This is a genomic window from Pseudomonas rosaeacicularis (genome assembly GCF_057128745.1).
In genome coordinates this window covers 112771-160094 of the sequence record NZ_JBSKHT010000008.1, presented here as the reverse complement: position 1 = coordinate 160094, position 47324 = coordinate 112771, and the positions used below count along the sequence as shown (strand labels likewise).

Below are 47324 nucleotides of genomic sequence, written 5' to 3'. Positions count from 1 at the left end.
CAGCTAGCACGGCTCTGTAGGAGCCAACTTGTTGGCGAGGCGATCTGGCGGGGTGTCATGTCCAAAGCCTCGCGAACAAGTTCGCTCCTATCGGATCGAGGTGCACCAGCTAGCACGGCTCTGTAGGAGCCAACTTGTTGGCGAGACGATCTTGTGGCATGGCGCATTAATGCTTGAACATCACGTGACGCACCGTTGTGTAATCCTCTAGTCCGTACATCGACATGTCCTTCCCGTAACCGGACAACTTCTGACCGCCGTGGGGCATTTCGCTGACGAGCATAAAGTGCGTATTCACCCAAGTGCAGCCGTATTGCAAGCGGGCTGCCAACCGATGAGCGCGCCCTACATCTTGAGTCCAAATGGACGAGGCCAGGCCGTAGTCCGAATCGTTGGCCCACTCCAGCACCTGATCTTCATCATTGAATTGCGTCACTGAGACCACGGGTCCGAACACTTCACGACGCACGATTTCGTCGTCCTGCTGCACGTCGGCAATCACGGTGGGCTGGAAGAAGTAACCATTGCCATCGATGGCTTTGCCTCCCGTGATCAAGCGCGTGTGCGACTGCGCCACTGCGCGTTCGACAAAACCGGCCACACGATCACGATGTTGCGCGCTGATCAGCGGGCCAAGTTCGGTCTGGGGGTCACTCTGCAACCCGACCTTGATACTGCTGACCGCTGCGCCGAGTTTTTCGACGAACTGCTGGTAGATGCCCGCTTGCGCATAAATCCGGCACGCTGCGGTGCAGTCTTGCCCCGCGTTGTAGAAGCCGAACGTGCGAATGCCCTCGACGGCGGCATCAACGTCGGCATCGTCGAAGATGATCACCGGCGCTTTGCCGCCCAGTTCCATGTGCAGGCGTTTAACGCTGTCTGAGGTGCCGGAAATGATGTGCGAACCAGTGGCAATCGAACCGGTCAGCGAGACCATCCGCACTTTGGGATGCGTGACCAGCGGATTGCCAACGGTCTGGCCCCGACCAAGCACCAGGTTGAGCACGCCCGCCGGGAAGATATCGTTGGCCAGTTCGACCAAACGCAGGGCGGTGAGCGGGGTTTGCTCGGAGGGTTTGAGCACCACGGTATTGCCAGCGGCCAGCGCCGGGGCGATTTTCCAGGCGACCATCATCAGGGGGTAATTCCACGGCGCGATGGAGGCGACGACGCCGATCGGATCGCGACGGATCATCGAGGTGTGGCCGGGCAAATATTCCCCCGCCGCTGAACCACCCATGCAGCGGCTGGCGCCGGCGAAGAAGCGGAACACGTCGGCAATCGCTGGCAGCTCATCGTTCAGGGCGGCGTGATAGGGTTTGCCGCAGTTGTCGGATTCCAGCTTCGCCAGTTCCTCGGCGTTGGCGTCAATGGCGTCGGCCACTTTTAGTAACAGCAAGGAGCGGTCTTTCGGCGCGGTCTGCGACCAGTCGGCGAAGGCGGCGTCAGCAGCGCGCACAGCGGTGTCGACCTGAGCCTCGCTGGCTTCGTTGATTTCCACCAGCACCCGGCCCAGCGCAGGGTTGAACACCGGCTGAGCGGGACCTTCACCGGCGACCAGGTGGCCGTTGATCAGCAGTTTGGTTTGCATGAAATTGCCCTCTTCTTGGAACAAAACCGTTGTCAGAATGATTGCTTTCAATGTAGGAGCTGACGAGCAACGCGAGGCTGCGATCGGCCGCGAAGCGGTCGTGATCGTTAACAGGGTGAAGGCCGTTCCGTCCTTATCGCAGCCTCGCGTTGCTCGTCAGCTCCTACAGAAAATTGCGTTCACTTTCCGCCGCTGCCCGCCACACTTTCTCCACCCCGCGTCAGGTAATACGCGCCTAGGATCGGCACCATCGTCACCAGCATCACGAGCATTGCCACCACATTGGTCACCGGCACATCGCGGGGGCGGCTGAGTTGGTTGAGCAGCCAGATCGGCAATGTGCGCTCATGGCCTGCGGTAAACGTCGTGACGATGATTTCATCGAACGACAGCGCAAACGCCAGCATCCCGCCCGCCAGCAACGCGGACCCCAGATTGGGCATGATGATGTAGCGAAACGTCTGCCAGCCGTCGGCGCCCAGGTCCATCGAGGCCTCGATCAGGCTGTGGGAAGTACGGCGCAAACGGGCGATAACGTTGTTGTAGACGATCACGACACAGAAGGTCGCGTGGCCGACGATGATCGTGAACATCCCCGGCTCGATGCCCAGCGTCTTGAACGCCGACAACAGTGCTAGACCGGTGATGATCCCAGGCAGGGCGATGGGCAGAATCAGCATCAGTGAAATGCCGTCCTTGCCGAAAAAGTCGCGCCGATACAATGCAGCCGAGGCCAATGTCCCCAGCACCAGCGCGATCAACGTCGCGACGCAGGCGATCTGCAGTGACAGCTTGATCGACTCCAGCACGTCAGGCCGGGAGAACGCCACGCCGATCCACTTCAGGGTGAAGCCCTTGGGCGGGAAACTGAATGCCGCGTCTTGGGTGTTGAACGCGTAAATGAAGATGATCAGGATCGGGAAGTGCAAAAACACCAGCCCGCCCCACGCCGCGATTTTAAGGCCCCACGAGGCTTGGTTATCGCTTTTTGCTACAGCCTTAAAGCGCATCGAAAGCCCCCAGTCGTTTGACGATGGACAGGTAAATCGCGATCAGCACAATCGGCACTAGCGTGAACGCAGCCGCCATCGGCATGTTGCCGATCGCGCCTTGCTGGGCGTAGACCATGCTGCCAACGAAGTAACCCGGTGGCCCGATCAGTTGCGGCACGATGAAGTCGCCCAAAGTCAGCGAGAAGGTGAAGATCGAACCGGCCGCAATGCCCGGAATCGATAGCGGCAAAATCACGTGCATGAACGTCTGCCGAGGCTTGGCGCCAAGGTCGGCGGACGCTTGCAGCAGCGAAGGTGGCAGACGTTCCAGCGACGCTTGAATGGGCAGAATCATGAACGGCAGCCAGATGTAGACGAACACCAGGAAGCGCCCCAGGTGCGAGGTCGACAAGGTACTGCCGCCGACACCGGGAATGCCCAGGACGAAGTGCAACACTGGCTCCAGCCCCAAGTGCTGAACGAACCATTGCGCCACGCCGCCCTTGGCCAGCAGCAACGTCCAGGCGTAGGCCTTGACGATGTAACTGGCCCACATGGGCATCATCACCGCGATATAGAAAAACGCTTTGGTCTTGCCGGTGGTGTAGCGCGCCATGTAGTAGGCGATGGGGAAGGCGACGATGGCGCTGGCGATGGACACCGCAATCGCCATGCTCAGCGTGCGCTTGATCACGTCGAAGTTGGCTGGCTGAAACAGCGCTGAAAAATTCGCCAGGGTCAGGTCCGGCGTGACCGCCATGGTGAAGTCGTCGAAGGTGTAAAACCCCTGCCATAGCAAACCCAGCAGCGAGCCGAGGTAGATCGCGCCGAACCACAAAAGCGGCGCAATCAGTAGCAACGACAGGTACAGGTTTGGTTTGCGATAGAGCAGATTGGAGAAGCGTCGCAACGGAGACTGACCCGGCACCGGCGCTACGTGGGCGAGGGTCTGACTCATCTCAACGCACCCCGGCCGCAAGCTCGTTCGGCGTGTCATGCAGGGCAATCATGGCTTCGCGCGCCCAGCGTGCCGTGAGCCGCTGGCCGGTCAGGTGTTGCGCGCTGGTGTCCAGCCATTGCGTGTTGGCCTGGCTGATGCTCAGAACCTGACCGTTATCCAGCGTCAGTTCATAGCGGGTCGCGCTGCCTTGGTACTGGATGTCATGCAGCAGACCGCTGACTTCAATTTCGTGACTGCCCACCGGCCCGTCCGCAAAGCGAATGTGCTCGGGCCGAATGGAAAACGCCTGTGCCGCGCCGCTCAGTTGCTGGGCGAAATGGCCGCGCAAGACGTTGGAGGTGCCGACGAATTCAGCGACGAAGGTGGTCGCCGGTTTCATGTACAGATTGCGCGGGGTGTCGACCTGTTCGATGCGGCCTTTGTTGAATACCGCCACGCGGTCCGACATCGACAGCGCTTCGGTCTGGTCGTGGGTGACGAAGATGAACGTGATGCCGAGTTGGCGCTGGAGCTTTTTCAGCTCGCTCTGCATTTGCTCGCGCAGCTTAAGGTCGAGGGCGCCGAGGGGTTCGTCGAGCAGTAACACTCGCGGACGATTGACCAGCGCGCGGGCCAGCGCCACACGTTGCCGCTGGCCACCGGAAAGCTGCACCGGTTTGCGTTGGCCGTAACTGCCCAGGGCCACCATCTGGAGCGCTTCGTCGGCACGTTTGTAGCGCTCGGTTTTGCCGACGCCTTTGACTTTCAAGCCGTAGGCGACGTTGTCGAGGACGTTCATGTGTGGGAATAGCGCGTAATCCTGAAAGACGGTGTTGACGTCGCGCTGATACGGCGGCAACCCAACGGCTTCTTTGCCGTGAATACGGATCGAGCCGGCGCTGGGCTGCTCGAAACCTGCGATTAGCCGCAGGCAGGTGGTCTTGCCCGAGCCGGAGGGGCCGAGCATCGAAAAGAATTCGCCGTCCTTAATGTCGATGCAAACCCGGTCAACGGCCTTCACCTCGCCGAACACACGGGAAACGTTAGTGAACTGGACTGCAAGGGTCATGGTAGAGCTCCAGCTGGCATCGACGTAAACGCGAATCCCTGTAGGAGGCTGACGAGCACCGCGAGGCTGCGATCGCGATTTGCCTGACACACCGCATCGCAGCCTCGCGGTGCTCGTCAGCTTCTACAGGGGAATTAGGTCATTGCTCTAACGCCCGCCCATGATCGCAATGTAGTCCTGCGTCCACCTGCTATACGGCACGAACTTGCCGCCTTCGGCCTGCGGGGTTTTCCAGAAGGCGATCTTCTCGAACAGGTCAAACCCGTTGGTGGTGCAGCCCTCCGCGCCGAGCAACTCGCTGGATTTACACGCCGCAGGGACCACCGGCAGTGAACCGAACCAAGCCGCTACATCGCCCTGGACTTTTGGTTGCAGCGACCAGTCCATCCATTTATAGGCACAGTTCGGATGCTTGGCGTCGGCGTGCAACATGGTGGTGTCGGCCCAACCGGTGGCGCCTTCCTGCGGGATGGTCGATGCCACGGGCTGTTTGTCTGCCTGCAGGCCGTTGACCATGTAGCCCCACGAACTGGACGCCGCCACGCCTTCGTTCTTCACGTCACTCATCTGCACGGTTGCATCGTGCCAGTAGCGGTGAATCAACGGCTGCTGTTCACGCAGCAGATCGAGCACCGCCTTGTACTGGGTTTCGGTCAGTTGATAGGGGTCTTCGATCTTTAGATCAGGCTGTTTGGTCTTGAGATAAAGCGCTGCGTCGGCAATGTAGATCGGCCCGTCGTAGGCCTGCACTCGGCCTTTGTTAGGTTTGCCGTCGGGCAGGTCTTGCGGCTCGAACACCACGCTCCAGCTGACCGGCGGGGTTTTGAAGACATTGGTGTTGTACAGCAACACATTCGGCCCCCACTGATACGGCGTGCCATAGGTTTGCTTGTCTACGACATACCACTGACCGCCTACCAGGCGCGGGTCGAGATTTTTCCAGTTAGGGATCAGCGAGGTGTCGATGGGCTGCACGCGTTTTCCAGCAATCAAGCGCAACGAGGCGTCGCCGGAGGCGGTCACCAGGTCGTAGCCACCCTTGGTCATCAGGCTGACCATTTCGTCAGAAGTGGCCGCGGTCTTGACGTTGACCTTGCACCCGGTTTCTTCCTCGAAGCCCGTCACCCAGTCATACGCCTTGTCACTTTCACCGCGCTCTATGTAACCCGGCCACGCCACGATATCGAGCTGGCCTTCGCCATTACCGACAGCCTTGAGTGTTTCAGCTGCCTGCAGCGTGGCGCTGGCGAACAACGCGGTGATCACAGCGCTTAACAGCGTGGTCTTGTGCACTGACATGGGCTTCCCTCTTTTTCAAATTATGGTCGGGGCAGTGTGAAGTGACGATCTGGCGCAACGGCCTCATCGACGGGGCAATCCGCTTTTTGTTGTCGATTGGGCTGAGTCTATATCGTTTTATTCAAAGGGCCATTACGGGTAGCAACATCTGGAAGCACACCTGAGAACAGCGCCCGAACAGTTCGTTTTAATCTGCGAGCCGTTGAATCTTCCGACGACAACTCAGGATAAATCCTATGAATACCCGTGGATTGTTGGACCAGTTACTCAAATCCGGTCAAGACCTGCTCAAGAACAAGGCAGGCGGTGGTTCTCAAGTGCAGAACAAAAGCGGCGGCCAGGGCGGGCTGAGTGATCTGCTTGGCAAAGTGGGCGGCGGCAATCTGGGTGGTTTCTTGTCTGGCGCGGGTGGCGGCGCGGCGGCTGCAGGGGCGATGGGTTTGCTGTTGGGCAATAAAAGCGCGCGTAAGATGGGCGGCAAGGTGCTGACCTACGGTGGGCTGGCGGCGCTCGGAGTAATTGCCTACAAGGCATATGGCAACTGGCAAGCGAATCAAAGCGACGCGCCGCAGGCCGAGCCGCAAACCATCGACCGTGTGCCGCCCGCTCAGGTCGAGCAGCACAGTGAAGCAATCCTTCGGGCGTTGGTCGCAGCTGCCAAAGCCGATGGTCATGTGGATGACCGGGAGCGCGAGTTGATCGAGGGCGAATTCACCCGATTGACTGGCGACCAGGAGTTGCAGCACTGGCTGCACGCCGAACTGAACAAACCGCTGGACCCATCCGACGTGGCCCGCGCCGCGAAAACTCCGGAAATCGCCGCCGAGATGTACATCGCCAGCGTGATGATGGTCGACGAAGAACACTTTATGGAGCGGGCGTATCTGGACGAACTGGCCAAACAACTCAAGCTTGACCCTGCGCTCAAGACCGAACTGGAGACCCAGGTTCGTCAGGCGCAGTAAGCGCGCTGCCATGCGGCGCAACTCGCTCCAACAGAAAGCGTGTGCGCCGCGATACCGCTTCTGCGCAGAGGCCAGAACCAAAAATCGGGCAGCGCTGCAGATCCGCTTCTGCCAAAGGCGTAGGAGCTCTTCGAGGTTACGAGAGCAGCGATGGGCTGCGAAGCGGCCCCAAACCCCACGACCTTGGTTTCGTCAGACACACCGCGTGCACCGGTTTTACTGCCGCTGCGCGCCAGATCGCGAGCAAGCTACGCTCCTACGGCCTGCGGCCAGAATCAAAAGCGGGCAGCGCCACATATCCGCCTCAGCCTGCGGCCAGAATCCAAAACGCGCGATATCGAAAATCCGCCTCTGCCGAAGGCGTAGGAGCAATCGGAGGTAACGACGGTCGCGATGGGGCGCGAAGCGGCCCCAACCCCCACGACCTCAGTTCCATCAGACACACCGCGTGCACCGGTTTTACTGCCGCTGCGCGCCAGATCGCGAGCAAGCTACGCTCCTACGGCCTGCGGCCAGAAGCAAAAGCGGGCAGCGCCACATATCCGCCTCAGCCTGCGGCCAGAATCAAAACGCGCGACATTGGAAATCCGCTTCTGCCGAAGGCGTAGAAGCTCTTCGAGGTTACGAGAGCAGCGATGGGCAGCGAAGCGGCCCCAAACCCCACGACCTTGGTTTCGTCAGACACACCGCGTGCACCGGTTTTACTGCCGCTGCGCGCCAGATCGCGAGCAAGCTGCGCTCCTACGGCCTGCGGCCAGAAGCAAAAGCGCGCCACCCTTAAAGCAACGCCTCTTCATGCCGACAACTTGTCAGAAGCGTCTGATATCCGTGTCGGAAAGTTAGCAAAACAGGTCGGAAAGAGTCCGGTAAGTGCGTAAGCCGCTGGGCTATACTCCTGCTCGCTTTGGACCGTCCATCGGTCCGCTTCTTGAACCCGGCGTGGCCGCTGGCGTTGAACTCTTGAGGGCTGACTGTGAAGAACTGGACGTTGCGTCAACGGATTTTGGCGAGCTTCGCTGTGATCATCGCCATCATGCTGCTGATGGTAGTGGTGGCGTATACCCGACTGTTGTCGATTGAGTCCAGTTCGGAGGCGGTCAGTAACGACGCCATTCCTGGCGTGTATTACAGCACCCTGACCCGAAGCGCCTGGGTCGAAAGCTACCTGCGTACCCTGGAATTGCTCGGCGAAGACGAAGGCCGTCCGCTGACCAAGGAAGAGAAGGATCAGTACCAAGAGTTTGAAACGCGCCTGAACGCGCAAATGGCCAACTATCGCAAAACCGTCTTCGATGCAGCCGATCAGGCCGGTATCGACAATTTCGAGAAACTGCACCAGATCTTCAATAAAGCGCTCGATGACACCCTTCGTGCTTACGAGGCCAACGATTTCATTGGTGCCCGGCAGATCTTCAAAGAGCGCATGAACCCCGTTTGGGTCGACGGCCGCCGTCAGCTTAACGACATCATTGTGATGAACAAGAAAGTGGCGGATGACGCCTCCCTGGCGATCCATTCTGCGGTGCAGAGTGCCAAGCTAAGCATGGGCATTTCCTTGTTGGTAGCCGTGTTGGCGGCCGGGGCTTGCGGCCTGCTGCTGATGCGCACGATTCTGGCACCGATGACGCTGATCGTACGTATCCTCGATACCATGCGCACCGGCGATCTCAGCAGCCGTTTGAACCTGGACCGAAAAGACGAATTCGGCGCAGTGCAAACCGGCTTCAATGACATGGTCACTGAGCTTGCCGCACTGGTTTCTCAGGCGCAGCGCTCGTCGGTGCAGGTCACCACGTCGGTCACCGAGATTGCCGCAACCTCCAAGCAACAACAGGCCACCGCCACTGAAACGGCTGCAACGACCACCGAAATCGGTGCGACTTCCCGGGAAATCGCCGCGACATCCCGAGATCTGGTGCGCACCATGACCGAAGTTACTTCCGCCGCCGATCAGGCGTCGATCCTCGCAGGCTCCGGCCAGCAAGGTCTGGCGCGCATGGAAGAAACCATGCATTCGGTGATGGGCGCCGCAGACCTGGTGAATTCCAAGCTGGCGATCCTCAACGAGAAGGCCGGCAACATCAATCAGGTGGTCGTGACCATCGTCAAGGTGGCCGATCAGACCAACTTGCTGTCGCTCAACGCTGCGATCGAAGCTGAAAAAGCCGGCGAATACGGCCGTGGTTTCGCCGTGGTCGCCACCGAAGTGCGTCGCCTGGCCGATCAGACTGCCGTCGCCACCTACGACATCGAACAGATGGTTCGCGAGATTCAGTCCGCGGTGTCCGCAGGCGTCATGGGCATGGACAAGTTTTCCGAAGAAGTGCGTCGTGGCATGTTCGAAGTGACTCAGGTGGGCGAGCAGCTTTCGCAGATCATCCATCAAGTCCAGGCCCTCGCGCCACGCGTGCTGATGGTCAATGAAGGCATGCAGGCACAGGCCACCGGCGCCGAGCAAATCAATCAGGCGCTGGTGCAACTGGGCGATGCCAGCAGCCAGACCGTGGAATCCCTGCGCCAGGCCAGTTTCGCCATCGACGAGTTGAGCCAGGTCGCGATCGGGCTGCGCGGCGGCGTTTCGCGATTCAAGGTCTGAGTCGGATCGATGATCGAGCATTCAGCCAGACGCGGGTCGCCCGTGTTGCCCAAGAACAAGCTGTTTCTGCTGTTCCGGATCGGCGCCGAACGCTATGCGCTGGAAGCAGTGGAGGTGGCCGAAGTGTTGCCTCGGCTGGCGCTCAAACCGATCGCTCAGGCGCCGCATTGGGTTGCTGGCGTGTTCGCTCATCGCGGTGCGGTTATCCCGGTCATCGATCTCAGCGCGCTGACGTTCGGTCAGCCTGCCCAATCGCGTACCAGCACCCGTCTGGTGCTGGTGCATTACCGGCCTGATGCAGACCGAGCGGCGCAACTGCTCGGACTGATTCTGGAACAGGCCACCGATACCCTTCGTTGTGGCGCCGCCGAATTTAAAGAGTACGGCGTAGACAACCGCCAGGCGCCGTATCTGGGCCCGGTGCGCGAAGACGAAGTGGGGCTGTTGCAGTGGATCCGCGTTCAGGACCTGCTTAACGAGTCAGTGCGTGAACTGCTGTTTCCGTCCCAGCCGCTGAGCGTTGACGCGTTCGAGGCGATGCCATGAGCGAAGACGCGCGGTTCTTCGCGTTTCTCAAGGATCGCATCGGCCTGGACGTGGCGTCGGTGGGCGAGGCGATCATCGAGCGCGCCGTACGCCAGCGCTGCACTGCCTCCCACGCGTCGGACAGCGATGCTTATTGGCAACTGCTCACGGGTTCGGCAGACGAACAACAAGCGCTGATTGAAGCGGTGATCGTCCCCGAAACCTGGTTTTTTCGTTACCCCGAATCCTTCGCCACGCTGGGCAAACTGGCTCTGACGCGCCTGGCTGAACTGGGCGGCGTGAGGCCATTGCGCATCCTCAGTTTGCCGTGCTCGACCGGCGAGGAGCCGTATTCCATCGCCATGGCGTTGTTCGATGCAGGCGTTGCGCCGGCGCAGTTCAAGGTCGATGCGGTGGACATCAGCCCTCTTTCGATCCAGCGCGCCCGGCGTGGCGTGTACGGCAAAAACTCGTTTCGTGGCGATCAGCTCAGCTTTCGTGAGCGGTATTTTCAACCGGTCGAAGAGGGCTATCAGCTCGATGAACGCGTGGCTGATCGCGTGGACTTCCAGTCCGGCAACTTGCTTGATCCGCACATGCCACTGGCGCAATCGGCCTACGATTTTGTGTTCTGTCGCAACTTGCTGATCTATTTTGACGTGCCAACACAGCGCCTCGGGTTTGAAGCGCTCAAGCGCATGACCCGCGAGGAAGGCGTGCTGTTCATCGGTCCCGCCGAGGGCAGTTTGCTGGGGCGCATGGGCATGAGTTCCATCGGCATCCCACAGTCATTTGCATTTCGCCGTCGGGCAGAAGTGGCGCTGGAGCAACCAGTGATCGCTGCGACCTGGCCAATAGCCGAGCGTGCCAGAGTCGCGGTCAAAGCGCCCGTTCCGGCGCCGGTTCGTGCACCGATCAGATCGTTCTCGCCCCTCAAACCGTCTGTGGCAATGACTCCAGACAGCGACGCCAGCACATTGCTCGCCAGTATCGGCAGCCTGGCCAACGAAGGCAAAACCGCTGACGCCAAAGCCGCCTGCGAACGCTACCTCAAACGTCACGAACCGGTGGCGGCGGTGTTCTATTGGCTGGGCCTGCTCAGCGAAGTCGCGAGCGACACGGCTCAGGCGTTGGGTTTTTACCGCAAAGCGTTGTACCTGCAGCCGCAGCACCCTGAAACGCTGGCGCAAATGGCTGCGTTGCTCGCAAGCCAGGGCGATGTCGCCGGGGCCAGACGTTTGCAGGAGCGTGCCGCGCGCGGGATGAATAAAGAAGGACGCATTCGATGAGCCAGTTGCACAGCGAATTGATGGTCACCGATGACGCCCACACCATCGATGATTGCTGGAACCGGATCGGCATTCACGGCGACCGTTCGTGCCCCTTGCTGGTCGAGCACATTCATTGCCGCAACTGCTCGGTGTACTCGGCGGCGGCGACCCGGCTGCTGGACCGCTACGCCTTGGTGGTGCAGGACCGCGCCGTGGTGCAGTCGAGCATCCTGCCGGGCGAAATCAAGACCCGCTCCATTGTGGTGTTCCGTTTGGGGGAGGAATGGCTCGGGCTGCCCACCCGCTGCCTGGTGGAAGTGGCGAATCTGCAGACCATTCATTCACTGCCGCATCAACGCTCGCGGGCACTGTTGGGCGTGGCCAATGTGCGTGGCGCACTGGTGGCCTGTATCTCGCTGGTGGAGTTGCTCGGGCTTGATACCGCCAGCGGCGCAGTGCCTTCGGGCCGAATCATGCCGCGCATGTTGATCGTTGCTGCTGAAGGCGGTCCGGTGGTGGTGCCGGTGGACGAAGTCGATGGTATTCACGCCATGGAAGAGCACTTGCTGGACGCAGCTTCTGCGCCAGGTGAACACGCTACAGCCAGGTTCACTCAGGGCGTTTTGCAGTGGAAGCGGCGCAGCCTGCGCCTGTTGGACGAACAACAAGTGCTGTCTGCTGTGAACCGGAGCCTCACATGACCCCCGACTGGATGCGTGACGCTTCGTTGTTCGAACTCTTCACTCTGGAGGCCGAAGCCCAGACTCAAGTGCTGAGCGCAGGCTTGCTAGCCCTGGAGCGCAATCCGACCCAGGCCGATCAGCTCGAAGCCTGCATGCGCGCAGCGCACTCACTCAAGGGCGCGGCGCGGATCGTCGGCGTCGATGCTGGCGTCAGCGTCTCCCACGTCATGGAAGATTGCCTGGTCAGTGCCCAGGAAGGCCGACTTCACTTACAGCCCGAACACATCGACGCCTTGCTGATGGGCACTGACCTGCTGATGCGCATCGCGACACCGGGTGCCAGCAGTATCGGGCCATCTGATGTCGACGGCTACGTGGCGCTGATGAATGATCTGCTCAACCCACTGACTGCCGCGACGCCGCTGGGCGAGCCGCTTTCAGCCGATGAGTTGCTGTTGGCCAACGCGCAATTGCTGCTGGCTGTTTCGCCTGGATCAGTCCCGGTACCAGTCCCGACACCAACATCGTCGCCAACGGTGCTCCCTCAAGACGCGGGGCTGCCGGACGTCTCGCCTGAAGCCGCAGCAATCCCGGACGCTGACGCCGATTCCGAACGTGTCACTAAAAACGCGCTGCCCCGAGGCGAACAACGCCCGGCCCAGGGCGCCGAGCGGGTCTTGCGGGTTACCGCTGAGCGGCTGAATAACTTGCTGGATCTGTCGAGCAAATCGCTGGTGGAGACTCAGCGTCTGAAGCCGTACTTGGCCGCAATGCAGCGGGTCAAACGCTCCCAAAGCGGTGCGAGCCGGGCGCTCGACAGCCTTGAAGCGCTGCTCGATGCGACGGTCGATCCCGATGCCCAAAAAGCGCTGGAAGAAGCGCGCCGCCTGTTGAGCGAAGCGCAGCATTTGCTGATCCAGCAAACCGCTGATCTGGATGAGTTCGGTTGGCAAGCCGGCCAGCGCGCGCAGTTGCTCTACGACACCGCGCTCGCCTGTCGCATGCGCCCGTTTGCCGATGTGTTGGCAGGCCAGGCGCGGATGGTCCGTGATCTGGGCCGTTCCCTAGGCAAGCAAGTGCGGCTTGAGATCGACGGGGAAAAAACCCAGGTTGATCGTGACGTGCTGGAAAAACTCGAAGCGCCGCTGACCCATCTGCTGCGCAACGCGGTGGATCACGGTATCGAATCCCCCGAGCAACGGCTGGCGATGGGCAAGTCGGCCGAAGGGCTGATCCAGCTCAAGGCCTCGCATCAGGCCGGTTTGCTGGTGGTGGAGTTGATTGATGACGGCGGCGGTGTCGATCTCGAAAAACTGCGCAGCAGCATCATCGAACGCAAATTGTCGCCCATTGAAACTGCCTCGCAACTGAGCGAGGAGGAGCTGCTGAGCTTTCTGTTCTTGCCAGGTTTCAGCATGCGCGACAAGGTCACTGAGGTGTCCGGACGCGGCGTCGGCCTGGACGCGGTGTTGCACATGGTTCGGCAGTTGCGCGGCGGCGTCGAACTGGAGCAGCGCGCAGGCGAAGGCAGTCACTTTCATATCGAAGTGCCGCTGACCCTGTCGGTGGTGCGCAGCCTGGTGGTGGAGGTGGGCGGCGAAGCTTACGCCTTCCCGTTGGCGCACATTGAACGCATGCGCGACGTGCAGGCCGACGAAATCGTGCAACTGGAAGGGCGTCAGCACTTCTGGCACGAAGAGCGGCATGTCGGGCTGGTCGCTGCCAGCCAGTTGCTCAATCGACCACAAAGCCAGAGCGCCGAAGACGTGCTCAAAGTGGTGGTAATCCGCGAACGCGATGCAGTCTATGGCGTGGCCGTCGAGCGTTTTATCGGCGAACGCACGCTGGTGGTGCTGCCGCTGGACCCGCGTCTGGGCAAGGTCCAGGACATCTCCGCCGGTGCGCTGCTGGACGATGGCTCGGCGGTATTAATCATCGACGTCGAAGACATGCTGCGCTCGGTGGAGAAGCTGCTCAACACCGGACGGCTGGAGCGTATCGACCGGCGTAATCCTCAGGCTAATGCGTTACCACGCAAGCGTGTGCTGGTGGTTGATGACTCCCTGACAGTACGCGAGCTGGAGCGCAAATTGCTCCTCAGCCGTGGCTACGAAGTGGCGGTGGCCGTGGATGGCATGGACGGCTGGAACGCCTTGCGCGCCGAAGATTTCGATTTGCTGATCACTGATATCGACATGCCGCGCATGGACGGTATCGAACTGGTCACTCTGTTGCGGCGCGACAGCCGGCTGCAGTCGTTGCCGGTGATGGTGGTGTCGTACAAGGACAGAGAGGAAGACCGTCGTCGCGGGCTGGACGCGGGTGCCGATTATTATCTGGCCAAAGCCAGTTTTCACGACGATGCACTGCTCGATGCCGTCGTTGAGTTGATAGGGGAAGCGCAAGGATGAAAATCGCTATCGTCAACGACATGCCCATGGCCATTGAGGCGTTGCGCCGCGCCATTGCTTTCGAGCCTGCGCATGAAGTGGTCTGGGTCGCTCGCGATGGCGCGGAAGCTGTCGAGCGGTGCGCCGAGCTGACACCGGACGTGATCCTCATGGATTTGATCATGCCGGTGATGGACGGGGTAGAGGCGACTCGGCGTATTATGGCGGCCACGCCGTGCGCCATCGTGATTGTGACGGTTGACCGCGAGCAAAATGTGCACCGTGTCTTCGAAGCCATGGGCCACGGCGCGCTGGATGTGGTCGACACACCCGCCATCGGCGGTGGTAATCCGAAAGAAGCAGCGGCGCCGCTGTTGCGCAAGATACTGAACATTGGCTGGCTCATCGGTCAACGTGACAGCCGGGTAAAGGCAGCGCCGGTGCCGGTGCGTGAAGCCGCCCAGCGTCGGGGGTTGGTGGCGATTGGATCGTCGGCTGGCGGACCGGCCGCGTTGGAAGTGCTGCTCAAAGGGCTGCCGGTGAACTTTCCGGCCGCCATCGTCCTGGTGCAGCATGTGGACCAGGTGTTTGCCGCAGGGATGGCCGAGTGGCTGAGTTCATCGTCCGGCATGCCGGTGCGGCTGGCTCGCGATGGAGAGCCACCACAACCCGGCGAAGTACTGCTGGCAGGGACGAACCACCATATTCGCTTAACGAAAAACGGCTCACTGACTTACACAGCAGAGCCGGTGAACGAAATTTATCGGCCGTCGATCGATGTGTTTTTCGAAAGCGTAGCCAGCTATTGGAACGGTGATGCAGTGGGCGTTTTGTTGACAGGTATGGGCCGTGATGGGGCACAAGGACTCAAGCTGATGCGTCAGCGCGGGTTTTTGACCATCGCCCAGGACCAGCAAAGTTGTGCGGTGTACGGCATGCCCAAAGCGGCCGCTGCCATTGATGCCGCCAAAGAGATTCGCCCACTGGACACGATTGCGCCTCGCTTGAAGGAGGCATTCAGCCAATGATTTTCCAGGTGATTTCACAGTCCGTCTGTGACCAGGAGACTGTTAATGCATGATTTGCAGTTGGGCGACGTAAAGACGACCGACGAAAACGCCGCGATGGTGCTGCTGGTTGACGATCAGGCGATGATCGGCGAAGCGGTGAGACGCGGGCTGGCGCATGAAGACAACATCGACTTCCATTTCTGCGCTGATCCGCATCAGGCCATCGCGCAAGCGGTGCAGATCAAGCCAACAGTCATTCTGCAGGACCTGGTGATGCCGGGCCTGGACGGGCTGACGCTGGTGCGCGAATACCGCAACAACCCGATGACCCGTGACATCCCGATTATTGTGCTATCGACCAAGGAAGACCCGCTGATCAAAAGCGCGGCCTTCGCGGCCGGCGCTAACGATTACTTGGTCAAGCTGCCAGACAACATCGAACTGGTGGCGCGCATTCGCTATCACTCGCGCTCCTACATGACGCTCTTGCAGCGCGATGAGGCTTATCGGGCGCTGCGGGTCAGTCAGCAACAGTTGCTCGATACTAACCTGGTGCTACAACGGCTGATGAACTCCGACGGCTTGACCGGGCTGTCCAATCGCCGGCATTTCGATGAGTACCTTGAGCTGGAGTGGCGCCGCGCGATGCGTGAGCAAGGTCAGCTGTCGCTGATGATGATCGACGTGGACTACTTCAAAGCCTACAACGACAGCTTCGGCCATCTGGAAGGCGACGAAGCGTTGCGTCAGGTAGCCAAGGCCATTCGCGCCAGCGGCAGCCGTCCCTCGGACTTGCCAGCCCGTTACGGCGGCGAAGAATTCGCGCTGGTGCTGCCCAATACGTCCCCAGGGGGCGCGCGTCTTCTGGCCGAGAAGCTGCGCCAGACCATCGCCGGCATGAGCATTCCCCACAACGCCCCGGTGGAAGGCTCGGTGCTGACGGTCAGCATCGGCCTGTCCACCGTGGTGCCACAGGTGGGCAGCCACAGCCGCCAGTTGATCCAGAGCGCGGACCAAGGGCTGTATGCGGCCAAGCACAATGGGCGTAATCAGGTGGTGGTGGGTTAACACGTTTAGGAGCGCGCGTGCCCGCGAAGGTGGCGTGTCAGCAGCATTGCTTCGCAGCCTCGCGGTGCTCGTCAGCTCCTACAGGTCTTGCGAAATGGCCGATGGTTTTGTAGGAGCTGACGAGCACCGCGAGGCTGCGAAGCGGTTTATCTGACACAACGCAATCGCGGGCAAGCGCGCTCCTACAACGGGCGCAGTCTCATATTGACAACCCTGCCCAACGGCCTGCCATCCCAAGGCCGGCTAGGGTATACTCGCCGGCTTTGAAAATTTCGCCTGCGAGTGCTGCCTACCATGGAAATCAACCCGATCCTAAACAGCATCAAGGACCTGTCCGAGCGTTCCGAAACCATTCGGGGGTATCTTTGACTACGATCACAAACATGATCGTTTGACCGAAGTTAACCGCGAGCTCGAAGATCCAAACGTCTGGAACAAACCCGAATACGCACAGAGTCTGGGCCGCGAGCGTTCGCTGCTGGCACAGATCGTCGACACCCTGGACGAAATGTCCACCGGGCTGGTCGATGCCAAAGACCTGCTGCTGATGTCCGCCGAAGAAGAAGACCAGGCCGCCGTCGATGACGTCGCGGCCGAAGTCGAGCGCCTGCGCGAATCGTTGGAAAAGCTCGAATTCCGTCGCATGTTCAGCGGCGAAATGGACCCCAACAACGCCTACCTCGACATTCAGGCCGGTTCCGGCGGCACCGAGGCTCAAGACTGGGCCAACATCCTGTTGCGCATGTACTTGCGCTGGGCTGACAAGCGCGGCTTTGAAGCCATCATCATGGAATTGTCTGCCGGCGAAGTCGCCGGGATCAAAGGCGCCACCGTGCACATCAAGGGCGAATATGCCTTTGGCTGGCTGCGGACCGAGATCGGCGTACACCGACTGGTGCGCAAAAGCCCGTTCGACTCCGGCAACCGTCGTCACACCTCGTTCTCGGCCGTGTTCGTGTCGCCGGAAATCGATGACAACATCGAAATCGACATCAACCCGTCCGACCTGCGCATCGACACCTATCGCTCCTCAGGTGCCGGTGGTCAGCACGTAAACACCACCGACTCCGCGGTACGTATCACCCACGTTCCGACCAACACCGTGGTCAGTTGCCAGAACGAACGCTCCCAGCACGCGAACAAAGACACCGCCATGAAAATGCTGCGGGCGCGCTTGTACGAGCAGGAAATCCAGAAGCGTAATGCTGCATCCCAAGCCGTTGAAGACACCAAGTCCGACATCGGCTGGGGTCATCAGATCCGCTCCTACGTGCTCGACGCTTCGCGGATCAAGGATCTGCGCACCAGCGTTGAACGCAGCGACTGCGACAAAGTGCTCGACGGCGACATCGACGAATACCTGATCGCGAGCCTCAAGCAAGGGCTATAAACGCGACACCACTGTTGCGGGCCGGCACGTCATCATGACGCTGCCGCCCGCGATCCCTCGTCCAAGTCGAGGGGCAACGAACCTGTGATGGAAAATCAAAAGACATGAGCGACCAACAACTCGACCCGCAAGCCCTGCAACAGGAAGAAAACTCCCTGATCGCCCTGCGCAAGGAAAAGCTTGCCGCCGAGCGCGCCAAGGGCAACGCCTTCCCCAACGACTTCCGCCGCGACAGCTACTGCAATGATCTGCAGAAACAGTACGCGGACAAGACCAAGGAAGAGCTGGCAGAGGCTGCGATTCCGGTCAAGGTTGCCGGTCGCATCATGCTCAACCGTGGCTCGTTCATGGTGATCCAGGACATGACCGGTCGCATCCAGGTCTACGTCAACCGCAAGACCCTGTCCGAAGAAACCCTGGCCTCGGTGAAAACCTGGGACATGGGCGACATCATCGCGGCCGAAGGCACACTGGCGCGCTCCGGCAAGGGCGACCTGTACGTTGAAATGACCACCGTGCGCCTGCTCACCAAATCCCTGCGTCCGCTGCCCGACAAACACCACGGCCTGACCGACACCGAGCAGCGCTATCGTCAGCGCTACGTTGACCTGATCGTCAACGAAGAAGTGCGCGAGACCTTCCGCGTGCGCTCGCAAGTCATCGCCCACATTCGCAGCTTTTTGATGCAGCGCGATTTCCTCGAAGTCGAAACCCCGATGCTTCAGACGATTCCGGGTGGCGCAGCGGCTAAACCGTTCGAGACTCACCACAATGCGCTGGATCTTGAAATGTTCCTGCGTATCGCGCCTGAGCTGTACCTCAAGCGGCTGGTTGTGGGTGGTTTTGAGAAGGTGTTCGAGATCAACCGCAACTTCCGTAACGAAGGTGTCTCGACCCGTCACAATCCTGAGTTCACGATGCTTGAGTTCTATCAGGCGTACGCGGACTACGAAGACAACATGGACCTGACCGAAGAGCTGTTCCGCGAATTGGCGCAGCTGGTTCTGGGCAGCACCGATGTGCCTTACGGCGACAAGGTATTCCACTTCGGCAAGCCGTTCGTGCGCTTGTCGGTGTTCGATTCGATCCTCAAGTACAACCCTGAGTTGACTGCCGATGACCTGAACGACATCGACAAGGCCCGCGCGATCGCCAAGAAAGCCGGCGCCAAGGTGCTGGGCTTCGAAGGTCTGGGCAAACTGCAGGTGATGATTTTCGAAGAGCTGGTCGAGCACAAGCTCGAGCAGCCGCACTTCATTACCCAGTACCCGTTTGAAGTCTCGCCGCTGGCTCGTCGCAACGATGACAACCCGAACGTCACCGACCGCTTCGAGCTGTTCATCGGTGGTCGTGAAATCGCCAACGCCTATTCCGAGTTGAACGACGCGGAAGACCAGGCCGAGCGCTTCATGGCGCAGGTGGCGGACAAAGACGCGGGCGATGACGAGGCGATGCACTACGACGCCGACTTCGTGCGCGCGCTGGAATACGGCATGCCGCCAACGGCGGGCGAGGGCATCGGTATCGACCGTCTGGTCATGCTGTTGACCAACTCGCCATCGATTCGCGACGTGATCCTGTTCCCGCACATGCGGCCACAGGCGTAATTGCTGTATGAAATAGCCGCCTGAGTTGGGCGGCTTTTTTTTGTCTGTTCAGTGAGTGTTCAGGCGCCTGCAAGAATGCTATCGCGGGCACAGATGACCGCAATATTGTAGGAGCGTGGCTTGTCCCGCGATCGGCTGCGCAGCAGTCGTCATCGGAATCAGCGAGTTATGCCCAGACCACTGCCGGTTCCCGGCAGATCGCGGGACAAGCCGCGCTCCTACAGTGGATCGCGTTCCAAAGTAGGAGCGCGCTTGCCCGCGAAGACGTAGGTCCGGGCGATAAAGATTGCCGCTCCAATCCATCACAACGCACCAAAGAGGAAAACCTGTCGTGAACCGTACGATCGCTCAAAAGGGAGCCGCTGGCCTGGCAACGGCCGTGGCGGAGAGTGTTCAGTATCAAGGCCGCAAGGCTAGTCGACAGGGGAGCGAACAGCGTCGACAGCAGATTCTCGACGCCGCGATGCGCATCGTCATTCGTGACGGAGTGCGCGCGGTGCGGCACCGGGCGGTGGCTGCCGAGGCTGCCGTTCCCCTGTCCGCGACCACTTACTACTTCAAAGACATCGACGATTTGCTCACCGATGCCTTCGCCCAATACGTCGAGCGCAGCGCGGCCTACATGGCTAAATTGTGGGCCAACACCGAAGTGGTGTTGCGCGAAATGCTTGCCCGCAACGACGGTACTCACGACGCCCGCGCGCGGTTGGCTGATGAAATCGCACGCATGGCCATGGACTACATCCGCCATCAGTTACTGACCCGCCGCGACCAGTTGATCGCCGAACACGCTTTCCGTCACGAGGCGTTGATCAACCCCGGGCTTGGCGCGCTAGTCAGCGCCCACCAACAGATTTTGCTGCAGGGCAGCAGCCAGTTTCTGGAAGTCATGGGCTCTAAACAGCCTCATCTGGACGCTCAAGTGTTGACGGGCATTATCTGTCGGATGGAATATCAGGGGCTGCTGAACGGACCGCAGCCCCATGCAGATGAAGAAATGCTCGCTATTCTCAGTCGCCAAATGCATCTGGTGCTGGGCACTGCGCAGCCAATAGGCGCGTAAGATCGCTCAATTTCAGGAGAACCCAATGAAAGCCTGGCGCGTGTTGCTCGCCTTGTCGTTCGCGCTGTTGAGCGGATGCCTGGTGACGTTCAAGGACCCCTTGCCCGCCAATGACACCGCCCCGACCAAGCTGTTGGGGACCTGGACCAGCAAAAATGCCTGGGGCGAGCCGCTGGAGCTGGAGATCAGCCGGGCCGGGGCCAATCAGTACAAGGCGGTCAGCTACCGCAAGGGCGATCGCAAGAGCCGCGATGAGTACGTCTTCACCGTCGCGCGCCACGGCAGCCGCTGGTATCTGTCGGCCGCGCTCCCCGAAAAATACGGTGCCAATTACGTGATGGCCGGGTTTGAACTGACCGACAACGACGCTTCAGCAGACGAGTTGGTGGTCTACGACCTGGATGTGGATCGCCTGCAGCAGTTGGTGGATCAGAAAGTGTTTGACGGGCAGGCAACGGAAACGGAAAAGGGCGCCGGGGTCTTGATCACCACCCCGCTGGACAGCGTTTTTGCCTATCTGGACGACCCGGCCAACTCCGATGTGTTTCTCAAAGCAGCTCAATACCAGCGTATGACCAAGCAGTAGTGCTGCTAATCAAAAAGGAATGTTGAGTGGACGAATACCAGCTAACCATTCGCGCGTTGTCCGACCGTATCGTCGTAGCGCAGACGCCCATTCGTGTGCTCGATGCGGTGAAGTGGGACGACTCCATCAAGCAGGATTTCCTGGCGGCCAAAGGCAAGAAAATGCCTGCCGTCGATCGTGCGTATTACGAAAACCGTCCGCTGGGGTTCGACTCTGGCGCTGCCAAGCTGGAATTCCAGAACATCGAGCGCGACATCACCCGCCAGTTGGGCCAGTTCAACCCGGTCGGGCAAATCATGCGGCGTATGTGCAAGGAATACCGCATGGTGATCCGCATGCTCGAAGCGCGCGGTACACCGGATTTCGGACTCATTTCCCAAGAGCTGTACGGTTCGGCGTCCGACGCTTTTCACGCCGGCGACCCGACATTGGCCGATCTGGGCCTGATGCTTTCGGATTACCTGAACAACATCGCCGGTCGCGGCGATCTGAAAGACGAGCCAAAAATCCTGACGGCCAAGGATGCCGTGGACTTGCTGCAGTGCCGATTGAATCGGGTGTTTGGCGAAGCGGAAGGCACGATTCGGGTGTTTGAGTCTGACGGCATCGTAGCGGACGCCGCAGCTGGCGCTGATTACATCAAGATCCGCAGCGACGCGATGTTCAATGAGCGTGATGTCCGGGCCCTGGAAGTCCACGAAGGGCTGGTGCACGTCGGCACTACGCTCAACGGGCAAAATCAGCCGATCTGCACCTTCTTGGCCAAGGGGCCGCCGTCGTCCACGGTGACCCAGGAGGGGCTGGCAATTCTCATGGAGGTCATCGCTTTTGCGTCTTACCCCAGTCGGTTGCGCAAGCTGACCAATCGCACTCGCGCCATTCACATGGCCGAAGAGGGTGCGGACTTTCTGCAGGTGTTCGAGTTCTATCGGGAACAGGGTTTTGGCATGCCGGAAAGCTACGGCAACGCCAGTCGCGTATTCCGGGGTTCGGTGCCTAATGGTCTGCCTTTCACCAAGGACTTGTCCTACTTGAAGGGCTTCATCATGGTCTACAACTACATCCAGCTGGCCGTGCGCAAAGGCAAGCTGGAGCAGGTGCCGCTGCTGTTCTGCGGCAAGACCACGCTGGAAGACATGCGAACCCTGCGGCAGCTGGTGGATGAGGGGCTGGTGGTCGCGCCGAAATATCTGCCTGAACAGTTCCGAGACATGAATGCACTGTCGGCGTGGATGTGCTTCTCCAACTTCCTCAATCACTTGAGCCTGGACCGGATCGAAGCGGACTATTCCAATATCCTGTGATGCCGCGTCGTACTCGCACCTTCTGTAGGAGCGAACTTGTTCGCGAGGCGGTGGACCTGCAAGACCGCGTCGGCAGCCTCGCCAACAAGTTGGCCCCTACAGATGCCAGCGGTCAGGCGAAATCGGCATTCAAATAAAAAAGGAACGCGCTTGAAGCCCCTCATTACCCTTGCTCTGGCACTGATCCTCTCTGGCTGCAGCAGCCTGCTGTTCTACCCGGAACCGGGTTTGCCGTTGACCCCCGACAAAGCTCATCTGCAATACCGCGACGTCAACCTGACCACCCTCGATGGCACGCACCTGCGCGGTTGGTTCTTGCCCGCCAAAGAGGGGGTTCCAGTCAAAGGCACGGTGCTGCACCTGCATGGCAACGGCGGCAACATGTCGTGGCATCTGGGCGGTACGTGGTGGTTACCCGAAGAGGGCTATCAAGTGTTGCTGCTGGATTATCGCGGCTACGGTGTGTCCGAAGGCGAGCCAAGCATGCCGGCGATTTATCAGGACATCGACGCCGCGTTCGACTGGCTGAACACAGCGCCCGAGGTGCAAGGCAAACCGCTGGTGGTGTTGGGGCAAAGCATCGGTGGCGCGCTCGCGGTGCATTATCTGGCCGAACATCCGCAGCAGCGAAACCGGGTCAAAGCGCTGGTGCTCGATGGCGTGCCAGCCAGCTACCGCGAAGTGGCGCGCTATACCCTGAGCACGTCCTGGCTGACCTGGCCGTTCAAGCGTCCGTTGTCGTGGGTGATCCCTGACGCAGACAGCGCCATCAATGGCCTGCCAAAACTGGCCGGCACACCGATGCTGCTGTTCCAAAGTCTGGATGACACGCAAGTGCCGCTCTACAACGGCATCAGCCTCTATCAGGCCGCACCGCCACCGCGTGTGCTGCAACTGACCCGAGGCGCGCATGTCCAGACGTTCGCCGACCCGACATGGCGTCAGGTGATGATTCGCTATCTGGAAGACCCGCAGCATTTCAATGGGCTGCGCCGTCTGGCAGAAGTGCCCAATTACCCTGAGGCCGACGGCCCGAAACCTGCCCCTCCCACCGAGACCCCGCAATGACCGAAGAACGCAATGCCATCCCTCTCATCATCACGGGCATCGCCTGCATCCTCGGGACGGTAGGGGTGCTGTGGTACTACGGTTATCTGCACTTCGCCAAGCCCGAAGATGCATTGCTGTTGGACCAATTCACTCTGCTCAAGACAGTGCCGGGCGAGGACTACAAAGTCGCGCTGGAACCCGCGGCGCAAGTGGCGCAATGCATCGATGGAGTGCTGGTGTTGTTCGACACCGAGCAAAAAGGCCTGACCGGCGTGCTAATCAACAGCAAAAAACAGGCAGTGCGCTGCATGGGGCAAGAAACGCCGCAACAGTTGTTGCCGTGAGATTTCCGTTACACCATGGAACCGTGGGAGCGGACCTGTCCGCGAAGAGGGCGGCACATTCGCTGGATTTGTAGCGTCTGAAACGCCGTATTCGCGGACAGGTCCGCTCCCACAGGAAAAGGTCCACCACCCTTCGTCATCGGTTTATGGCACAAAAAAAGCCCCGCCTGTTATCCACAGGCGGGGCTTTCGATTACAGCGTCAGTCGATTACTGCATCGAAGTGCGCGGTGCAACCGGCTGGTTGTCGTTGGAAATAGTCACTTCCACACGACGGTTCATGGCACGGCCGGAGTTGCTGGTGTTATCGGCAACCGGGTATTCCTTACCATAACCCTGCGACACGATGCGCTCAGGACCTACACCCATTTTGACCAAGGCCATGCGCACGGAGTTGGCGCGACGCTCCGACAGGGACTGGTTGTAAGACGCTGAACCGCTGCTGTCGGTGTAACCCTCAACGATCACTTTGCGATCAGGGTTTTCCTGCAGGAACTGGGACAGCTTGTTGACGTTGACCAGACCGCTGGATTTCAGCTCAGCCTTGTTCAGGTCAAACAGCACGTCACCGAAAGTCACCAGCGTACCGCGTTCGGTCTGCTTGGCGTTCAGGCTGTTTTGCAGTGCCTTGATCTGTGCGTCACGAGCATCCAGACGCGCTTGAGCACGTTGGGCAGCGGCGTTTTTCAGATCGCCTTCAGCAGTCTTCAGATTGATTGTCTGCTTGGCCAGTTCAACGCGCTGGTTGGTCAGATAAGCCAGCTGATCGACTTTTTTCTCGTCGTCATTGTGGCGGTAGGCCGCGTCAGCCTTGTCCAGCCACTCGCTAGCGTCTTTGGTTTCCAGGGCAGCCAGTTGGCTGGATTTCGGATTGCTTTGCAGCGCCGAGTAGTTAGTGCGCGCCTGTTCCAGGTTCACGTTAGGTGGTGTGGAGCAGGCAGCCAAGCCAACGCTCAGGGCCAGCAGGGCAGGGATAAGTACTTGTTTACGCATAATAGGTTCGTCCTTTAAATCAATGGCCAGTGCTTGAGGGGCGCAGGGTTACTTAACTGGTTGGATCTGACGCATGCCGTCTTCACGCAACTCGTTGACACCTTGACGCGCGTCTTGCACAGCTCTCTGAGCTTTGGCGGCCTGAGCCTTACGCTCAGCTACGCGAGCGTCCCATTCAGCTTGCTCGGCATATTTGCGGGCTTCGTCGTATTTCTTTTCCTGCATGGCAAGTTCCGATTGCTTGAACTTGTCCTGCGCCGACTTCATTTCCACTGGAGCGAATTCGGTACCACCGGCGGTCACTGCGGCGTTTACGGCCGATTGGGTGACTGCGTATTGCTCTGATGGCGGGTTACCCGCACAACCGGCGAGGATAAAGCTGGTACCGAGAGCCAGCGCGGCCAATTTGAGCCCGCGCAGGCCATTGAACTTGGTTTTGGCAGTGCTGGTGTTCATGGTGATCAACTCCATTGTGTTACTCCTGAAAGCTTAGTTTTTCCAAGACAGTCATTGCGCCTGAAGAGGTCTGGCCCAAAGGCCGCGAGCCTCTGCCATCTGTCGGCTTTTTCTGTAATGGCTAACTGCTCGGACCTGCGCGGTTTTTGAATAGTTCAGCCTTTCTCATGAACAATCGGCTCGGATTTGTTTCGCGTTGTAAAATTGACGCCTCGAAATTGACACAAAAAAATACGCGCCGAGCCCGTTCCAGAAGGGTTGGCGCGTAGTAATCGAGCAGTAAAAACGACGTCGTAATCAGTGCTGCTGGCTGTCTTGCTGATCGGTCAAATCCTGCAGATATCGCTTGGACAACTCCAGAAAACGAGGTGTAGGGCCCACATCCTCGTACAGCGGATCGCCTTCTTCATCCGTAGCCACTACATGTGAGCCTTTCACGTACGGAAAGCTTGCTTCCAGCTCCTCCAGCGCCGCACCGATCAGTTCACCCAAAAGCTCTTCGGGAACGCGTTTGGGGTACATCTCTGCTATGGCGGCCAGACGCGCAGCGGCCTCGACGTCGAGATGGACCTCATAACCGGTCTTCGTAAGGCGACCTTTGGCAGTTTGTTCCCAGTGATTGGCGAGTTCGCGAATTTTCATACTGACCTCTTCAAAGACCCGCGTAATGGCGGGTGCAAGCAAGTATTGGAGCCCTCGTGGGGTTCGTTGATGAGACTAGCTGGATCCGGGCAGTCGGTAGCACTTGTGTGAATTTGTTGCGCTATGCACAGTAGATAGAGACGGATATTGCTCACGCGTTCAGTTTCGACCTTGTTCAGGCTGAACTGTCCCCCGGATAAAAACGCTAAGGAGAAGGGCTAGATGGCTGATATCGATGCACGTTTGCGCGAGGACGTTCACCTGCTCGGTGAGCTGCTGGGCAACACGATCCGCGACCAACGCGGCGCTGATTTTCTAGAGAAGATCGAGCGCATCCGCAAGAGTGCCAAGGCGGGGCGACGCGCTTCTACCCAAAGCACCGAACAGTTGAGCTCCAACCTGGAGAGCCTGAGTGAAGACGAGTTGCTGCCCGTCGCTCGGGCCTTCAACCAGTTCCTCAACCTGGCCAATATCGCCGAGCAATATCAGCTTATCCATCGCCGCGACGACAGCAAGCCGCAGCCGTTCGAATCCCGAGCCCTGCCCGAGCTGCTGGAGCGACTCAAGCAAGCCGGCCATGCACCAGAAGCCCTCGCACGGCAAATCGGCAAGCTGGAAATCGAACTGGTATTGACCGCCCACCCCACCGAAGTGGCGCGCCGAACGCTTATCCAGAAATACGACGCCATCGCCGCGCAACTGGCCGCACTGGATCATCGTGACCTGAACAAACAAGAGCGCGCGCAAATTACCGAGCGCTTGCAGTTGCTGATCGCCGAAGCCTGGCACACCGAAGAGATCCGCCGCACCCGTCCCACGCCAGTGGATGAAGCGAAGTGGGGTTTCGCCGTCATCGAAAACTCGCTTTGGCACGCCATCCCCAACTACTTGCGCAAAGCCGACAAAGTCCTGCACGCGGCCACCGGCTTGCATCTGCCGCTGGAGGCTGCGCCGATTCGCTTTGCCTCCTGGATGGGCGGCGACCGCGACGGCAACCCTAACGTGACCGCTGCCGTGACCCGGGAAGTGTTATTGCTGGCGCGTTGGATGGCGGCCGACCTTTATTTGCGTGATGTCGATCAACTGGCCGCCGAGTTGTCGATGCAGCAAGCCAATGAGGCGCTGCATGCACTGGCCGGCGACAGCGCCGAACCCTATCGCGCGGTGCTCAAGCAGTTGCGTGAACGCCTTCGTGCAACTCGCAACTGGGCGCATGCCTCGCTGGCCGTTACCCAGCCTGCGCCGCAAGCGGTGTTGCACAGCAATCGCGAGCTGCTCGACCCGTTGCAGCTGTGCTATCAGTCGCTGCACGAATGCGGCATGGGCGTGATCGCCGATGGACCGCTGCTCGATTGCCTGCGCCGCGCCGTTACCTTCGGTTTGTTTCTGGTGAAGCTGGACGTGCGTCAGGACTCCACCCGTCACAGTTCGGCGATGACCGAAATCACCGATTATTTGGGCCTGGGTCGATACGAAGAGTGGGATGAAGAGGCGCGCATCGAGTTTCTGCTGCAAGAGCTGAGCAACCGTAGGCCGCTGCTGCCGAGTCATTTCAAACCTGCTGCCGACACCGCTGAGGTGTTGGCCACCTGCCGTGAAGTCGCGGCCGCTCCGGCTGCGTCGTTGGGCTCTTACGTCATCTCCATGGCGGGTGCAGCTTCCGACGTTCTAGCCGTGCAGTTACTGTTGAAAGAGGCCGGATTGCAGCGGCCGATGCGCGTCGTGCCACTGTTTGAAACCCTGGCCGACCTGGATAACGCAGGCCCGGTGATCCAGCATTTGCTGCGCTTGCCGGGCTACCGCTTGCGTCTGCATGGGCCGCAGGAAGTCATGATCGGCTATTCCGATTCGGCCAAGGATGCGGGCACCACGGCAGCGGCATGGGCGCAATATCGCGCGCAGGAAAAACTGGTGGAGATCTGCCGCGCTCAGCAAATCGAACTGCTGTTGTTCCATGGTCGTGGCGGCACGGTGGGTCGTGGCGGCGGTCCTGCCCATGCGGCCATTCTGTCGCAGCCGCCGGGGTCGGTGGCGGGACGTTTCCGCACCACCGAACAGGGCGAGATGATCCGCTTCAAATTCGGGTTGCCGGACATCGCCGAGCAGAATCTCAATTTGTATCTGGCCGCCGTTCTGGAAGCGACGCTCCAGCCGCCTCCACTGCCGGAACCGGCCTGGCGCACGATGATGGATCAACTGGCCAGTGACGGCGTCGCGGCTTATCGCGCGGTCGTACGGGAGAACCCGGAGTTCGTCGAATACTTCCGTCAGGCCACGCCCGAGCAGGAGCTGGGCCGTTTGCCATTGGGCAGTCGTCCGGCCAAGCGGCGTGAGGGCGGTGTTGAAAGCTTGCGCGCCATCCCGTGGATATTCGCCTGGACCCAGACGCGCCTGATGTTGCCGGCCTGGTTAGGTTGGGAGTCGGCACTGAGCAAAGCTCTGGAGCGTGGGGACGGGGACGTGCTGGCGCAGATGCGCGAGCAGTGGCCGTTTTTCAGAACGCGCATCGACATGCTGGAAATGGTGTTGGCCAAGGCGGACAGCGACATTGCTCAACTGTATGACGAACGTCTGGTGGAGCCCGGCTTGCAACATTTAGGTGCGCATTTACGCGACCTATTGTCGCAGGCGTGCAAGGTGGTGCTCGGTTTGACCGGGCAGGATCAATTGCTCGCGCACAGTCCTGAAACCCTGGAATTCATCAGTTTGCGCAACACCTACCTCGATCCTCTTCATCTATTGCAGGCCGAGTTACTGGCCCGTTCGCGCACTCAGGATGCGACGCTGGAAGGTCCGCTTGCGCAGGCACTGCTGGTGTCTGTCGCCGGGATTGCCGCCGGTTTGCGCAACACAGGTTGAGGTCCGAAGTCCGCGATGACGGCGCGCAAGCTTCGGATTCGCGGCGCAAGGATGATCAGGAACGGCGCATCCCTATAAGGTTGCGCCACGTGATACCCGCCTGTTAAACGCCAGCAAGCTACCGATTTGTCTCAGGTTACTGCGACTTTCGGCGGCTTGTGCCGCCTGTGTCGGCTGTGTATCTTGATCAGCCTTTGGCCGTTGGGTCAGTATTTCTTTTTTTAAGATTGGCCCCACGAGGCGAATCCGACGACATCTTTATAAAAATTGAGGAGCACAACAATGCGCGTGATTCTGCTGGGAGCTCCCGGGGCCGGAAAAGGTACTCAGGCAAAGTTCATCACCGAAAAATTCGGTATCCCGCAAATTTCCACTGGCGACATGCTGCGCGCGGCAGTCAAGGCAGGGACCGAGCTGGGCCTGAAGGCCAAAAGCGTCATGGACAGCGGTGGTCTTGTGTCCGACGACCTGATCATCGGTCTGATCAAGGATCGTCTGTCAGAACCTGATTGCGCCAACGGCGTGCTGTTCGACGGCTTCCCCCGCACCATTCCTCAAGCCGAAGCCTTGCTGGCAGCCGGTCTGACCATCGATAACGTGGTCGAAATCAAAGTCGACGACGAAGAGATCGTTCAGCGTATTTCCGGCCGTCGTGTTCATGAAGGGTCGGGCCGCGTTTATCACCTGATCTACAACCCGCCAAAGACCGAAGGCGTGGACGATGTGACCGGCGAGCCGCTGGTACAGCGCAAGGACGACGTTGAGGCCACTGTGCGTCATCGTCTGTCTGTTTATCACTCGCAGACCAAGCCGCTGGTAGATTTCTACGAGAAGCTCGAAACCAAGAATGGCAAGCCAAAGTGCAGCCATATCGAAGGCGTAGGTTCCGTGGAAGCCATCACCGCCAAGGTGCTGGAAGCGTTGAGCTGATAGTTGCCTGAACGCAGTGAACGACGGCCCGCTTGCGGGCCGTAGTTGTTTATAATGCCGCCACTTTTTTTGCACACACCTGGAAACACTGATGAGCACCTTGCTGGCCCTGGATACTGCCACTGAAGCCTGTTCAGTCGCTTTGCTGCACGACGGCAAAGTACTGACTCACTACGAGGTGATCCCGCGCCTGCATGCCCAGCGCCTGTTGCCGATGATCAAAGACCTGCTGGCCGAAGCCGGTATTGGTCTGTCGGCGTTGGACGCCATCGCTTTCGGCCGTGGACCAGGAGCATTCACCGGCGTGCGGATCGCTATTGGCGTGGTCCAAGGCCTGGCGTTCGGCCTGGATCGTCCGGTGTTGCCGGTGTCGAATCTGGCCGTTCTGGCCCAACGTGCTTATCGCGAGCATGGCGCCTTGCAAGTGGCGGCCGCCATCGATGCGCGTATGGATGAGGTCTATTGGGGCTGTTATCAGAACGCGTCCGGGGAAATGCGTTTGGTGGGCAGTGAAGCCGTATTACCACCCGAACATGCCGCATTGCCGTCTGATGCCAGCGGCGACTGGTTTGGCGCCGGTACGGGGTGGGGCTATGCCGAGCGCATGCCCGTGACTCTGGTCGGCGCGGACGCAACGATGCTTCCCCATGCACAAGATCTTCTGACCCTGGCCACCTTCGCCTGGCAGCGCGGCGAAGCCATTGTTGCTGACAATGCGCAGCCCGTTTATCTGCGAGACAAGGTCGCCACCCCAAAAGTCCGCTGAACCGATCGATTGTAGAAGTGCGCTTGCCCGCGATTACGGTGGGTCAGACAGATCAATATTGGCGGGACGGACGCTATCGCGGGCAAGCGCGCTCCTACGGACTGCCCGCATACGCGACATCCGGTAGCCAAGTCACACAAATCGCTACCGTTCAGCGGCCAATGTTTAATTTCCGCCAGGTGGCTTTAAACGTTTTGTAATAACTGTGGTCTAGTTAACGTTCACGAGTTTGCTTAATAACGATTCGTGAGATTAAATTGCCATTACAAGACGCCGAGTAAGTATCGATGCGCATCACTGGTCCTTCACAACAGTCGTACCCAATCAAACGCAAGCCGCGCAAAGGCTCTGCGCAGGTCGACGCAAGCTTTGAAGAAGTGGACAGCGATGTCGAAGTGGTCGCGCAGCAGCCGCGTCGTCAAACCGGTAGCACCGCCAATGTGCCTGCCCGCCAGCAAGACATCATTTTCCCCCGCGCCATGAGCACCAGGGTTGCCCACGCCCTGAGCAGCTATCTGACGACTTCCACGTTCGTCGATTGGGACCTTGAGGTCTCAGGACTCGATCTGCACGTTTGAACGTCACCAACCCGCCTTACTTCATTGGTTGCCCGTCCTGGAGCGAAAACGCCTGGCGCCAGTCGCTGTATCCCGAAGACGCCCGCAGTACAGATTTTCTCGCCCTTTACGCTCAGGTGTTCAACGCCGTCGAGGGCAACACCACGTTTTACGCAAGTCCCGCTCCGAGTACCGTGCAGCGCTGGGCTGACACCCTGCCCGAGCATTTTCGATTCACCGCCAAGTTTCCGCGGGATATCAGCCACGGCGGAGACCTGCGCGATCACCTCGTCGCGATGGAAGATTTCGTCCAGCTAATGGCGCCGCTAGGTGCGCGAGTGGCGCCGTTCTGGCTGCAGTTGTCGGCAAGCTTCACACCGTCGCGACTGAGCGAATTGGCTGCCTTCATTGATGCGCTGGATCGACCGCTGGCGGTAGAGGTGCGCAACCTGGCGTTCTTTGAAAAGGGCGACGATGAGAAGCAGCTCAACCGCTTGTTGCTGGACCGTGGCGTCGAGCGCATCTGCCTGGACTCTCGCCCGTTGTTCAGTTGCGTGTCCACCGATGCTGCTGTGCTACATGCGCAATCGAAAAAGCCCAAAGTGCCGCCGCGCCCTGCTGCTTTGACTCAGTTCCCGCAAGTGCGCCTGATTGGTCATCCCACGCTTGAGGCCAACGACAGCTATGTCGAGCAGTGGGCGCAAAAAGTCGCCGGCTGGATCGAGGAAGGACGCACGCCGTATGTCTTCCTGCACACCCCGGACAACATTCAGGCGCCTGATCTGGCGCGGCGTTTTCATGAGCAACTGATGAGGCTTCTTCCGGGACTTCCCGCGTTGCCATTGCTGGATCGTGGGCCAGAGGTTGAGCAGTTAGGCTTGCTGTAGGCAACGATTAGCAACGTTTCGCGCTGAACTCACGCGCAAGAAACTGCACTACTCTTTGCCATCCCTATCCTCCCGATCTTCAGAGGCGCCACGTACATGGAACCCTCACAGCTCATCCGCGCGCAAACGTTCAAAGCCCTTCACGAGCGAGACGGCGCGTTCGTCATCCCCAATCCATGGGACGCAGGCTCCGCCAAAATGCTTGCGTCGATGGGCTTCGAAGCGCTGGCGACCACCAGCGCGGGCTTGGCATTTGTGCTGGGTCGGGCGGACGCTGAAGGTGTAATCAGTCGCGATGAATCTCTGGCCAACGTGGCAAATATTGTTGCCGCAACCTCACTGCCCGTGGCGGCTGACCTGGAAAACTGCTTTGCCGACTCCCCCGAAGGCTGCGCCGACACGCTGTTGAAAGCCGCCGCGACGGGCATCGTCGGTGGCTCAATTGAAGACGCCAGCGGTGATGCGGCCCACCCGATTTATGACTTTGAATTGTCTGTCGCGCGGGTCAAAGCGGCCGTTGCCGCAGCCCGAACTTTGCCATTCCCCTTCATGCTCACCGCGCGTGCCGAGAATCTTCTACATGGCCGCATGGACTTGTCCGACACGATAAAACGGCTTGAGGCCTACGCCGATGCGGGCGCGGACGTGCTGTATGCGCCGGGGCTGCGCACCCGTGAAGAGATCATCGCCGTGGTGCGCGCTGTCGCGCCGAAACCGGTGAACGTGCTGATGGGGTTGGGCGGGGTGACGCTGTCGGTGGCGGATTTAACTGAGTGCGGGGTCAAGCGTATCAGCGTCGGATCTTCACTGGCCCGTGCCGCGTGGGGCGGTTTCTACCGCGCCGCCGAGGAGATTCGTAGCGCCGGTACATTCAGCTACGTTCAGGACGCACTGCCATTCGATCAACTGAACACGTTGTTCAAAGGCTGACGGTGCGCGGTTCCTGGCTATTTCTTTTGTTGCTGTTGGCCTGTGCGGGTGCGGTGTTTTCGGTGTGGCGCGGCTGGCTGGACGTGCCGCCACGCTGGAACCCCTGGGCGCCGCTGGACGTGCGCGATGAGCCAAATCTGCTGACGTCTTACAAACTGTCGCGGCTGCAGAACGATTCCGAGCTTTGTGATCAGGCGCTGCGCAGCTCGTCCCTGCGTTTCAGTCATCAGGCCGACAGTGCGCCCGGTGCGAAGTGTCCTCTGACCAATGCGCTGCGAATTCAGGGCGGTGATGTCTCGCTCAGCAGCAGCTTTCTCGCCAGTTGCCCCTTGGCTGTGGCCTATGCGCTGTTTGATATCCACGCGCTTCAACCGGCCGCGCAGCAGGTGTTCGGGCAGAAGGTGACGCAGGTCGATCACCTAGGCAGTTTCGCTTGCCGCAATGTCTACAACCGCGCTGAAGGGCGACTCAGCCAGCATGCAGCCGCCAATGCGTTGGATGTCGCCGGTTTTCGGCTGGCAGACGGTCGACGGATTTCGGTACTTAAAGAGTGGAAAGACGAGGGCGATGACGGGCGTTTTCTGAGGCTGGTGCGAGACGGGGCGTGCAAAAACTTCAACACAGTGCTGAGCCCGGACTACAACGCCGCGCACCGCAATCACTTTCATCTGGATATGGGCGGTTGGCGGGTTTGTCGGTGAGTAAGTTCTGAATTCGCGGGATGTCGCGGAACCCGCGTCTCTGTAGGAGCGAACTTGTTCGCGAGGCGATTTTTGCGGATGACGCTGAGGCCGCTTCGCCAACAAGTTGGCTCCTACAGGATGCGACGGCGCTTCGATAAATGGCGGGTAGAGAGCGCGAAGATTAGGCAGCCTGACGCAAATTCTGCAGCACAATCGGCCGAGCCCAGCCGTTGTCGAAATCGAGGTTGCGCTGTTGTTCAATCATCTCGCTGAGGCTGAACGGCTCGGCAGGTTTGTCGGCCAAGTCCCATTCCAGCTCGGCGATGGGCAGAAACAGCGCACGAGGTGCGGGGCCAGGACCGGGTTTTACGCTGTCGTCATACGGCGCCAGTACGGTCGGGCGAACCCAATTGCTGTCGAACTCCAGATTGCGTTGTTGCTCGATCAGCTCGCCGGCGCTGAACGGTTCGGCAGGCTTGTCGGCCAGATCCCACTCAAATTCGGCGATAGGCAAAAACAGCGCTTCTGGCGGATTACGCTTGGTGTCAAGAACCGGCAGTTCGCGTTGATCGACGATCTCGCCCAGGGTTTTCGACCCTGCGACCGGCTCGCCAGTCTTACTGTCCATCGCCGCTTCGACGTGGAATTGAAGCGCGTCGCCAGCGTTGTCCTCGACCTGCTGCGCCATCGCCCGCGAGAATGCATCCTGCCAGAGCTGGGTGACACCGCTCAGGGTTTGGGTATTGCGTACGCTGTAGTCACCGGCGTACGTCAAGTAACCTATGGAGGATGATTGCTGAATGTCTGACATTGGGCTCAGTACATACCGTGGGTTCTGGCAAAATGCCGGATACTTTGGTTATCGGCAGTCGTTGCCAATCATTAAGAAAATTTGAGCGTGTGGACACAATGAGTGAGCAACAAACGGGCAGTCGCATTCGGGTCCAGGCTTTGTCTGTCGATGGGCAGGCCCAGGCTGAACAATGGGCGCAGCGTCTGGGTTTGCCGCTGGAAGATGCGCAGGCGGATTTTGCCCTGCAAGTGACCGACGCCGGTTTGCAGTTGCAGCAGCTGGGTGACGATGTACCAGGCGCAGTACGGGTGGATTTCGTCGAAGGTGCGGTCGCCCATCGCAGATTGTTCGGCGGCGGCAGCGGACAAATGATCGCCAAGGCTGTGGGCATTCAGCCCGGTGTTCGTCCGAAGGTTCTTGATGCGACGGCTGGGTTGGGCAAGGACGCGTTCGTGCTGGCAAGCCTGGGTTGCGAAATGAGCCTGATCGAACGGCAGCCGATCATCGCTGCGCTATTGGAAGACGGGCTGGCGCGGGGGCGACGAGATCGGGAAGTTGGCTCCATCATCAGCCAGATGCGCCTGTTGACCGGCAACTCCATCGAGTTGATTCGCCACTGGGAAGGCGAGCCGCCGCAGGTGATCTACCTCGACCCGATGTTTCCCCATCGTGAGAAAACGGCGCTGGTGAAGAAGGAAATGCGCCTGTTCCGGCCCTTGGTCGGCGACGACATGGACGCCCCGGCGTTGCTTGAAGCTGCATTGGCGCTGGCGACCCACCGCGTTGTGGTCAAGCGTCCGCGCAAGGCGCCGTGCATCGACGGGCCAAAACCGAGTTATGCGCTGGATGGCAAATCCAGCCGGTATGACATTTATCCGAAGAAGGCGTTGAAATCGTAGGCGGCCTGATCGTTCTCACGCTCTGCGTGGTAATGCCGCCCCCAACGCTCCGCGTCGACTGCTGTGACGCAGAGCGTCATGAGATGCATACCCACGCGCAGCGTGGGCACAATCAGATTTGCGGCCGAATTACGCGCGATAAGCCCGCAAAAACAAACCCACCACTTCCTGCACATGCCGCTCGGCAGCCTCGTCGCTCGGCAACTCCCCACAGCCAATCAACAGTCGAAAATTGCACGCGCCCTTCACCAGGCTGAAGAAGTGTTCGCCTGCGCTTGCCGGTGAGTCGAAATGCAAGCCCTCGGTGTCGTTGATACGCGTCAGAAACCGCTCCATTTCCTGAAGAATCCGCTGCGGTCCCGCCTCGAAAAACACCCGCGACAGCTTTGGGTCCTGACTGCCCAGGGCGATCATCAAGCGGTGCAGCTCTAACGACTCCGGGCTGTTGATCAGGGTCTGAAATCCTCTGCCGATGGCTAGCAACACTTTTTCCACCGGCATATTGAGCGGCAGATCGACGAACAACTCAGGTACCTGCTCCTCACAGCGCGCCACCACTGCCGCCGAAAACAGCGTCTCTTTATCAGTGAAATGGCTATAGACCGTGAGCTTGGATACCCCAGCTTCAGCGGCAACCGCATCCATGCTGGTGCTCGCATAACCGTTGCGCACGAACAGATTTTTCGCCGCATCGAGGATCGCCTGTCGCTTGGCCAAGTCTTTCGGGCGACCAGGGCCGGAGGGGGGAGTCGGGTCGTTCATGGGTTGGGCTGGCGTATTCATTTCAATAGTGGACTGGTCAGTTTGGTAATTTTAAATATACTCGGCAGTACAATTATTCCAAGCCCTCTTTGCCCAGGTCTCACATCATGTGTCGCGATGCTTTGTTCCTCGCCGTATCCATCAGCCTGGCGTCACTTCTGACAGCCTGCGGTCAGGAAGTTTCAGTCCCCGCCACGGTGCGCCCGGCGATGGTCGTGCAACCACAGCCAACCGCCCAATCGATGGACAGCTATCCCGGTGAAGTGCGCGCCCGGTTCGAACCGGAGCTGGCGTTTCGAATCCCCGGCAAAGTGAGCAAGCGTCTGGTGGAGGAGGGCGAACGGGTCAAGGCCAATCAGCCGCTGGCCGAACTTGATGCACAGGACGTGCGGCTGCAACTCGATGCGACGCGCGCTCAAGTGGCCGCCGCCGAAGCCAATCTGCAAATGGTCCGTTCCGAGCGTGACCGTTACAAGACGCTGATGGACAAGCAGATGGTCAGCAAATCCCAATACGACAACGCCGAAAACCTCTACCGGGCCGGTGACGCGCGCGTCAGACAGCTCAAAGCCGAGTTCACAGTCGCTGGCAATCAAACCAGTTACGCGGTGCTTCGTGCGTCTCAAGATGGGGTTGTCGCCAAACGCCTGGTGGAAGTCGGGCAAGTGGTGGCTGCGGGTCAGACCGTGTTCACGCTGGCGGCCGACGGCGAGCGTGAAGTGCTGATCAGCCTCCCCGAGCAAAACTACGGTCGTTTCAAAATCGGCCAGCCGGTGTCTGTGGAGCTGTGGACGCAGCGGGATCAGCGTTTCCCCGGCCGCATTCGGGAACTGTCCCCGGCCGCCGACCCGCGTTCGCGTACCTTTGCTGCGCGCATCGCCTTTGCCGAGGGCAAGGTGCCCGCTGATTTGGGCCAAAGCGCCCGGGTGTTTATCGCGTCCGAACAAAACGTGCCGCTGTCGGTGCCCTTATCGGCGTTGACTGCCGAGAATGGCGCGACCTACGTCTGGCGCGTGCAGAGCGACAACACCCTAAAGCGCACGCCGGTGCAGGTCGGCGCGTATGGCCAGGAATCGGTGCCGGTGTTGAGTGGGCTTGAAGCCACCGATTGGGTGGTCGCCGCCGGGGTGCATGTGCTGCACGAGGGCGAGCCGATTCGTCCGGTGGATCGCAATAACCGAGCGGTGACACTGGCGGCGAAGGAGTAGGCCCGGATGCGTTTCAATCTCTCGGAATGGGCTCTGCGCAACCGCCAGATGGTCCTGTATTTGATGATCCTTCTGGCGGTGGTTGGCGCGCTGTCTTACACCAAGCTTGGGCAAAGTGAAGACCCGCCGTTCACCTTCAAAGCCATGGTCATTCGCACCTTGTGGCCGGGCGCCAGTGCTGAAGAAGTAGCGCGGCAAGTCACTGATCGCATCGAAAAGAAGCTGATGGAAACCGGCGATTACGAGCGCATCGCCTCGTTCTCGCGACCGGGTGAATCTCAGGTCACGTTCGTTGCGCGGGACAATCTGGTGTCGGCCAAATTGCCGGAGCTGTGGTATCAGATCCGCAAGAAGATCAGCGACATCAGGCAGACACTTCCCGTCGGCGTGCAGGGCCCTTTTTTCAACGATGAATTTGGCACCACGTTCGGCAATATCTACGCGCTGACCGGCAAGGGTTTCGACTACGCGGTGCTCAAGGATTACGCCGATCGCATCCAGATCCAGCTGCAACGGGTCAAAGACGTGGGCAAGGTCGAGCTGCTGGGATTGCAGGACGAGAAGATCTGGATCGAGTTGTCGAACGTCAAACTCGCCACCCTCGGCTTGCCGATGCAATCGGTTCAGCAGGCCCTCGAAGCGCAAAACGCCGTCACCGCCGCAAGCTTTTTTGAAACGCCCAGCGAGCGTGTTCAACTGCGGGTAACCGGTCGTTTCCAGACGGTGGACGAGATTCGTAGCTTTCCGATCCGCGTGGGCGACCGCACGTTCCGCATCAGTGATCTGGCCGAAGTGCATCGCGGTTTCAACGATCCCCCAGCGCCGCGCATGCGCTTCATGGACGAAGACGCTATCGGTCTGGCCGTGGCCATGAAAGACGGCGGCGACATTCTGGTTCTCGGGCGAGCGCTGGAAGGTGCGTTCGCGCGATTGCAGAGCAACCTACCTGCGGGCATGGAGTTGCGAAAAGTGTCGGATCAACCGGCAGCGGTGAAAACCAGCGTCGGCGAGTTCGTCCAAGTACTGGCAGAAGCGTTGGGCATCGTGCTGCTGGTGAGCTTTTTCTTCCTTGGCATGCGCACTGGTCTGGTGGTCGCGCTGGCCATTCCGGTAGTGCTGGCGATGACGTTCGCCTGCATGTACTACTTGGGCATCGGCCTGCACAAGATCTCCCTCGGTGCTTTGGTGTTGGCCTTGGGGCTGTTGGTGGACGACGCGATCATTGCCGTGGAAATGATGGCGATCAAAATGGAGCAGGGTTACGACCGGGTGAAGGCCGCAAGCTTTGCCTGGACCAGCACCGCGTTCCCGATGCTCACCGGTACGCTGATCACGGCGGCGGGCTTTCTGCCGATCGCCACTGCGCAGTCGAGCACCGGCGAATACACGCGTTCGATCTTTCAGGTGGTGACCATTGCGCTGCTGGCGTCCTGGGTGGCTGCGGTGGTGTTCGTGCCGTATCTGGGTGAGCGTCTGCTACCGGATCTGGCGAAGATACACGCGGCCAAACATGGCTCCGGGCCTGATGCGCCCGATCCCTATGGCACGCCTTTTTATAAGCGCGTGAGAGGTTTGGTGGGCTGGTGTGTGCGGCGGCGCAAGACGGTGATCGTGCTGACGCTGATCCTGTTCGTGCTCTCGATTGCGATGTTCCGCTTCGTGCCACAGCAGTTCTTCCCGGCTTCCGGACGTCTGGAGTTGATGGTCGATCTGAAGCTGGCGGAAGGGGCGTCGTTGAGCAGCACCACCGAGCAGGTCAAACGTCTGGAGGCGATGCTCAAAGACCACGCTGGCGTCGAGAATTATGTGGCCTATGTCGGCACCGGTTCGCCTCGTTTCTATCTGCCGCTGGATCAGCAATTACCGGCAGCGAGCTTCGCTCAATTCGTGGTGCTGGCCAAAACCATCGAAGATCGGGAGGCGCTACGTACCTGGCTGATCACCACTCTGAATGAGCAATTTCCGATGTTGCGCCCCCGCGTAACACGCCTGGAGAACGGCCCGCCTGTGGGGTATCCGGTGCAGTTTCGGGTGACCGGCGAGCACATCGATCAAGTTCGGGCGCTGGCTCGCAAGGTCGCGGCCAAGGTCCGCGAAAACCCCCATGTGGTGAACGTGCATCTGGATTGGGAGGAGCCGAGCAAAGTCATTTATCTGAACGTCGATCAGGACCGTGCGCGGGCGCTGGGCGTCACTACGGCGGATCTGTCGCGCTTCCTGCAGAGCCAGCTGACTGGGTCGAGCGTCAGCCAATACCGCGAGGACGACGAACTGATTGAAATTCTGGTGCGCGGCACCGAACGCGAGCGGCAAGAGTTGGGCGCGCTGTCGAGCCTGTCGATCCCCACTGCAAATGGCAGCAGTGTGGCGCTGTCGCAAGTGGCGACGCTGGAATACGGTTTCGAAGAGGGCGTGATCTGGCACCGCAATCGACTGCCCAACGTGACAGTGCGCGCCGACATCTATGGCAAGGAACAACCGGCGACACTGGTCAAACAGATCATGCCGACCCTCGATGGCGTGCGCGCAGAATTGCCCGACGGTTATCTGCTGGAGGTGGGCGGTACGGTCGAGGATTCCGCTCGTGGGCAAAACTCTGTGAATGCCGGTGTGCCGCTGTTCATCGTGGTGGTGCTGACGTTGCTGATGATCCAGTTGCGCAGCTTCTCACGCACCGTGATGGTGTTTCTGACCGCACCGTTGGGGTTGATCGGGGTCACGTTGTTTCTGCTGATCTTCGGCCAGCCGTTCGGCTTCGTCGCGATGCTCGGGACCATCGCCTTGTCGGGGATGATCATGCGCAACTCGGTGATTCTTGTGGATCAGATCGAGCAGGATATCGCGAGTGGGCTGGACCGTTGGCAGGCAATCATCGAAGCCACGGTCCGACGTTTCAGACCGATTGTGCTGACTGCGCTGGCGGCAGTGCTGGCGATGATTCCGCTGTCACGCAGCGTGTTCTTCGGTCCGATGGCCGTGGCGATCATGGGTGGCCTGATCGTGGCGACAGCGCTGACGCTGCTGTTTTTGCCAGCGTTGTATGCGGCGTGGTTCAAGGTGAAGAAAACCGAATGATGCCGATCCTGTAGGAGCGAACTTGTTCGCGAAGCGTCTTGCCTGACACACCGCGGTGCCGGTCTCGCCAACAAGTTGGCTCCTACAGGGGGGGCATCAACCGTTAAAGCGCCCCAAAGACTTTCTTCGCCAGACTGGTTGCCGCCGCTGCCGGATTCGCCCGAATGCTTTCTTCTTGCTTGGCGATCATTTCGAACAGCCCGTTCAACGCCTGTTCGGTCACGTACCCTTCGATGTTCGCATTCTTGGCGTCCAGCACACCCAAGGTCGCAGCCTGACCGGCAAACGCGTTGTATTTCTGCGCCAGCCCGACCTTGTCGGTGGACTGTTTGACGATCGGCAGGAACTTGGTGCGAATCTGCTCGCGGCTGGTTTTGCTCAAATACTGGGTTGCCGAATCTTTGCCGCCACTGAGAATGCCCTTGGCGTCTTCCACACTCATTTTCTTCACAGCATCCACCAGCAACGCCTGAGCCTGTGGCACAGCGGCTTCGGCGGCCTGGTTCATGCTGGTTTCCAGCTGATCGACCTGCGCGCCCATACCGAACTGCTTCATCTTCTTCGCCACTTTGCCCAGATTGCCCGGCAGCTCGATGCGCACGTCCTGGTTATTGCTGAAGCCGCCCGGCACGCCCAACTGCTTGACCGCGACTTGCGCGCCTTGGGTCAGTGCGTCTTTTAGCCCGCCAGTGGCGTCCGATTGCGAAAGATCGCCCAGCGAAAGCGCAAAGGCGTTGACCGAGAGCAACAGGCCAGCGCACAGGCCGGTGAACGTGAGGGAACGAGGCAGCATGAGCGGCGTCCTTTTTCAGAAATGGGGCAGAGAATTAAAGCTTAGCGCGCCGGATTCAAGCGAATACGCACAGGTGGTTTTTCTTCCAGTGTCAGGTCGACGCTGTAGCGTTCAGTGCTGAGCATCAGCAGCTTGCCGTCGACCTCTATACGCGCACTGACCGAGTATGTGTGGCCTTGCTGGACCTGTTTCTGGTCGTACGTCAGGTGAAATGGCATCGGCACCTGACCCTGGATTGGCCCGCTTTGTTTGGCCAGGGTTTGTGCCGGCGCGTCTGCCACAGACACGTCCTGCAAGCTGACGGTCAGCGTGGCGGTCGGCGGCAGGGCCATGCGTTGCAAGTAGAAGACTTCGCCATCCAGGCTGCCGCGGAGATTGTCCGGGGCGTTCGTGCACGCTGCGAGGAGCATTGTCAGAAGCGTGAGCGACAGTTTTTTCATCGGGATCTCCGTATCAACGACGCCGGGATCATTCCAGGCGCCGTTGCAGATTCTACGGAAAGTACTGTGAGTTAGCTGCCCTTACAGCGCGCTGATTTTTCATCTGCTCTCAAGGAGTCAGGCCGATCCGCGCAGGGTGGAGGGTGAGAGGGTCCTTCACGCCGCGGTCGTTCTCATAGCCGGTCAGTGCGTACTTCTTGCCCGGCTTGATGCTTGCTGGATCGTAGGTGACGTACACCCCGGTTTCGTCCCAATCGGTGGTGGACGTACCGATGATCGCTGTTGAATCGTCGACTTCATGCAAAACCGCGGACCAGGTTGCCCCGCCAGAGCGTGCGCGATTTGGCGGATCAATGTTATCGGCATACACGTGGCCTTCTGGGCTCAGAAACAGGTGGTGCTCCCGATCGCCGGTCAGTGCCAGCAAATGTTCGCACTCCAACAGCACAGGTTTCTTTTTATGAAAAATGCTGACGTTGATTGAGTGCTCAAGCCCCCACACCGGTGTCGTGGTTTTATCGAGGGTGAACACGAGGCGCCATGGAAACGTCGGCATTTTATAGCTGGACGACTCCAGTACTGTCCGCGAGATATCCGGGTTGGAGATGTCATGTGCGGTGACATGAACGAGAACGTCTTTGTCTGGCGGAACATAGCCAGGGGGCATGTGAAAGATGACGGTGATTTCGGTTGTGTCGCTCATTGGTCGATTTCCTTATCGATTACGTCGATATTGACGTGAGCTTCAGCCTAGCGTTGATTTCAACGCTTTAAATCACCGTCCTTATTTCCTGTTCATTTCACGGACAGGGATCACAAAGGCAGGGTATTTGTCCTACTTAACCAGCGTTTCTTCAGGCTCCTCATTGCGATGCAGTGCCACCTGGCGAATCGATAAACGAATTTCTGCCGGTAAAACGCGCTTGGCCGCGCCCTCTGCCAACTCGCCCAGCAGTTCGTGATAACCGAGCTTGCCGGCTTCGTCCTTGCGCAGAACGCCTTGATCCTGCAGCGACTGAATGAAGTGACGGAACAGGCTTTTGTCGAAGAATTCCGGGGCGTTCAGGCCATGCAAAATCGACAACCTCTGGGCCATGACCGTACACAGGTCTTCCAGCTCTTCGGCGCTCAGCGTGTGTTGCCCGCTGTTGAGCAATAGCGCGATGGCCATATAGAAGCGTTGCAACGTTTGGGCAATCGCCCGAGACAACAGTGTCAGCAGCACAAAGTGACGCGAACTCGGCGCCGGGCGCAGGAACACATTGTTTTCGAAACGCAGCAAGCCTTGTTCGACGAACGCCTCCAGCCATTGATCTACGACTTCGTCGAGTTGATCCATCGACCAACGAATAAACAGCTCCGACTGCAAATACGGATACAGCGCGCGGGTGTAGCGCAGGATCTGCTCGCGGCTCATGCGCGACGAACTCTGGAAGAAGCTCGCCAGCAACGAGGGCAGGGCAAAGATGTGCAGCACGTTGTTGCGGTAGTAGGTCATCAGAACGGCGTTTGGCTCGTCCAGATACAGAATCTTGCCCAGCGCGTCTTTTTGCTCGGACAGCAGGTCCATGCCTTTGACGTGCTCGATCAACGCTCGGCCATCGCCTTCGGGCAGTGTGGTGTGCGGCGAATACGGCACCCGACGCAGCAGGGTCAAGTACAGGTCCAGCACCCGCGCCAGCGCTTGATCGTCCAGCGCATGTCTTTGCGTCGACAGCAACGCCAGCGCCACCAGATTGACCGGATTGATGGCCGCCGCTTCGTTCAGGTGCTGAGCCACGCGTTCACCCAGACGGTGAGTGGTTTCGTGCAGCCAGGTCGGCTTGAACTGCGGGCCAAGTTCCTGCGCGCGCCAGTCAGGCTGTTGATGGTCAAGGAATTCGCCCAGCTTGATCGGCTCACCGAAGTTGACCGATACCTGGCCGAAACGCTGCTTGAGCGCGCCGATAACTTTGAAGATGTCGAAGATCGACTCTTTTTTCTTCGCCGCCCCACGCAGTTCGCCCAGGTACGTACGGCCTTCGAGCACACGCTCGTAGCCGATGTACACCGGGACGAAGACAATCGGCGTTCTGGAGTTGCGCAAGTAGCTGCGCAGGGTGATCGCCAGCATGCCGGTCTTGGGTTGCAGCATGCGCCCGGTCCGTGAACGTCCGCCCTCGACGAAATATTCCACCGGGAAGCCCTTGGTGAACAGGGTGTGCAGGTATTCGTTGAACACAGCGGTGTACAGCGGGTTGCCCTTGAATGTACGACGCATGAAAAACGCGCCGCCGCGCCGAAGCAGGCCGCCAATCACCGGCATATTCAGATTGATGCCGGCGGCAATGTGCGGCGGCGTCAGCCCGTTGCGGAACAGCAGATAGGACAGCAGCAGGTAATCGATGTGGCTACGGTGGCACGGCACGTAAATGATTTCGTTGCCTTGGGCGACGTTCTGCACGCCTTCGATATGGCTGACCTTAATGCCGTCGTAGATCTTGTTCCAGAACCAGCTCAGCACCACTTCCATGAATCGGATCACCGTGTAGGTGTAGTCCGAAGCGATTTCATTGCCGTAGTGCAGGGCCTTTTCCCGGGCCTTGGCTTCAGGGATTTTTTCGCGTTCGGCTTCCTCGAGGATCGCCTGTTTGACCATCGGGTCCGCCAGCAAACCCTTCACCAGATTGCGTCGGTGTGACAAGTCAGGACCGATGACCGCGGTTTTCAGATTACGGAAATGCACGCGAAGCAGGCGCTGGGCCATGCGCACGGTGCGTTCGTATCCCTTATTTTCATCAACCAGTTCGCGCAAATGAATCGGCGCCGAGAACTGCACGCGAGTCTTTCGGCCCAGAATCAGGATGGTAATGAATTTGCGCAGACGCCCGGTGACCGCCCAACTGTCGGCGAACAGCAGCTTCCACGGGCTGTCTTCCTTGTCCGGGGACTGACCCCAGAACACGCTGACCGGGATGATCTGTGCATCTTCGGTCGCGTTTTGCGTCACCGCGCCGACGAGCCGCTCCAGCGTCGGCGGCGCGCCGCGTTTGTCCTGACGCCCCAGCCAGTCCGGCGCCGGAGTCAGGTAAAAGAACGCCGCGGGCTCGGTCAGATTGCCCACTGCGACCGACAGCACGGGCCTTGGCAAACCGGCCTTGCGGCATTCGGTATCGAGTACCGCCAGGTCGCTGATGGAAGGGTTTTGCAGGGAATAGAAGACCGGCCGGCTGCGGTCCAGGTTGAGGGTGAACGACGATTGATTGATCGTCTCCGAGCGAACCCAGAGGTACAGCAATCGACGCACGGTGCCGAACACAAGACGGCGAAACGGGGAACGGGTCATACGAAATCTGCTGAAAAGGGGCGAGGCCCGCGAGGGCGCCAGTTTGCCGTATCTGGGGGGGATGGGCAAAGCGGCAGAGATCAGGAGGGAGACATCACACTTGTGGGAGCGGACCTGTCCGCGAAAGGGTCGTCAGCTTCAACGCATATGCTTGACTGAAAGACCGTATTCGCGGACAGGTCCGCTCCCACAGGTGTCCTGCTTTATTGGCCGGTATATCTTGAGTGCTTCAAATCTTCCCGGGCACGCTGTTCCTACAGGGTTATGTGGTGCGCCAGGTGATTTCTTCTTCACCGTCGGCACTGATGCGAATCCAGCGGTCTGCTGCTTCGTCTGCTTCTTCTTCGACCCAGGTGCCAGGTGCGCAACGCACTTCAACGTTCAGCGCGGCAAAGGCTGCACGGCCGCAGGCGATGTCGTCTTCCCATGGGGTTTGATCGCTTTCCAGCAGCAGGCTGTTCCATTTGCCCACAGCTTTTGGAAACCACGTGACGGGAATGCCCGCCGCGCTGCATTTCCAGGTCTGGCCCTGTTGAGCCCATTCGCTGCAAGGACCAATGGCCGATGTGAGCCAAGCCGTGATGGCCTTGTGATCAACGTCGCTGTCTTTCAGGTAAATCTCGATGTCAGGTTGGCGCATGGATGCCTCGTCGGTGATCTTGAAAATCCATTCGCGGATTCAGTCTTGAAACAGGGCTACCTAGGCAGCCCTTTGAAATTGCGGCGTGTGCGTCATTGCAGAACGAAATAATCGTAGCGCATCGAAACCGTGACCTCGAAAGGTTCGGCCTGCTCGATGACCGCAGTCCGGCGTTCGGCGCTGGCACGCCAACCGTGGGGCGTCATGGCCAGCAGATTGGCGCGTGATTGACCGTCCACCAGGCTGAGTGTGAAGCGCAGGGTTTCACTGTGCTCAAGCGCCATGCCTTCGGGTATCAGGGCCAGATGTTTGTCATCGGCGTAATCGCGGACTTCGTCGTACAGCCGTTCGCGCAATTGCATCAGGTGTTCGTTGGTCGGTCCTACACGCATCAATCCGCCGCCCTTGCTCAGCAAGCGCTTGGCCTCTTGCCAGTCCAGCGGGCTGAAAACGCTGGCAATGAACTGGCAGCTGTCGTCCGGCAACGGCACGCGGGCCATGCTGGCGATCAACCAGGTCAATGCGGGGTTTCGACGACAGGCGCGTTTAACCGCTTCGCGGGAGATGTCCAGCGCGTAGCCTTCAGAATGTGGCAGCGCATCGGCAATCTGCGCGGTGTAATAACCCTCGCCGCAGCCGATATCGAGCCAGCGCTGCGGCGCGTATTGGGCGGCCAGTTCAGCCAGGCGCTTGGCGACCGGCGCGTAATGGCCGGCGTTGAGAAAGTCCCTGCGGGCTTCGACCATGGCTTGGTTGTCGCCCGGGTCGCGGCTGTTTTTGTGCTGCACCGGCAGCAGGTTCAGATAACCCTGGCGCGCGCGGTCAAAACGATGGCCTGCGGGGCAGACCACGCCGTTATCCGTCGCGTCGAGCGGCGCTGAGCAAATCGGACAAGTCAGCATCAGGCGAGCAACTTGACCAGTGTCTGGTAGTAAATCTCGGTCAGTACGTCGAGATCACTGGCCAGAATGCGTTCGTTGACCTGGTGAATCGTCGCGTTGACCGGCCCTAGTTCCACCACTTGCGTACCCAAGGTCGCGATGAAGCGTCCGTCCGAGGTGCCCCCGCTGGTGGACGCCTTGGTGTCACGACCGGTGACGTGCTTGATGCTCGCCGCCACTGCATCCAGTAGCGCGCCGGGTTCGGTCAGAAACGGCAGGCCGGACAACGCCCATTCCACGTGCCAGTCCAGCCCGTGCTTGTCGAAGATATCGGCCACCCGCTTCTGCAGGCCTTCGACGGTGGATTCGGTGGAAAAACGGAAGTTGAACACCGCCACCAGATCGCCCGGAATCACGTTGGTCGCGCCAGTGCCGGAGTTGAGATTGGAAATTTGAAAGCTGGTGGGCGGGAAGAACGCGTTGCCTTCATCCCAATGCTCGACAGCCAGTTCGGCCAGCGCCGGGGCAACCAGATGAATCGGGTTCTTGGCCAGATGCGGATAGGCCACATGGCCCTGAATGCCGCGAACGGTGAGGGTAGCGCCCAACGAGCCGCGACGGCCGTTTTTCACCACATCGCCCACCAGCGTGGTGCTCGACGGTTCGCCGACGATGCACCAGTCCAGCCGCTCTTTGCGCGCCGCCAGACGCTCGACCACCGCTTTGGTGCCGTGGTGCGCCGGGCCTTCTTCGTCACTGGTGATCAGGTAAGCGATCTTGCCCTTGTGATTGGGGTGATCGGCGACGAAACGCTCGGTGGCGATGATCATCGACGCCAGGCTGCCTTTCATGTCCGCCGCGCCACGGCCGCAAAGCATGCCGTCTTCATCGATCAGCGCGCTGAACGGATCTGTCTGCCAAGCCTGAACCGGGCCGGTGGGCACTACGTCGGTGTGACCGGCAAAACACAGCACCGGGCCATCTTGAGTGCCATGGGTCGCCCAAAAGTTATCCACATCCTCGATGCGCATCGGCTCCAGCATAAAACCGGCATCGCCCAGGC

At 59.6% G+C, this 47324-nt stretch carries 42 protein-coding genes (1 of these 42 running past the window's edge); 25 read left to right on the top strand and 17 right to left on the bottom strand.

The window, feature by feature from the left end; genetic code table 11:
• Positions 1-166 precede the first annotated feature (166 nt).
• The 5 genes from ACWKWM_RS12295 to ydcS all read right to left on the bottom strand — a co-directional run bounded on the left by ACWKWM_RS12295 (position 167) and on the right by ydcS (position 5891).
• A complete protein-coding gene (locus ACWKWM_RS12295) occupies positions 167-1591 on the bottom strand; it encodes a gamma-aminobutyraldehyde dehydrogenase (protein WP_483846407.1) in 1425 nt (474 codons plus the stop codon).
• 179 nt (positions 1592-1770) lie between these two features.
• Positions 1771-2601, bottom strand: coding sequence for an ABC transporter permease (locus ACWKWM_RS12290; protein WP_483846406.1), 831 nt, complete (start codon positions 2599-2601; stop codon positions 1771-1773).
• Positions 2591-3541 (bottom strand): ABC transporter permease, encoded by a 951-nt coding sequence (locus ACWKWM_RS12285; RefSeq protein ID WP_483846405.1) that lies wholly within the window; start codon positions 3539-3541, stop codon positions 2591-2593. Before ACWKWM_RS12285 ends, ACWKWM_RS12290 begins: the two co-directional genes overlap by 11 nt.
• 1 nt (position 3542) lies before the next feature.
• Positions 3543-4592, bottom strand: coding sequence for an ABC transporter ATP-binding protein (locus tag ACWKWM_RS12280; protein ID WP_483846404.1), 1050 nt, complete (start codon positions 4590-4592; stop codon positions 3543-3545).
• Between the two features lie 147 nt (positions 4593-4739).
• Positions 4740-5891 carry a putative ABC transporter substrate-binding protein YdcS gene (gene ydcS / locus ACWKWM_RS12275; protein ID WP_483846403.1) on the bottom strand — a complete coding sequence of 384 codons (1152 nt, stop codon included), beginning with the start codon at positions 5889-5891 and terminating at the stop codon, positions 4740-4742.
• A 236-nt stretch (positions 5892-6127) separates the two neighbouring features.
• Between ydcS and ACWKWM_RS12270 the strand changes: the two genes are divergently transcribed.
• The 15 genes from ACWKWM_RS12270 (at position 6128) to ACWKWM_RS12200 (ending at position 23743) form a co-directional block, all read left to right on the top strand.
• The gene (locus ACWKWM_RS12270) at positions 6128-6856 is read left to right on the top strand and encodes a tellurite resistance TerB family protein (RefSeq protein ID WP_483846402.1); all 729 of its coding nucleotides are present in this window, start codon (positions 6128-6130) and stop codon (positions 6854-6856) included.
• 973 nt (positions 6857-7829) lie between these two features.
• Complete coding sequence (locus ACWKWM_RS12265; protein ID WP_483846401.1) at positions 7830-9452, top strand: methyl-accepting chemotaxis protein; 1623 nt, start codon at positions 7830-7832, stop codon at positions 9450-9452.
• 9 nt (positions 9453-9461) lie between these two features.
• Positions 9462-9998: a chemotaxis protein CheW gene (locus ACWKWM_RS12260; RefSeq protein ID WP_483846400.1), complete on the top strand. Its 537-nt coding sequence runs from the start codon at positions 9462-9464 to the stop codon at positions 9996-9998.
• Positions 9995-11266 carry a CheR family methyltransferase gene (locus tag ACWKWM_RS12255; RefSeq protein WP_483846399.1) on the top strand — a complete coding sequence of 424 codons (1272 nt, stop codon included), beginning with the start codon at positions 9995-9997 and terminating at the stop codon, positions 11264-11266. The genes ACWKWM_RS12260 and ACWKWM_RS12255 overlap by 4 nt, the downstream gene beginning before the upstream one ends.
• Entirely contained in the window at positions 11263-11949 is a 687-nt protein-coding gene (locus ACWKWM_RS12250; protein WP_483846398.1) for a chemotaxis protein CheW, read from the top strand. Before ACWKWM_RS12255 ends, ACWKWM_RS12250 begins: the two co-directional genes overlap by 4 nt.
• Positions 11946-14342 (top strand): response regulator, encoded by a 2397-nt coding sequence (locus tag ACWKWM_RS12245; RefSeq protein WP_483846397.1) that lies wholly within the window; start codon positions 11946-11948, stop codon positions 14340-14342. Before ACWKWM_RS12250 ends, ACWKWM_RS12245 begins: the two co-directional genes overlap by 4 nt.
• On the top strand, positions 14339-15349 hold the full coding sequence (cheB, locus tag ACWKWM_RS12240; RefSeq protein ID WP_483846396.1) for a chemotaxis-specific protein-glutamate methyltransferase CheB: 1011 nt from the start codon (positions 14339-14341) through the stop codon (positions 15347-15349). The genes ACWKWM_RS12245 and cheB overlap by 4 nt, the downstream gene beginning before the upstream one ends.
• Positions 15350-15394: 45 nt before the next feature.
• Positions 15395-16399, top strand: a complete 1005-nt coding sequence (locus ACWKWM_RS12235) for a diguanylate cyclase domain-containing protein (RefSeq protein WP_483846395.1) — start codon at positions 15395-15397, stop codon at positions 16397-16399.
• Between the two features lie 294 nt (positions 16400-16693).
• Positions 16694-17789 (top strand): peptide chain release factor 2 gene (prfB, locus tag ACWKWM_RS12230; RefSeq protein ID WP_483846394.1). Its coding sequence is split into 2 segments (ribosomal slippage): positions 16694-16765 and positions 16767-17789, totalling 1095 coding nucleotides; the frame shifts between segments, so codons are not numbered across the junction.
• A gap of 104 nt (positions 17790-17893) precedes the next feature.
• Complete coding sequence (lysS, locus tag ACWKWM_RS12225) at positions 17894-19396, top strand: lysine--tRNA ligase (RefSeq protein WP_483846393.1); 1503 nt, start codon at positions 17894-17896, stop codon at positions 19394-19396.
• Positions 19397-19727: 331 nt separating this feature from the next.
• Complete coding sequence (locus tag ACWKWM_RS12220; RefSeq protein WP_483846392.1) at positions 19728-20459, top strand: TetR/AcrR family transcriptional regulator; 732 nt, start codon at positions 19728-19730, stop codon at positions 20457-20459.
• 25 nt (positions 20460-20484) lie between these two features.
• The gene (locus ACWKWM_RS12215) at positions 20485-21045 is read left to right on the top strand and encodes a hypothetical protein (protein WP_483846391.1); all 561 of its coding nucleotides are present in this window, start codon (positions 20485-20487) and stop codon (positions 21043-21045) included.
• A 26-nt stretch (positions 21046-21071) separates the two neighbouring features.
• Positions 21072-22349, top strand: coding sequence for a flavohemoglobin expression-modulating QEGLA motif protein (locus ACWKWM_RS12210; RefSeq protein WP_483846390.1), 1278 nt, complete (start codon positions 21072-21074; stop codon positions 22347-22349).
• Positions 22350-22499: 150 nt separating this feature from the next.
• Positions 22500-23417, top strand: coding sequence for an alpha/beta hydrolase (locus tag ACWKWM_RS12205; protein WP_483846389.1), 918 nt, complete (start codon positions 22500-22502; stop codon positions 23415-23417).
• The gene (locus tag ACWKWM_RS12200) at positions 23414-23743 is read left to right on the top strand and encodes a PA3694 family proteiin (protein ID WP_483837761.1); all 330 of its coding nucleotides are present in this window, start codon (positions 23414-23416) and stop codon (positions 23741-23743) included. Before ACWKWM_RS12205 ends, ACWKWM_RS12200 begins: the two co-directional genes overlap by 4 nt.
• A gap of 209 nt (positions 23744-23952) precedes the next feature.
• Here ACWKWM_RS12200 and lptF read toward each other — a convergent pair whose 3' ends face one another.
• From lptF to ACWKWM_RS12185, 3 genes are all read right to left on the bottom strand, one after another.
• A complete protein-coding gene (gene lptF, locus ACWKWM_RS12195) occupies positions 23953-24735 on the bottom strand; it encodes a lipotoxin F family OmpA-related lipoprotein LptF (RefSeq protein ID WP_483846388.1) in 783 nt (260 codons plus the stop codon).
• Between the two features lie 48 nt (positions 24736-24783).
• Positions 24784-25206: a DUF4398 domain-containing protein gene (locus ACWKWM_RS12190; protein ID WP_483846387.1), complete on the bottom strand. Its 423-nt coding sequence runs from the start codon at positions 25204-25206 to the stop codon at positions 24784-24786.
• Positions 25207-25488: 282 nt separating this feature from the next.
• Complete coding sequence (locus tag ACWKWM_RS12185) at positions 25489-25833, bottom strand: pilin assembly protein (RefSeq protein ID WP_483846386.1); 345 nt, start codon at positions 25831-25833, stop codon at positions 25489-25491.
• 222 nt (positions 25834-26055) lie between these two features.
• Here ACWKWM_RS12185 and ppc point away from each other — a divergent pair, with 222 nt between their 5' ends.
• The 7 genes from ppc to ACWKWM_RS12150 all read left to right on the top strand — a co-directional run bounded on the left by ppc (position 26056) and on the right by ACWKWM_RS12150 (position 33463).
• On the top strand, positions 26056-28692 hold the full coding sequence (gene ppc / locus ACWKWM_RS12180; RefSeq protein WP_483846385.1) for a phosphoenolpyruvate carboxylase: 2637 nt from the start codon (positions 26056-26058) through the stop codon (positions 28690-28692).
• Between the two features lie 282 nt (positions 28693-28974).
• Positions 28975-29622, top strand: a complete 648-nt coding sequence (gene adk / locus ACWKWM_RS12175; RefSeq protein ID WP_483846384.1) for an adenylate kinase — start codon at positions 28975-28977, stop codon at positions 29620-29622.
• Between the two features lie 91 nt (positions 29623-29713).
• The gene (gene tsaB / locus ACWKWM_RS12170) at positions 29714-30388 is read left to right on the top strand and encodes a tRNA (adenosine(37)-N6)-threonylcarbamoyltransferase complex dimerization subunit type 1 TsaB (RefSeq protein ID WP_483846383.1); all 675 of its coding nucleotides are present in this window, start codon (positions 29714-29716) and stop codon (positions 30386-30388) included.
• Between the two features lie 287 nt (positions 30389-30675).
• On the top strand, positions 30676-30966 hold the full coding sequence (locus tag ACWKWM_RS12165; RefSeq protein ID WP_483846382.1) for a hypothetical protein: 291 nt from the start codon (positions 30676-30678) through the stop codon (positions 30964-30966).
• Entirely contained in the window at positions 30963-31832 is an 870-nt protein-coding gene (locus tag ACWKWM_RS12160) for a DUF72 domain-containing protein (RefSeq protein WP_483846381.1), read from the top strand. Before ACWKWM_RS12165 ends, ACWKWM_RS12160 begins: the two co-directional genes overlap by 4 nt.
• A gap of 96 nt (positions 31833-31928) precedes the next feature.
• Positions 31929-32762, top strand: coding sequence for an isocitrate lyase/PEP mutase family protein (locus ACWKWM_RS12155; RefSeq protein WP_483846380.1), 834 nt, complete (start codon positions 31929-31931; stop codon positions 32760-32762).
• 2 nt (positions 32763-32764) lie between these two features.
• A complete protein-coding gene (locus tag ACWKWM_RS12150; RefSeq protein ID WP_483846379.1) occupies positions 32765-33463 on the top strand; it encodes an extensin-like domain-containing protein in 699 nt (232 codons plus the stop codon).
• Positions 33464-33626: 163 nt separating this feature from the next.
• On the opposite strand, the gene ACWKWM_RS12145 is transcribed toward ACWKWM_RS12150, so the two are convergent.
• Positions 33627-34256 carry an energy transducer TonB gene (locus ACWKWM_RS12145; RefSeq protein WP_483846378.1) on the bottom strand — a complete coding sequence of 210 codons (630 nt, stop codon included), beginning with the start codon at positions 34254-34256 and terminating at the stop codon, positions 33627-33629.
• A 98-nt stretch (positions 34257-34354) separates the two neighbouring features.
• Here ACWKWM_RS12145 and ACWKWM_RS12140 point away from each other — a divergent pair, with 98 nt between their 5' ends.
• Positions 34355-35137 carry a class I SAM-dependent methyltransferase gene (locus ACWKWM_RS12140; RefSeq protein WP_483846377.1) on the top strand — a complete coding sequence of 261 codons (783 nt, stop codon included), beginning with the start codon at positions 34355-34357 and terminating at the stop codon, positions 35135-35137.
• 129 nt (positions 35138-35266) lie between these two features.
• Here ACWKWM_RS12140 and ACWKWM_RS12135 read toward each other — a convergent pair whose 3' ends face one another.
• A complete protein-coding gene (locus ACWKWM_RS12135) occupies positions 35267-35899 on the bottom strand; it encodes a TetR/AcrR family transcriptional regulator (RefSeq protein WP_483846376.1) in 633 nt (210 codons plus the stop codon).
• A 107-nt stretch (positions 35900-36006) separates the two neighbouring features.
• Here ACWKWM_RS12135 and ACWKWM_RS12130 point away from each other — a divergent pair, with 107 nt between their 5' ends.
• Together ACWKWM_RS12130 and ACWKWM_RS12125 are read left to right on the top strand one after the other, a co-directional pair.
• Entirely contained in the window at positions 36007-37107 is a 1101-nt protein-coding gene (locus ACWKWM_RS12130) for an efflux RND transporter periplasmic adaptor subunit (RefSeq protein WP_483846375.1), read from the top strand.
• A 6-nt stretch (positions 37108-37113) separates the two neighbouring features.
• A complete protein-coding gene (locus ACWKWM_RS12125; RefSeq protein WP_483846374.1) occupies positions 37114-40182 on the top strand; it encodes an efflux RND transporter permease subunit in 3069 nt (1022 codons plus the stop codon).
• Positions 40183-40285: 103 nt separating this feature from the next.
• Here ACWKWM_RS12125 and ACWKWM_RS12120 read toward each other — a convergent pair whose 3' ends face one another.
• The 7 genes from ACWKWM_RS12120 to dapE all read right to left on the bottom strand — a co-directional run.
• Positions 40286-40975, bottom strand: a complete 690-nt coding sequence (locus ACWKWM_RS12120; protein ID WP_483846373.1) for a DUF4197 domain-containing protein — start codon at positions 40973-40975, stop codon at positions 40286-40288.
• 41 nt (positions 40976-41016) lie between these two features.
• Positions 41017-41415: a YbaY family lipoprotein gene (locus ACWKWM_RS12115; RefSeq protein WP_483846372.1), complete on the bottom strand. Its 399-nt coding sequence runs from the start codon at positions 41413-41415 to the stop codon at positions 41017-41019.
• A gap of 109 nt (positions 41416-41524) precedes the next feature.
• Complete coding sequence (locus ACWKWM_RS12110) at positions 41525-42118, bottom strand: hypothetical protein (protein ID WP_483846371.1); 594 nt, start codon at positions 42116-42118, stop codon at positions 41525-41527.
• A gap of 132 nt (positions 42119-42250) precedes the next feature.
• Positions 42251-44740, bottom strand: a complete 2490-nt coding sequence (plsB, locus tag ACWKWM_RS12105; RefSeq protein ID WP_483846370.1) for a glycerol-3-phosphate 1-O-acyltransferase PlsB — start codon at positions 44738-44740, stop codon at positions 42251-42253.
• Positions 44741-45002: 262 nt separating this feature from the next.
• Positions 45003-45380: a hypothetical protein gene (locus ACWKWM_RS12100; protein ID WP_483846369.1), complete on the bottom strand. Its 378-nt coding sequence runs from the start codon at positions 45378-45380 to the stop codon at positions 45003-45005.
• Positions 45381-45472: 92 nt separating this feature from the next.
• Positions 45473-46282 carry a putative RNA methyltransferase gene (locus tag ACWKWM_RS12095; protein ID WP_483846368.1) on the bottom strand — a complete coding sequence of 270 codons (810 nt, stop codon included), beginning with the start codon at positions 46280-46282 and terminating at the stop codon, positions 45473-45475.
• Positions 46282-47324, bottom strand: the 3' portion of a protein-coding gene (dapE, locus tag ACWKWM_RS12090) for a succinyl-diaminopimelate desuccinylase (protein ID WP_483846367.1). The gene runs 109 nt beyond the window's last position; 1043 of the gene's 1152 nt are visible here — the last part of the coding sequence; the start codon falls outside the window, past its right edge; it ends in the stop codon at positions 46282-46284. Before dapE ends, ACWKWM_RS12095 begins: the two co-directional genes overlap by 1 nt.

What these genes read in the sequence shown, in the direction of transcription:
- ACWKWM_RS12185 (WP_483846386.1), bottom strand. Translation starts at nt 25,833, where the DNA reads ATGAAAATTCGCGAACTCGCCAATCACTGGGAACAAACTGCCAAAGGT.
- ACWKWM_RS12110 (WP_483846371.1), bottom strand. Translation starts at nt 42,118, where the DNA reads ATGAGCGACACAACCGAAATCACCGTCATCTTTCACATGCCCCCTGGC.
- ACWKWM_RS12135 (WP_483846376.1), bottom strand. Translation starts at nt 35,899, where the DNA reads ATGAACGACCCGACTCCCCCCTCCGGCCCTGGTCGCCCGAAAGACTTG.
- ACWKWM_RS12285 (WP_483846405.1), bottom strand. Translation starts at nt 3,541, where the DNA reads ATGAGTCAGACCCTCGCCCACGTAGCGCCGGTGCCGGGTCAGTCTCCG.
- ACWKWM_RS12130 (WP_483846375.1), top strand. Translation starts at nt 36,007, where the DNA reads ATGTGTCGCGATGCTTTGTTCCTCGCCGTATCCATCAGCCTGGCGTCA.
- ACWKWM_RS12115 (WP_483846372.1), bottom strand. Translation starts at nt 41,415, where the DNA reads ATGAAAAAACTGTCGCTCACGCTTCTGACAATGCTCCTCGCAGCGTGC.
- ACWKWM_RS12255 (WP_483846399.1), top strand. Translation starts at nt 9,995, where the DNA reads ATGAGCGAAGACGCGCGGTTCTTCGCGTTTCTCAAGGATCGCATCGGC.
- ACWKWM_RS12290 (WP_483846406.1), bottom strand. Translation starts at nt 2,601, where the DNA reads ATGCGCTTTAAGGCTGTAGCAAAAAGCGATAACCAAGCCTCGTGGGGC.
- ACWKWM_RS12270 (WP_483846402.1), top strand. Translation starts at nt 6,128, where the DNA reads ATGAATACCCGTGGATTGTTGGACCAGTTACTCAAATCCGGTCAAGAC.
- ydcS (WP_483846403.1), bottom strand. Translation starts at nt 5,891, where the DNA reads ATGTCAGTGCACAAGACCACGCTGTTAAGCGCTGTGATCACCGCGTTG.
- ACWKWM_RS12280 (WP_483846404.1), bottom strand. Translation starts at nt 4,592, where the DNA reads ATGACCCTTGCAGTCCAGTTCACTAACGTTTCCCGTGTGTTCGGCGAG.
- ACWKWM_RS12245 (WP_483846397.1), top strand. Translation starts at nt 11,946, where the DNA reads ATGACCCCCGACTGGATGCGTGACGCTTCGTTGTTCGAACTCTTCACT.
- ACWKWM_RS12250 (WP_483846398.1), top strand. Translation starts at nt 11,263, where the DNA reads ATGAGCCAGTTGCACAGCGAATTGATGGTCACCGATGACGCCCACACC.
- ACWKWM_RS12235 (WP_483846395.1), top strand. Translation starts at nt 15,395, where the DNA reads ATGCATGATTTGCAGTTGGGCGACGTAAAGACGACCGACGAAAACGCC.
- ACWKWM_RS12200 (WP_483837761.1), top strand. Translation starts at nt 23,414, where the DNA reads ATGACCGAAGAACGCAATGCCATCCCTCTCATCATCACGGGCATCGCC.
- ACWKWM_RS12155 (WP_483846380.1), top strand. Translation starts at nt 31,929, where the DNA reads ATGGAACCCTCACAGCTCATCCGCGCGCAAACGTTCAAAGCCCTTCAC.
- ACWKWM_RS12260 (WP_483846400.1), top strand. Translation starts at nt 9,462, where the DNA reads ATGATCGAGCATTCAGCCAGACGCGGGTCGCCCGTGTTGCCCAAGAAC.
- ACWKWM_RS12100 (WP_483846369.1), bottom strand. Translation starts at nt 45,380, where the DNA reads ATGCGCCAACCTGACATCGAGATTTACCTGAAAGACAGCGACGTTGAT.
- ppc (WP_483846385.1), top strand. Translation starts at nt 26,056, where the DNA reads ATGGCTGATATCGATGCACGTTTGCGCGAGGACGTTCACCTGCTCGGT.
- ACWKWM_RS12145 (WP_483846378.1), bottom strand. Translation starts at nt 34,256, where the DNA reads ATGTCAGACATTCAGCAATCATCCTCCATAGGTTACTTGACGTACGCC.
- cheB (WP_483846396.1), top strand. Translation starts at nt 14,339, where the DNA reads ATGAAAATCGCTATCGTCAACGACATGCCCATGGCCATTGAGGCGTTG.
- ACWKWM_RS12120 (WP_483846373.1), bottom strand. Translation starts at nt 40,975, where the DNA reads ATGCTGCCTCGTTCCCTCACGTTCACCGGCCTGTGCGCTGGCCTGTTG.
- ACWKWM_RS12095 (WP_483846368.1), bottom strand. Translation starts at nt 46,282, where the DNA reads ATGCTGACTTGTCCGATTTGCTCAGCGCCGCTCGACGCGACGGATAAC.
- ACWKWM_RS12190 (WP_483846387.1), bottom strand. Translation starts at nt 25,206, where the DNA reads ATGGAGTTGATCACCATGAACACCAGCACTGCCAAAACCAAGTTCAAT.
- ACWKWM_RS12295 (WP_483846407.1), bottom strand. Translation starts at nt 1,591, where the DNA reads ATGCAAACCAAACTGCTGATCAACGGCCACCTGGTCGCCGGTGAAGGT.
- tsaB (WP_483846383.1), top strand. Translation starts at nt 29,714, where the DNA reads ATGAGCACCTTGCTGGCCCTGGATACTGCCACTGAAGCCTGTTCAGTC.
- ACWKWM_RS12125 (WP_483846374.1), top strand. Translation starts at nt 37,114, where the DNA reads ATGCGTTTCAATCTCTCGGAATGGGCTCTGCGCAACCGCCAGATGGTC.
- ACWKWM_RS12215 (WP_483846391.1), top strand. Translation starts at nt 20,485, where the DNA reads ATGAAAGCCTGGCGCGTGTTGCTCGCCTTGTCGTTCGCGCTGTTGAGC.
- ACWKWM_RS12165 (WP_483846382.1), top strand. Translation starts at nt 30,676, where the DNA reads ATGCGCATCACTGGTCCTTCACAACAGTCGTACCCAATCAAACGCAAG.
- ACWKWM_RS12140 (WP_483846377.1), top strand. Translation starts at nt 34,355, where the DNA reads ATGAGTGAGCAACAAACGGGCAGTCGCATTCGGGTCCAGGCTTTGTCT.
- lptF (WP_483846388.1), bottom strand. Translation starts at nt 24,735, where the DNA reads ATGCGTAAACAAGTACTTATCCCTGCCCTGCTGGCCCTGAGCGTTGGC.
- adk (WP_483846384.1), top strand. Translation starts at nt 28,975, where the DNA reads ATGCGCGTGATTCTGCTGGGAGCTCCCGGGGCCGGAAAAGGTACTCAG.
- plsB (WP_483846370.1), bottom strand. Translation starts at nt 44,740, where the DNA reads ATGACCCGTTCCCCGTTTCGCCGTCTTGTGTTCGGCACCGTGCGTCGA.
- lysS (WP_483846393.1), top strand. Translation starts at nt 17,894, where the DNA reads ATGAGCGACCAACAACTCGACCCGCAAGCCCTGCAACAGGAAGAAAAC.